Origin of the sequence: Caballeronia sp. INML2 (assembly GCF_023631365.1) — a bacterium.
GTDB lineage: Bacteria > Pseudomonadota > Gammaproteobacteria > Burkholderiales > Burkholderiaceae > Caballeronia > Caballeronia turbans.
This window is the reverse complement of sequence record NZ_JALQDH010000126.1, coordinates 1-49,629: the sequence shown is the minus strand read 5'-3', so window position 1 is coordinate 49,629 and position 49,629 is coordinate 1. Positions and strand designations below refer to the sequence as shown.

At 64.6% G+C, this 49,629-nt stretch carries 45 protein-coding genes and 4 pseudogenes; 33 read left to right on the top strand and 16 right to left on the bottom strand.

The window, feature by feature from the left end:
• Nucleotides 1–196 (top strand): aldehyde dehydrogenase family protein (locus NCT32_RS35455; RefSeq protein ID WP_143756294.1); only part of this gene is annotated, 196 nt, incomplete at its 5' end.
• Here the strand turns inward: NCT32_RS35455 and NCT32_RS35450 are convergent.
• From NCT32_RS35450 to NCT32_RS35440, 3 genes and pseudogenes are all read right to left on the bottom strand, one after another.
• Nucleotides 184–1,908 (bottom strand): GMC family oxidoreductase, encoded by a 1,725-nt coding sequence (locus tag NCT32_RS35450; protein ID WP_250491406.1) that lies wholly within the window; start codon nucleotides 1,906–1,908, stop codon nucleotides 184–186. The two genes, NCT32_RS35455 and NCT32_RS35450, sit on opposite strands and share 13 nt — an antisense overlap.
• A gap of 20 nt (nucleotides 1,909–1,928) precedes the next feature.
• The gene (locus NCT32_RS35445) at nucleotides 1,929–2,990 is read right to left on the bottom strand and encodes an ABC transporter substrate-binding protein (protein ID WP_061116959.1); all 1,062 of its coding nucleotides are present in this window, start codon (nucleotides 2,988–2,990) and stop codon (nucleotides 1,929–1,931) included.
• A gap of 449 nt (nucleotides 2,991–3,439) precedes the next feature.
• A pseudogene (locus NCT32_RS35440) lies at nucleotides 3,440–4,379 on the bottom strand (LysR family transcriptional regulator).
• Nucleotides 4,380–4,479: 100 nt separating this feature from the next.
• Between NCT32_RS35440 and NCT32_RS35435 the strand changes: the two are divergent.
• Nucleotides 4,480–5,901, top strand: a complete 1,422-nt coding sequence (locus tag NCT32_RS35435; RefSeq protein WP_061116960.1) for an aldehyde dehydrogenase family protein — start codon at nucleotides 4,480–4,482, stop codon at nucleotides 5,899–5,901.
• An 81-nt stretch (nucleotides 5,902–5,982) separates the two neighbouring features.
• Here the strand turns inward: NCT32_RS35435 and NCT32_RS35430 are convergent.
• Together NCT32_RS35430 and NCT32_RS35425 are read right to left on the bottom strand one after the other, a co-directional pair.
• Nucleotides 5,983–6,117, bottom strand: a pseudogene (locus tag NCT32_RS35430) (CoA transferase); the annotation flags it as partial.
• A pseudogene (locus tag NCT32_RS35425) lies at nucleotides 6,102–6,344 on the bottom strand (ketopantoate reductase family protein); the annotation flags it as partial. The pseudogenes NCT32_RS35425 and NCT32_RS35430, both read right to left, overlap by 16 nt.
• Before the next feature lie 416 nt (nucleotides 6,345–6,760).
• Between NCT32_RS35425 and NCT32_RS35420 the strand changes: the two are divergent.
• From NCT32_RS35420 to NCT32_RS35410, 3 genes are read left to right on the top strand one after another with little or no spacing between them, the layout of a single operon-like run.
• Complete coding sequence (locus NCT32_RS35420) at nucleotides 6,761–7,669, top strand: ABC transporter permease (RefSeq protein ID WP_061117253.1); 909 nt, start codon at nucleotides 6,761–6,763, stop codon at nucleotides 7,667–7,669.
• 1 nt (nucleotide 7,670) lies between these two features.
• Nucleotides 7,671–8,429, top strand: a complete 759-nt coding sequence (locus tag NCT32_RS35415) for an ABC transporter ATP-binding protein (protein WP_061116962.1) — start codon at nucleotides 7,671–7,673, stop codon at nucleotides 8,427–8,429.
• 28 nt (nucleotides 8,430–8,457) lie between these two features.
• The gene (locus NCT32_RS35410; RefSeq protein WP_061116963.1) at nucleotides 8,458–9,459 is read left to right on the top strand and encodes an ABC transporter substrate-binding protein; all 1,002 of its coding nucleotides are present in this window, start codon (nucleotides 8,458–8,460) and stop codon (nucleotides 9,457–9,459) included.
• 60 nt (nucleotides 9,460–9,519) lie between these two features.
• Here NCT32_RS35410 and NCT32_RS35405 read toward each other — a convergent pair whose 3' ends face one another.
• From NCT32_RS35405 to NCT32_RS35385, 5 genes are read right to left on the bottom strand one after another with little or no spacing between them, the layout of a single operon-like run.
• Entirely contained in the window at nucleotides 9,520–10,755 is a 1,236-nt protein-coding gene (locus NCT32_RS35405) for an SfnB family sulfur acquisition oxidoreductase (RefSeq protein WP_061117254.1), read from the bottom strand.
• A gap of 22 nt (nucleotides 10,756–10,777) precedes the next feature.
• Nucleotides 10,778–12,115 carry an LLM class flavin-dependent oxidoreductase gene (locus NCT32_RS35400; protein WP_061116964.1) on the bottom strand — a complete coding sequence of 446 codons (1,338 nt, stop codon included), beginning with the start codon at nucleotides 12,113–12,115 and terminating at the stop codon, nucleotides 10,778–10,780.
• Entirely contained in the window at nucleotides 12,112–13,305 is a 1,194-nt protein-coding gene (locus NCT32_RS35395) for an LLM class flavin-dependent oxidoreductase (RefSeq protein WP_250491405.1), read from the bottom strand. Before NCT32_RS35395 ends, NCT32_RS35400 begins: the two co-directional genes overlap by 4 nt.
• The gene (locus NCT32_RS35390; protein WP_061116966.1) at nucleotides 13,302–14,966 is read right to left on the bottom strand and encodes a rhodanese-like domain-containing protein; all 1,665 of its coding nucleotides are present in this window, start codon (nucleotides 14,964–14,966) and stop codon (nucleotides 13,302–13,304) included. Before NCT32_RS35390 ends, NCT32_RS35395 begins: the two co-directional genes overlap by 4 nt.
• A gap of 40 nt (nucleotides 14,967–15,006) precedes the next feature.
• A complete protein-coding gene (locus NCT32_RS35385; RefSeq protein ID WP_250478511.1) occupies nucleotides 15,007–15,750 on the bottom strand; it encodes an SDR family NAD(P)-dependent oxidoreductase in 744 nt (247 codons plus the stop codon).
• 231 nt (nucleotides 15,751–15,981) lie between these two features.
• Between NCT32_RS35385 and NCT32_RS35380 the strand changes: the two genes are divergently transcribed.
• Nucleotides 15,982–17,349, top strand: coding sequence for an LLM class flavin-dependent oxidoreductase (locus NCT32_RS35380; RefSeq protein ID WP_061116968.1), 1,368 nt, complete (start codon nucleotides 15,982–15,984; stop codon nucleotides 17,347–17,349).
• A 54-nt stretch (nucleotides 17,350–17,403) separates the two neighbouring features.
• Here NCT32_RS35380 and NCT32_RS35375 read toward each other — a convergent pair whose 3' ends face one another.
• Nucleotides 17,404–19,011 (bottom strand): rhodanese-like domain-containing protein, encoded by a 1,608-nt coding sequence (locus NCT32_RS35375; RefSeq protein ID WP_250491404.1) that lies wholly within the window; start codon nucleotides 19,009–19,011, stop codon nucleotides 17,404–17,406.
• Nucleotides 19,012–19,035: 24 nt separating this feature from the next.
• Nucleotides 19,036–19,296 (bottom strand): annotated as a pseudogene (locus NCT32_RS35370) (amino acid ABC transporter permease); the annotation flags it as partial.
• Between the two features lie 10 nt (nucleotides 19,297–19,306).
• Here NCT32_RS35370 and NCT32_RS35365 point away from each other — a divergent pair.
• The gene (locus NCT32_RS35365) at nucleotides 19,307–19,828 is read left to right on the top strand and encodes a hypothetical protein (RefSeq protein ID WP_143756295.1); all 522 of its coding nucleotides are present in this window, start codon (nucleotides 19,307–19,309) and stop codon (nucleotides 19,826–19,828) included.
• An 82-nt stretch (nucleotides 19,829–19,910) separates the two neighbouring features.
• On the opposite strand, the gene NCT32_RS35360 is transcribed toward NCT32_RS35365, so the two are convergent.
• The gene (locus NCT32_RS35360) at nucleotides 19,911–20,213 is read right to left on the bottom strand and encodes a hypothetical protein (RefSeq protein ID WP_086960825.1); all 303 of its coding nucleotides are present in this window, start codon (nucleotides 20,211–20,213) and stop codon (nucleotides 19,911–19,913) included.
• Nucleotides 20,214–20,743: 530 nt separating this feature from the next.
• Between NCT32_RS35360 and NCT32_RS35355 the strand changes: the two genes are divergently transcribed.
• The 24 genes from NCT32_RS35355 to NCT32_RS35240 all read left to right on the top strand — a co-directional run bounded on the left by NCT32_RS35355 (nucleotide 20,744) and on the right by NCT32_RS35240 (nucleotide 45,538).
• The gene (locus NCT32_RS35355) at nucleotides 20,744–21,778 is read left to right on the top strand and encodes a substrate-binding domain-containing protein (RefSeq protein WP_061117255.1); all 1,035 of its coding nucleotides are present in this window, start codon (nucleotides 20,744–20,746) and stop codon (nucleotides 21,776–21,778) included.
• 33 nt (nucleotides 21,779–21,811) lie between these two features.
• A complete protein-coding gene (locus NCT32_RS35350; protein WP_061116972.1) occupies nucleotides 21,812–23,293 on the top strand; it encodes a sugar ABC transporter ATP-binding protein in 1,482 nt (493 codons plus the stop codon).
• The gene (locus NCT32_RS35345) at nucleotides 23,290–24,240 is read left to right on the top strand and encodes an ABC transporter permease (protein ID WP_061116973.1); all 951 of its coding nucleotides are present in this window, start codon (nucleotides 23,290–23,292) and stop codon (nucleotides 24,238–24,240) included. Before NCT32_RS35350 ends, NCT32_RS35345 begins: the two co-directional genes overlap by 4 nt.
• Entirely contained in the window at nucleotides 24,237–25,223 is a 987-nt protein-coding gene (locus NCT32_RS35340) for an ABC transporter permease (RefSeq protein ID WP_061116974.1), read from the top strand. Before NCT32_RS35345 ends, NCT32_RS35340 begins: the two co-directional genes overlap by 4 nt.
• 49 nt (nucleotides 25,224–25,272) lie before the next feature.
• The gene (locus tag NCT32_RS35335) at nucleotides 25,273–26,181 is read left to right on the top strand and encodes an SMP-30/gluconolactonase/LRE family protein (protein WP_061117256.1); all 909 of its coding nucleotides are present in this window, start codon (nucleotides 25,273–25,275) and stop codon (nucleotides 26,179–26,181) included.
• Nucleotides 26,182–26,205: 24 nt separating this feature from the next.
• Complete coding sequence (locus tag NCT32_RS35330; RefSeq protein ID WP_061116975.1) at nucleotides 26,206–27,225, top strand: ABC transporter substrate-binding protein; 1,020 nt, start codon at nucleotides 26,206–26,208, stop codon at nucleotides 27,223–27,225.
• A gap of 269 nt (nucleotides 27,226–27,494) precedes the next feature.
• Nucleotides 27,495–29,327: an allophanate hydrolase gene (gene atzF / locus NCT32_RS35325; RefSeq protein ID WP_086960827.1), complete on the top strand. Its 1,833-nt coding sequence runs from the start codon at nucleotides 27,495–27,497 to the stop codon at nucleotides 29,325–29,327.
• Nucleotides 29,324–30,421, top strand: a complete 1,098-nt coding sequence (locus NCT32_RS35320; RefSeq protein WP_061116976.1) for a BMP family ABC transporter substrate-binding protein — start codon at nucleotides 29,324–29,326, stop codon at nucleotides 30,419–30,421. The genes atzF and NCT32_RS35320 overlap by 4 nt, the downstream gene beginning before the upstream one ends.
• 22 nt (nucleotides 30,422–30,443) lie before the next feature.
• On the top strand, nucleotides 30,444–31,559 hold the full coding sequence (locus tag NCT32_RS35315; protein ID WP_061116977.1) for an ABC transporter permease: 1,116 nt from the start codon (nucleotides 30,444–30,446) through the stop codon (nucleotides 31,557–31,559).
• Nucleotides 31,552–32,475: an ABC transporter permease gene (locus NCT32_RS35310; RefSeq protein WP_250491403.1), complete on the top strand. Its 924-nt coding sequence runs from the start codon at nucleotides 31,552–31,554 to the stop codon at nucleotides 32,473–32,475. Before NCT32_RS35315 ends, NCT32_RS35310 begins: the two co-directional genes overlap by 8 nt.
• A gap of 25 nt (nucleotides 32,476–32,500) precedes the next feature.
• Nucleotides 32,501–33,193: a cysteine hydrolase family protein gene (locus NCT32_RS35305; protein ID WP_061116979.1), complete on the top strand. Its 693-nt coding sequence runs from the start codon at nucleotides 32,501–32,503 to the stop codon at nucleotides 33,191–33,193.
• Nucleotides 33,194–33,195: 2 nt separating this feature from the next.
• Complete coding sequence (locus NCT32_RS35300) at nucleotides 33,196–34,791, top strand: ABC transporter ATP-binding protein (RefSeq protein ID WP_061116980.1); 1,596 nt, start codon at nucleotides 33,196–33,198, stop codon at nucleotides 34,789–34,791.
• Between the two features lie 14 nt (nucleotides 34,792–34,805).
• Nucleotides 34,806–35,804 carry a formamidase gene (locus tag NCT32_RS35295; RefSeq protein WP_061116981.1) on the top strand — a complete coding sequence of 333 codons (999 nt, stop codon included), beginning with the start codon at nucleotides 34,806–34,808 and terminating at the stop codon, nucleotides 35,802–35,804.
• A gap of 4 nt (nucleotides 35,805–35,808) precedes the next feature.
• Complete coding sequence (locus NCT32_RS35290; protein WP_061116982.1) at nucleotides 35,809–36,468, top strand: cysteine hydrolase family protein; 660 nt, start codon at nucleotides 35,809–35,811, stop codon at nucleotides 36,466–36,468.
• Nucleotides 36,468–36,866, top strand: a complete 399-nt coding sequence (gene hpxZ, locus NCT32_RS35285; RefSeq protein WP_061116983.1) for an oxalurate catabolism protein HpxZ — start codon at nucleotides 36,468–36,470, stop codon at nucleotides 36,864–36,866. Before NCT32_RS35290 ends, hpxZ begins: the two co-directional genes overlap by 1 nt.
• 58 nt (nucleotides 36,867–36,924) lie before the next feature.
• Nucleotides 36,925–37,620: a GntR family transcriptional regulator gene (locus tag NCT32_RS35280; protein WP_086960829.1), complete on the top strand. Its 696-nt coding sequence runs from the start codon at nucleotides 36,925–36,927 to the stop codon at nucleotides 37,618–37,620.
• 568 nt (nucleotides 37,621–38,188) lie between these two features.
• Nucleotides 38,189–39,064, top strand: a complete 876-nt coding sequence (locus tag NCT32_RS35275) for a LysR family transcriptional regulator (RefSeq protein WP_061116985.1) — start codon at nucleotides 38,189–38,191, stop codon at nucleotides 39,062–39,064.
• Nucleotides 39,065–39,184: 120 nt separating this feature from the next.
• Complete coding sequence (locus NCT32_RS35270; RefSeq protein WP_061116986.1) at nucleotides 39,185–40,201, top strand: succinylglutamate desuccinylase/aspartoacylase family protein; 1,017 nt, start codon at nucleotides 39,185–39,187, stop codon at nucleotides 40,199–40,201.
• Nucleotides 40,202–40,229: 28 nt separating this feature from the next.
• Complete coding sequence (locus tag NCT32_RS35265) at nucleotides 40,230–41,591, top strand: MFS transporter (protein ID WP_061116987.1); 1,362 nt, start codon at nucleotides 40,230–40,232, stop codon at nucleotides 41,589–41,591.
• A 19-nt stretch (nucleotides 41,592–41,610) separates the two neighbouring features.
• The gene (locus NCT32_RS35260; RefSeq protein WP_061116988.1) at nucleotides 41,611–42,486 is read left to right on the top strand and encodes an MBL fold metallo-hydrolase; all 876 of its coding nucleotides are present in this window, start codon (nucleotides 41,611–41,613) and stop codon (nucleotides 42,484–42,486) included.
• Nucleotides 42,487–42,810: 324 nt separating this feature from the next.
• Entirely contained in the window at nucleotides 42,811–43,263 is a 453-nt protein-coding gene (locus NCT32_RS35255; RefSeq protein ID WP_061116989.1) for a DUF2000 domain-containing protein, read from the top strand.
• Complete coding sequence (locus tag NCT32_RS35250; RefSeq protein WP_061116990.1) at nucleotides 43,260–43,994, top strand: enoyl-CoA hydratase-related protein; 735 nt, start codon at nucleotides 43,260–43,262, stop codon at nucleotides 43,992–43,994. Before NCT32_RS35255 ends, NCT32_RS35250 begins: the two co-directional genes overlap by 4 nt.
• Nucleotides 43,987–44,715 (top strand): NAD(P)H-dependent oxidoreductase, encoded by a 729-nt coding sequence (locus tag NCT32_RS35245; protein WP_061116991.1) that lies wholly within the window; start codon nucleotides 43,987–43,989, stop codon nucleotides 44,713–44,715. Before NCT32_RS35250 ends, NCT32_RS35245 begins: the two co-directional genes overlap by 8 nt.
• Nucleotides 44,666–45,538 (top strand): AraC family transcriptional regulator, encoded by an 873-nt coding sequence (locus NCT32_RS35240; protein ID WP_250478512.1) that lies wholly within the window; start codon nucleotides 44,666–44,668, stop codon nucleotides 45,536–45,538. The genes NCT32_RS35245 and NCT32_RS35240 overlap by 50 nt, the downstream gene beginning before the upstream one ends.
• A 108-nt stretch (nucleotides 45,539–45,646) precedes the next feature.
• Here NCT32_RS35240 and NCT32_RS35235 read toward each other — a convergent pair whose 3' ends face one another.
• Nucleotides 45,647–46,633, bottom strand: coding sequence for an alkene reductase (locus tag NCT32_RS35235; protein ID WP_311394692.1), 987 nt, complete (start codon nucleotides 46,631–46,633; stop codon nucleotides 45,647–45,649).
• A 24-nt stretch (nucleotides 46,634–46,657) separates the two neighbouring features.
• Complete coding sequence (locus NCT32_RS35230) at nucleotides 46,658–47,425, bottom strand: SDR family oxidoreductase (protein WP_250491402.1); 768 nt, start codon at nucleotides 47,423–47,425, stop codon at nucleotides 46,658–46,660.
• 104 nt (nucleotides 47,426–47,529) lie between these two features.
• On the opposite strand from NCT32_RS35230, the gene NCT32_RS35225 reads away from it, so the two are divergent.
• Nucleotides 47,530–48,474, top strand: a complete 945-nt coding sequence (locus tag NCT32_RS35225) for a LysR family transcriptional regulator (RefSeq protein ID WP_061116994.1) — start codon at nucleotides 47,530–47,532, stop codon at nucleotides 48,472–48,474.
• Nucleotides 48,475–48,643: 169 nt separating this feature from the next.
• Here NCT32_RS35225 and NCT32_RS35220 read toward each other — a convergent pair whose 3' ends face one another.
• Nucleotides 48,644–48,868 (bottom strand): DUF6900 domain-containing protein, encoded by a 225-nt coding sequence (locus NCT32_RS35220; RefSeq protein WP_061117258.1) that lies wholly within the window; start codon nucleotides 48,866–48,868, stop codon nucleotides 48,644–48,646.
• A 321-nt stretch (nucleotides 48,869–49,189) separates the two neighbouring features.
• Here NCT32_RS35220 and NCT32_RS35215 point away from each other — a divergent pair.
• On the top strand, nucleotides 49,190–49,629 hold a 440-nt coding region (locus tag NCT32_RS35215), incomplete at its 3' end, for a PTS glucose transporter subunit IIA (protein WP_250491401.1).

Here is a 49,629-nt window from a genome sequence, read left to right as displayed (position 1 = left end):
GCAGTCGAAGGATCAGGAACGTGCGCGGCGCGTGGCCATGAAAATGCGCGCGGGCAGCGTCTACGTGAATTATCCGGTCTGGGATGCGGGCTCGCCGTTCGGTGGCTACAAGCAGTCGGGCAATGGGCGCGAATATGGCGAGTGGGGACTGGAGGCGTTTCTCGAAGTAAAGGGGATCGTCGGTTACGGGGCGTAGTCGGGCATGTGCGTTGCCGGCTCGCGTCCGTCACGCGCCGTGCCACGCAACACATCCGCCACGCGTTCCGCGATCATGATCGTCGGCACGTTTGTGTTCGCGCACGGAAGCGACGGCATCAGCGATGCATCGCACACGTACAGGCCTTCTATGCCATGAACCGCGCCGCGCGCATCAGTTACGGCCAACGGATCGTTCGATGCCCCCATGCGGCACGTTCCCGACGGATGCCAGGTGCCGCCCACCGAACGCTTCACGAACGCCGTCATCGCGTGATCGTCTTCGAGCAGTTCGTCGATGGTCACGCCCTGCGTCACGACATGCTTGATCAACCGGCCGCGCAACGGTCCCGCGAGATCGAGCAACGCGCTCAACGCGCCGCGCTGCACCGCGTTCCATGTTCCCGGAACAGCCACCGCGGCCACGCGTGGCGAATAACTCGACGGAAAGATCGCATCGCGATACGCATTCATCGATGGCGATGACAAAACGGAAGCGCCGAAGCGCAACGCAAGCTTGAGCCGTTCGAGATCGCGCGAATCGGAGAGCATGGCGAAATCGACATCGGGTTCATCGAATGCACTCGCTGACGCAAGCGTCACGCGCCCGCGCGAATACGACTTGTTGACCCAGAAGAAGATCGTTCCCAGTCGATATCCAACCGAGTGCCAGCCAGAGCGCGACAGGATCGCGCCATGCATGTCGCCTGGAACGGTATTCGGCAAGCCGGAAGAGAAGCGCACGATCGCCTGCTCGTGATGTTCGTCCAGAAACGGCGTGCGCGCTGCGCGCGGGAGATATGCGGACACGGCAATCGACGGATGCTCCATCAGATTGCGCCCGACGCCCGGACGATCAGCGAGTACATGGATGCCGAGCGAGGCGAGTTCATCGGCGGGACCGATCCCGCTTCGCATCAGCAATGCAGGACTATGAATCGCACCCGCCGATACGATCACGCGATGCGCCTTCAGTTCTTCACGTGTGCCGTGCGCGTTCACGATGCGCGCGCCGATTGCACGCTTGCCGTCGAACAGAATGCGCTCGACGACTTCGCCGGTGCGTATCGTCAGGTTGCTGCGTGCGCGCACGGCATCGTCTAGATAGCAGACTGAAGTCGGAATGCGTTCGCCCTGCGCACTGACCGCGATCGAACCGATGAAGGTGCCGTCTTGCCAGGGCCCGTTCTGATCATCGTGCAATGCATGACCGCTTTCGGCAAGCGAGCCAAGGACCGCGCGCACGAATGGCGATATGCGCGGCCATGCCGTTCGCTGGATACGCACGGGGCCATCGCTGCCGTGCAATGCGCCGCTGAAGTCGCAATCCGTTTCGAGCGCGCGAAAGTAGGGCAGGCATGTTTGCCAGTTCCAGCCCGATGCGCCGAGCGCTTCCCATTCGTCGTAGTCGGCGGGAGCGCCGCGATTGGCCATCAGTGCGTTGATGGCCGAGCCGCCGCCCAGAAGACGTGCCTGTTCGTAGCGTCGCATGGCGGCGCTGCGGCTCATGCGCGCTTTCAACGTTTGCCAGATGTTGCGCGCGTCGAGATACGCGCGGCCCGGATAACGGCTGCGAATGGCATCGGGCATCGTGTGCGCGGAGATATCGCGGCCCGCTTCGACGAGGCATACGCTCGCTCGCGCATCTTCGGAAAGGCGCGCGGCCAGCACGCAACCAGCGGAGCCGCCCCCCAGAATAAGATAGTCGAACACGTGAGGCACTCAAAGCCGCACTACTGCATGAACTTGAGCCAACGCGCCTTCGCCTGAATGCCCGGCTCCGACGCCCACCAATCCTCCGACAGCAGCGCCTGCTTCGCCGCATTCGCTGGCGCGCTCGGCAATTCGGCGGCGCGTTTGTCGGTGATCTTGCCGGTTTTGAATGCTGCCGGATTCCCCGGGCCGTAGTCGATATACAGCGGCAGATTCGCCTGCAATTCCGGCGATAGGGCCGCGTTCAGGAAGCGCACGGCATCGTTCAGATTCGGCGCGTTCTTCAGGATGCAAAGCTGCGTGTTCTGCAGAATGCCGTCGTTGAACGTAAAGGCGACGTCCGGATCATCCTTCATCACGGCGCTTGCGCGGCCATTCCAGATCATCGTCATATCGACTTCGCCGTCGTGCAGCAATTGCGCGGACTGTCCGCCCGAGGTCCACCATACGGTGATGTTCGGCTTGATCTCTTCGAGCTTCTTGAACGCGCGGTCCACGTCGAGCGGATAGAGCTTGTCGCGCGGCACGCCATCGGCGAGCAGCGCGGCTTCGAGCACGGTCATCGGATCGTTGCGCAGCGCGCGCGTGCCGGGAAAGTTCTTCACGTCCCAGAAGTCCTTCCAGCTTTGCGGCACCTTCTTGAGCGTCTTCTTGTTATAGCCGATGACGGTCGAATAGAACTCGTACGCGACCGAATAAGGCGTGCGGTATTTCTCCGGGACCGTTGCCGCGTTGGGAATCTTCGAAAAGTCGAGCTTTTCCACCAGACCTTCTCGTCCGCCGCGCAGGCAGTTGGAAGGCGGCGTATCGACGACGTCCCAGATCGGCTTGCCCGTCGCGCCTTGCGCCTTGATCTGTGGCCACGCGTCCGGAATGCTGTCCTGATTGATCGTGATGCCGAGCTGTTTCGCGGCGGGGTCGAGAATCGCCTTGGTCTGCGCTTCCTGATACGCGCCGCCTTGCGACACGAACGTGATCTTGCCCGCCGCGGATGCGGGCGCCGCACTTGCGATGGAGAGCAGCAACGTCATGGCGAGCGGGCGAACGGGGAAGTGCGTGCAACGGAACCTTGCAATGTTCATCACGGCGTTTTCCTCGACAAGGTTGAAGCGGATGTCTTGCGGATCGCGCGATCCCGCTTGCTTCGACCGAAAGCGAGGACGGCGCGTGGATGACTAAAAATATATTGAGTCAAATACGCGGCGGCAACGCCGGAATTGTTGGAGCGACCATGACCTGATGTTATGTCAGTGCAATGGTCGCATCCCGTCGCGCCTTAAGAAGACGTTTGGCGCAACTGTCGCCTTGCTCTGTCGAGATTGCTTTGCGCTTCCGTGTAACACGCAATAGACAAACTGATGCCCGTGCAACGTTGAATCGAATTGCTCGCGCTAGTCTCGCCGAGGCTAGGATTCCCGGGCGACCGGCAGATAGAGAATCACGCCGGGATCGAGAGATTGCCCCAGCGGGCGCCGAACGAAGTGATGGGTTTCTGCTAGCGCTCCCCGATCAGCAGCGCGGTGCATCGCCATCAGCGTCGCGCGGGACGCTGGCGCGCGCTCGGCGCGCGCTTGCGATTCGCTTCGGCATATTCGCGGATCATGTCCGTCAGCGCTCGCAGCCCGGCTGGCACGTGGCGCCGTCCGGGAAAGTAGAGGCAGAGCCCGTCGAGGGGCGGCGTCCAATCTTCCAGCACGCGCACGAGCGTTCCGGCCGCGAGTTCCGTGCTCACGTTCCATTCGGTCAGGTACGCGAGCCCGAGCCCCGCGCGCGCTGCAGCGAGCATCAGGCCGGGTTCGTCGAGTGTGAGCGTGCCGTCGCCGTGGATGCGCAAGGTTTCGCCGTGACGCTCGAACTCCCATTGGTAGATGGAGCCGCTCGGCATTCGGCCGCGGATGCAGCGGTGCGCCGCCAGATCCGCGGGCGTGCGCGGCGGCGGGTGTCGGCCGAAATAGTCCGGGCTGCCGACTACGGCGAAGCGCTGCCGTTCGCCAAACGGCACCGCGATCATGTCTTGCGGCACGGATTCGCTCAGACGGATGCCCGCGTCGAATCCTTCGACCACGATATCGATGAGCCGGCCTTCGGTGACGATATCGAGCTTCATGTCGGGGTAGCGTTGAAGGAATGCGATGAACAAGCGGCATCACCTGACGCGCCGCGCCCGCTGATGTATTGATGCGCAAGGTGCCCGACGGCTGGTCGCGGAAGCTGCCCGCCTGATCGAGCGCATCGCGGATGGCCGAGAGCGCGGGCGCGACGTTCTGCACGAACTGCGCGCCCGCCTCCGAGAGCGACACGCTGCGCGTCGTCCGGTTGAAGAGCCGCACGCCGATGCGGGCCTCGAGCGCGGCGACCGCGTGACTCAGCGCGGACGTCGAGATGCTCATCTCCCTTGCCGCCGCCCGGAAGCTGCGATGCCGCGCGACCGCCAGCACCGCTTCGAGCTCTCCCATTCCAGAGGTCTTCATTGTGCTAAATCGTTCAATAGGTCATGCCGGATTGTACGGCTAGTCGAATTAATCGAAACGCCTTATCTTCGTTTCAAGTTAATGACTAACGAAACGAATCATGCAGATCATCGACCGAATCTATATAGACGGCGCTTTCGTCACGCCGCACGGCGAGGAGCTTTTCGACCTCGTCAATCCCGCCACTGAGCGTGTGATCGGCCGCGTGCGGCTCGCCGACGCGCAAGACGCGCGCCGCGCCGTCGCGGCGGCGAAGCGGGCATTTTCAGCGTTCTCCCGCACGGACAGGCGCGAGCGCATCGACATGCTCAAGCGCCTGCACGCCGCCGTCGTAGCGAAAGAAGATGCGCTTTTCGAGGCGATCGTCGAGGAGTATGGCGCGCCGGTATCGCGCGGGCGCTGGATGGCGCGGCACGCGAGCAACGTGCTGATCGAGGCGGCTAGCGTGCTCGAAGACTACGCGTTCGTCCGTGAGGCGGGAACCGCCAGGGTGGTGATGCAGCCGCTCGGCGTGGCCGGGCTGATCACGCCTTGGAACAGCGACGCGGGCTTCATTTGCGGCAAACTCGCGGCGGCGCTCGCGGCCGGCTGCACGGCGGTCGTCAAGCCGAGCGAGATGAGCGCGATCCAGACGCGCGTGGTCACCGAGGCGCTGCACGACGCGGGGCTCCCCGCGGGGGTGTTCAACATCGTGACCGGGCGTGGCGAGACTGTCGGCGCGGAGATCAGCGCGCATCCGGATATCGCCAAGCTGTCGTTCACCGGCTCGACGCGCGTCGGCAAGACCATTCTGCGCACCGCCGCTGACACGCTCAAGCGCGTGACGCTGGAACTGGGCGGCAAGTCGCCGACGATCGTGCTCGACGACGCGGACTTCGATGCAGCCGTGCCGCTCGCGCTCGATGCAGGTTTCATGAACAGCGGGCAGGCATGCATCGCGGGCACCCGCATCCTGGTGCCGCGGGCGCGGCTCGCGGAGTTCGAGCATAAGATCGTGCGCGCGGTCGCGCAGATCCAGTCGGGCGATCCGCGGGATCCGCGCACGGGCATCGGACCGATGGTCAGCGGCAAGCAATGGGAGCGCGTGCAGCACTATATTCGCATGGGCATCGAAGAGGGCGCGCGGCTGATTGCGGGCGGCGAGGGACGTCCGGACAACGTGGGCGCGGGCTGGTTCGTGCGTCCCACGCTCTTCAGCGACGTGCGCAACGACATGACCATTGCGCGCGAGGAGATCTTCGGGCCGGTGCTGTCGATTATCGCGTATGGCGACACGGAAGAAGCGATCGCCATCGCCAACGACACGCCCTACGGCCTGCAAGCCTACGTGTGCTCATCCGACACGGTGCGCGCGAACGCCGTTGCCGCGCGCATCGAAGCGGGGCGCGTGCTAATCAACACGCTCGCTCACGAGCCCGCCGCCCCGTTCGGCGGCTTCAAGCAATCGGGCATCGGTCGCGAATACGGTGCGTTTGGGATTGAGGCATTTCTCGAGCCGAAGGCGCTGCTTGGCGCCCGCTAGCGCTCAGCCCGACGCCGCGCGCGCCGTTTCCTCGCCGAGCAGAAGCGGCAGTTCCAGCAAGGTGCGATGCGCGCCGCCCTTGCTATGACCGCGCCCGTATACGTTCCGGGGCTCTTTGCTGCCGGGACGCTCGACCTTGATGGCTTCGGCGCCGGGTGCCGCGAGGCAGCGCCCCACGTACGGGCCCGCGAGAAAGTGGCTGTATGGAACGACTTGACGAGCACGACGACCAGATCGACCGTACCGGCCTCGGCGGCGCGTCTCGTTGCGCGGACCATGACATGCCGCGAACCGTTGGCGTCGTCGACCCGCAAACCTTCGCGGCGGATGGCTTCGACATGCGCGACCGATCGGTTGAGCAGCCACGTCTCGTGACCGGCTTCGGTAAGCGCAGCGCCGATGGCGCAGCCCAGTGCGCCGGCACCCAGCATCGCAATCTTCAATGGTCTCTCCTTGAATGGCGTCCACGATACGAGTTGCTGTTCATATCGGCAATGCAATGGCTACAATGACATCATTGCATTGGGCGATAACACCATGTCTTTCGCCTGAACTGCCATTGTGCAGGTTTGATGCTGGAAGGCCGCAAGGGGGCGTGAGTGTGAGCTCGCTGATGCCGGGAGTTGTAGTCCTGCGGCGCCACGCCGCCAACGTCAGCAATCCGCTTGGCTGCTGACGTAGAACGCGGCTCGTTCCAACGTCCGCACTTCTGACTAACGGATCGCATAAGTCTCTCAACTGCAATAGTTATTCGGAAAAGCGCGCATAGCATCCGGGAAACGCTTCGTTTGATCGGGGTGGGGACGAACGTACCATCATTCGTTCAACCTTTTCCCGATCATCCCCGCCCCGCATGCCCATGAACGTGCCCCGCTATCCTTCTGCTGCGCTACGGCTCGATGCCGGCGCGCCTTCCGAATGGGACGAAAAGCGTACCAACGATGCCCGCGCGCTCGTCGACCTGCCGACCCGCGAAGCGGCGCAGCCAGGAGCGCTCGCGTTAAGCGCACTGCGTTCGCGCGGTCTGCGTATCGGCGTGCCGCTCGCGTTGATCGTCCTGTGGCAGCTTGCCTCGTCGCTGCAACTCGTCGCGCCCGAGACCTTGCCGCCGCCGACGGTCATCGTCGCGGCACTGAAAGAACTGATCGCGGACGGCGAACTGCAAAGCGCGATTGGCGTGTCGCTCGTGCGCGCGGCGACGGGCCTTGCCATCGGCGGCGGTATCGGTCTTTTGGCCGGCCTGTTCGCGGGCCTGTGGCGCGTCGGCGAAGAGATCGTCGATGCGCCGCTGCAGATGCTGCGCACCATTCCGTTCATTGCCCTGATTCCGCTCTTCATCACTTGGTTCGGCATCGGCGAAGGCGCCAAGGTCGCGGTGATTCTTGCGGCCACGATCTTCCCGATGTATCTCAACACCTACGCGGGCGTGCGCGGCGTCGATCCGAAATTGCTCGAAGCGGCGCGAGTGTTTGGCCTGTCCAGCCGGCAAGTGGCGCTGCGCATCATTCTGCCGACGGCGCTGCCGTCGATCCTCGTCGGCGTGCGCTATTCGAGCGCCGTCGCCTTGCTCGCGCTCGTCGTCGCCGAGCAGATCAACGCGCAGAACGGCATCGGCTACATCCTCGTGAACGCGAACCAGAATCAGCGCGCAGACATCATCATCGCGGGCATTCTGGTGTATGCGGCGCTCGGCATTATCACCGACCTCTTGATGCGCGCGCTCGAACATCTCGCTCTGCCGTGGAGGCCGCGTTTTGAACTCGCGTGACATGGAACGTTTCGACGCGTTGCATCAGCGCGAATCCGCGCTCGAACTCGACGGCGTGAGCCGCGTGTTTTCCGGGCGCGCGGTGCTGAAGGACGTCTCGCTCGCCATCAAGCGTGGCCAGTTCGTCTCGATGCTCGGTGCCTCGGGCGCGGGCAAGACGACGTTGTTGCGCATCCTCGCCGGACTCGACCGCGCCGACAGCGGCCGCGTGCGCGTCGCGGGGGCGCGCTCGGTGGTGTTCCAGGAGCCGCGTCTCGTGCCCGCGAAGCGCGTATGGGAAAACGTCGTCATCGGCCACGACCGCCTGGGTGCGGCGAAGCCGTCCGCGCTCGCCGCGCTCGACGAAGTTGGCTTATCGCGCCACGCGCAAGGCTGGCCGAAGACGCTTTCCGGCGGCGAGGCTCAGCGCGTCGCGCTCGCGCGTGCGCTCGTGCGCGAGCCGAAGCTGCTGCTGCTCGACGAACCGTTTGCGGCACTCGATGCGCTGACGCGCATCCGCATGTACGAACTCGTCGCGCGTCTGTGGCTCGCGCATACGCCTGCGGTGGTGCTTGTTACGCACGACATTGACGAAGCCATTCTGCTTTCCGATCGCATCGTCGTGCTGTCGCAGGGCGAGATCAGCGCGGACGTGACGGTCGATGTTCCGCGTCCCCGTTCGCGCGGCGACGAGCAGGCCATCGCGTTGCGCGCGCGGCTGCTCGCGGAACTCGGCGTCGGCGACGATGCATTGCAGGCCGCGTCCGGAAACGCGGCATAAAGACTTCATCCACTCGGATCCCACCTTCATGCGCCTCAAGAAACGCTTCATCGCTTTATTTGTCACGAGCTTCGTCGCGGGGTCGTCGACATCGTTCGCGCAAGGCGAACCGCTGACGCTCACAATCGGCACGCAGGATGCCGCATGGCCGCTGATCGTCGAAGCGTCGCACGTGCTCGACGGTGCGCCGTACAAGGTCAAATGGGCCGTGCTGACCGGTCCGGCGGCGCAACTCTCCGCACTGTATTCGAAGGTGCTCGACGTCGGCCTGATGGGCGATACGTCGCTGATCATCGAACAGGGCAACGCGCGCACGCCATGGACCGCGGAGACCGCGCCGTTGCAGATCGTCGCGGGCTGGCGCAATCCGGACAACAGCTATCCGCCTATCGTCACGGTCGTGCGCAAGAGCGCCGACGTCAAGAACCTCGCCGATCTCAAGGGCAAGACGTGGGGCTATAACTTCGGTGGCTTCAACTATCTGCAATACGTGCTCTCGTATGTGAAGGCCGGACTCAAGCCCAAGGACTTCGAAGCCGTCAAGTTTGGCGACGGCAACGTATCCGCGTCCGCGTTCAATGCGGGGCAGGTCGCGGTCTATTCGGGCGGCTACGGCCCGGTCAAGGAAGCAGTGGACAAAGGCGATGCACGCGTCATCATCAAGAGCGACGAACTCGAAATTCCGGCGTTGTCCGTGTTCGCCGCACGCACCGACGTCCTGCGCGATCCGAAGAAGAGCGAGGCGCTCGGCGACTTCCTCGGCCGCCTGAAGAACTCGTGGACGTGGTGGGCGCAGAACGTGCCGGCAGTCGAGAAGATCTATCTCGAGAAGATGAAGCAAAGCCCGGCGCGCGCAAAGTTCTCCGCTGAAAACGGCCGTTCTCTGTTCTATCCGCTCGACAAGGAACTGGTGGCGCGCGAGCAGAAGATCGCGGACACGCTCTACAAATCCGGCGACATCAAGAATCAGATCAAGGTGGACGTGGAGTTCAACCCGGTGTTCGACAAGCAGGCCGTCGCATCGCACTGAAGCCTCGCAGAAACGGCGTGCCTCCGGTATCGAGGCACGCCGCTCGTCCTTTCGGCACCATCAGGCGTTGTCGAGCTTCGTGTATGGGTTCGCGTAAGTGAACGGATCGCAAATGAGATCGTTCAACGCATACTGCCCGACCGCGTGATATTTCCACCGCACGCTGTCGTGCAAAGTGTGCGTGCGCGCATTGCGCCAATGCCGGTCGAGATTGTGCTTCGAGAGCGTCGATTGCGTGCCCGCGAGCTCGAACAGCTTGTTCGATGCATCGAGCGCGAAACGCGTCGTGACGATCTTCGCTTCCGCCGTCGCGACGATGGCGAAGGCGACGGCCTCGCGCGGCGCATCTTTGTCGCGCGCCCGGTCGATCGACTCGGCGGCGCGCGCGGTCAGCGCCTCGGCCGCATGCAGATCGACCGTCAGTGCGCCGATGTCGCGAAGCGTGTACGGATCGCCGGTCGCATGCGATGCCCCGCTGCCGCGTGCCGGATGCGCGAGCGCGTGCAGTAAGCGCTTCGTCTCATCGAGCGAGGCGCGGCCGATACCGAGATCGATCGCCGCATGGAGCACCTGCGACACGGCATTGGCCGCATCGATATTCGCATGCCGTCCGCGCGCGACGATCTGCAGCGCATCGAGTTCGACCTCGTCGAGCCGCACCTGACCGCTCGCGGTCGTGCGCTGGCCGAAGCCCGACCAGTCGTCGATGACTTCGACGCCGCGCGCATGCCGCGCGACGAAGGCGGTCACGGGGAGGCCGTCGTCATCGCGCGCGGCGACAGGAATCCAGTGCGCGAAGAGCGCGCCGGTCGAATAGACCTTGCGCCCCGTCAGCACGAATCGGCCGCTGTTTGCGCAGCGGCGCACGCGTGTTTCGTGTTCCGAGGGCAAACGGTCGCCCGGTTCGGCGGTCGCATTGCCGAAGCGCTCCCCGGCGAGCGCGCGTGAAAAGAAGAAGTCCTGCTGACTCGGGGTGCCGTCGTGACGCAGCCGTTCGAGCGTCGCGAAGTGATTCTGCGGAATTTGCCCGAGCGACGAATCCGCCGCTGAGATCGTATCGAACACCTGCGTGATGGTGCGCACGGAGACATCGATGCCGCCGAATGCGCGCGGCACGCCGATGCCCCATAAACCGCTCGCGCTGAAGACTTCGACTTCGTTTAGCGGCAACCGGCGATCGCGATCGCGCGCGGCGGCGCCGACGGCAAATTCGGCGGCGAGACGCCGCGCGGTTTCGATGGCTTCGTCGTCCGAGCGGAGAAGCGCCGCGCGCGTGCGTTGCGTGTCCTGTGTCATGCGGTTCGTGTCCTTTCGATGTTCATGCGGCATGCGCCGACGACGCATACTGGCTGGCCGGCCGCGGCAGGCCGAGATGATCGCGCAGCGTCGTGCCTTCGTAGTCGCGGCGAAAGATGCCCTTGCGCTGCAGGATCGGCACGACGTGATCGACGAATGCGGCGAGGCCCGAAGGAAACACGTCTGCGTTGAGGTTGAAGCCGTCCGCGCCGCGTGCTTCGAACCATTGCTCGATATCGTCGGCGATCTGCTCGGGCGTGCCGACGATCATCCGGTGGGCGCCGGGGTTACGGTCGAGCAGATCGCGCACTGTGAGGTTCTCGCTCTTCGCGAGCGCGACAGTCGAGTCGATGAAACCGCGTGGCAGGTCCGAACGCGCGACCTTGCCGATGAGGTCGTAGGGCAAGGGCGCATCGATCGACAGATCGTCGGGCGCGAGGCCAAGCGCGCCCGCAAGCCGCGCGATTTCGCGATCGGTATCGAGCAGCGCATCGAGTTCGGCCTTGCGTTCGCGCGCCTCGCGCTCCGTTCCGCCGACGACCGGATACAGCCCCGGCAGCAGCAGGAAATGATCGGGATCGCGGCCATGCGCGCGCACGCGGTCTTTCATCTCCGCATAGAAGGCTTGCGCGGTCGGCAGCGTGGTCTGCGCGGTAAAGACGGCATCGGCAAAGCGTGCGGCAAGCGCACGGCCGCCTTCCGACGAGCCGGCCTGCACGAGCACCGGCCGTCCCTGCGGACTGCGCGGCACGGACAGCGGCCCGCGCACCGAAAAGTACTTGCCGCGATGCTCGATCGCATGCACACGCGAGGGATCCGTATAGCGGCCCGACGAGCGGTCGGCCACGAAGGCACCGTCTTCCCAGCTATCCCACAGCTTCGTCACGACCTCGACGAACTCCTGCGCGCGCGCATACCGTTCTTCGGTCGAGAGCGGAATCTCGTGGCTGAAGTTCGCGGCGGCGTGCGTGTCGTAAGTCGTCACCGCATTGAACGCGATGCGCCCGCCGCTCAGATGATCGACCGATGCGAAGCGGCGCGCGAGATTGAACGGATCGTTGAACGTGGTCGATGCCGTCGCGATCAGGCCGACGTGCTGCGTCGCGCTCGCGAGCGCGGTCAGCAGCACGGTCGGTTCCAGCGCCTGCGACGGGCCTTCGGCGTGATTGCGCAGCGACAGCGTATCGGAGAGAAACACCGCATCGAGCTTGCCGCGCTCGGCCGTCGCCGCGATCTCCTTGAAGAAGTTCAGGTCGATGATCGAACGCGGATTGCCGAGCGTGCGCCAGCCCGCCGGATGCCGCCCGACGCCGGTGATGTTCGTGTTCAGATGAAGTTGCCGCGGCCTCGTGGTGGTCATGTCGTCGTGTGAAGAGAGTTGGATCCAGCGAAGTCGCGACGCAGGCCCGCTTCTACGAGCAAGGGCAGCACAGCTTCACCGAAATAGGCGAGATCGGGTTCGAAGTCGAAAAAGGTCAATTGCACGCCGTCGCATCCGGCGCGTTTGAGCGCGACGAGCTTGTCGACGATCTGCTCGGGCGAACCGATCAGATGCAGATTGCCGCCGAGGATGCGCTGCTCGCGTTTGTGCTTCGCCCACGCTCGCGCGTCGCTCCGCCTGCCTTGCCCGACGAAGCCGTCGAGCGCGCCTTCATCGGCGTGCGCGACGATGGCGTCGCGGTACGCATGCGCCTCGCGCTCGGTCGGACGGCACACGATCGTCGGGTTGATCAGCGTGCGTACGCTCCGTTTCACGCGCGCGGCGCCGTCGCGAATCTTCGCGGTATGCGCGGGCAAGGCGCCGATGGCGTCGTCGAAATCCGCGCCCGCCGGACTCGTGATGAAAATGAGGTCCGAATGACGCACCGCATAGTCGATGCCGGCATCCGAGCCGGTCGCGTTGACCAGCACCGGACGGCGATAACGCGGGCGCGGGCTCACGAAGGCATCGTCGAGCTGCCAGCGCGGGGTGCGGATCGTCAGGTTCGCGTCGCTGCGCCAGAGCGTGTCGAGCACGCCGACGAATTCCGCCGCGCGTGCATAGCGCTCGTCATGCTCGATCATCGGCTGGCCGAACATCGCCCATTCGGTGGAGACGTGGCCGGTCACGAGATTGATGCCCCAGCGCCCGTTGGAGATGTGATCGAGCGTCGCGCCGAACTTCGCGAGATGCAGCGGATGCCAGGGGCCGTATAGCGCATGCACCGTCGAGATCAGCAGAATGCGCTCGGTGATCGCGGCGAGCGCGCTCGTCGCGATGAACGCATCGACCGACTGCTCGCGATACTTCATCTGGCCGCCGTGGCCGTTCTTGGCGAGCCATTGCGCGAGTCCGAAGACGAGATCGAAGCCGAGCGCTTCGGCCTGCTTCGTCAGGCGCGCGTTGTAGTCGAAGCGCCAGTCGGTGCCGCGCGGCAGCGTCGAGATGGACCAGCCGCCGTTCTGGATCGGCAGAAAAAGGCCCAGAATCAGCGGCTGCTGGAACGCCGCGTGCAGCGGACTGCCTTCGATGTCCGCCGGGCCCGATGAGCCGTCGAACGCAGGGCTCATGCCGCACGCCCCGCGATTTCGGCGAGCCGTTCGCGGCTGCGGCGCGCGGTGGACGTTTCGAAGTCGAGCACGTCGATGGACGCGATCGCGTCGCGATTTACCTGTTCGACGAGTTGCAGTTCCCAGGCGAGGTACGCGTTCATTTGCGCGGCGACCTGATCCGGCTCTGCGTGATACGGGCTGTACCACGCGTCGTCGTCGCCGGTCAGGTTGCCGGCGTCGCCCGCCTCGTGCGGCAGCCCGAGCGCAAGCCAGCGGCGCGTGCCGCCGATCAGCGCGGACACGCCGCCGCGCGTCTGCGCGATTTCTGCCGCGACGAGTCCCGCGAGCACGCCGTCTTCGGACGTGAGCACGATCAGCGTGTCGCGCGGCAGATCGTTCAGATGCGCGAGAACCGCGCTCGCCGCGACGAAGCGCGCTCCCTTCACATGGGCGCGGCGGAATGCGAGGCTGCTGTCGATATCGATGGTCTGCACCGTGCCCGCTTCGATCTCGCGCAACAACGCATCGGCTTCTATCCAGCGCGTGCGCGCGCCGTGCGGACGCACGCGCACGGCCTGCGCACCGGCTTCGACGTGCTCCGCGACGAGCGACGCGCTCGCGGCATCGTCGAGCACGCGGACATCGAGATAGCCCAGTTGCTTGAGCCACGACGCAGTCATGCGCGCGCGCACGCCGTCGTCGTCGCGCAGCACGACGCGCGCATGCAGCGTGCCGACGTATTCGTCGGTCGCCTGCACGAGCTGTCCGCCGGGCGCGTTCTGCCAGCCTGCCGGATGACCCGCTTCATATTCGAGCGGATCGCGCACGTCGAAGCGATACAGCGTGCGTTCGCCGCTTTCGCGTTCGAGCGCGGCGAGCGTCTCGCGGTCGATGACCGGCACATACGCGCGGCGCGCAGCGGCGGCGGCGAGTTCGCGCGCGGTCGCGAGCGCCTGGCCTTCGGGGCGCGGCGCCGTGCGGATCTTGCCGTGTTCGAGCTCGAGGCCTTCGAGCAGCCACGACATCGAGCCGCCCGTGAGCGCGGCGACCGGGTTCGGCACGCCCGCATTGATCAGCGACTGTGCACCGAGAATGCTGCGTGTGCGGCCCGCGCAGTTCACGACGATCAGCGTATCCGGCGAAGGCACCGTGGCCAGCGCGCGATAGACGAGTTCCGCGCCCGCGCAATCGATGCCGCCGGGAATGCTCATCGTGTTGAATTCGCCGAACGGACGCGAGTCGAGTACGACGAGATCGTCGCCGGCATCCTGACGGGCTTTCAACGTCAAGGCGTCGATATTGGGCGTATGCAGCTTGTGCTCGATGACTTCGCCGAATGCCTTGCCCGGCACATTGGTGCCCGAAAAAATTTCGAAGCCCGCCTGCGCCCAGCCTTCGACGCCGCCTTCGAGTATCGCGACGTCGGTATAACCCCAGCGTTCGAGCAAAGCGGCTGCGCGCGGCGTGTACTCGCCGCTGGTATCGACGAGAACGATGGGTGTGCCAAGGCGCGGCACGAGGCGATCGATCAGCAGGCCGATGCGGCCCACCGGCGCAACAGACGAATAGAACAGACGCTTGCGCGCGCAGACGCCTTCCTCGCGCACGTCGAGCACGGCGAGTTCGGAGCGTTGAGCGATGAGCGTGCGCAACTGCGAGGCGGATACGGAACGGGACATGAGAGAAAAGTCCTTGAAAGTAGGGAGCGGTATCGAAAAATCAGGCGTAGGGCGGGCCGCCGCCATCGACATAGAGACGCGTGCCGGTGACGAAGCGGGCATCGTCCGAGAGCAGATACGTGACCGCCGCCGCGACGTCGCCGGGCGTGCCGGGGCCTTGCAGCGCGGTGAGACGCGTGGGTTCGGCATCGGCCTGACCGGTCGCCATCGACGCGAAGCGCGGGGTCTCGATCGGGCCGGGCGCGACCGCGTTGACGCGCACGCCATGCGGCCCGTACTTGCGCCCGAGGCCCTGCACGAGCAGATCGAGCGCGGCGTTGACGCTCGAACCGGGGAAATGGTTCGGCGGCGGTGCAATGCCGCCGCGGCCGGAAATCGCGACGATCGCGCCCTTGCCCTGCGCGATGAAGCGCGGCAGCGCCGCACGGATCGGCCGCACAGAGCCGAGCAGCTTCGCATCGATGACGCGTTGCCAGTCGTCGTCGTCCAGGTCGAGAAAGTCGCCGAACGCGCCGACGTTCGTGCTGAGCACGAGGCCATCGAGACGGCCGAATCGTTGGTCGATGTGCGCAAAGGCCTCGCGTACGCGCCTGTCGTCGGCGACGTCCACGGAAAGCGGGACGACGCGGGGCAAGTCCGTGAAGAGCGGGGCATCGACGTTGCGCGAGGACGCGACGACATGCGCGCCCCCGAAAGCGAGTCTTCGCACGACGGCCGCGCCGAGCGCGCCGAATGCGCCTGTGACCCAGAAAACCCGGTCATTGAACTGGTCGTGACTGGACATGGACTGAACATGGAATGAAAGCTCTCCATGTTGGTCGCTCGTCTCGCCAGGACGAACGGATCATTTCGCGAAAGCTCTGCATGACGGGTCCACTGAGGTATCCACGACAGGCGTAATGGGTTTTGCAGCGACCGCTCAAATTGCTTAGCTGATTAACTTGGTTGGCGCGATGCGGCCTCTCTCCTAGTGTGTATCGCTGCGAAATGCCGGCCGGGACAAAGAGCGCGCACCATGAACAGACATCTCCATTTCAACGCGTTTCACATGAATGCACCCGCGCATTCGTGGGCCGGCTTCTGGCGGCATCCGCGCGACCGTTCTCTCGAACACAACACGCTCGACTACTGGGTCGAGCTTGCACGGACTGCCGAGCGTGGCCTGTTCGACGGCGTGTTTCTGGCCGATGTCTTCGGCATCTACGACGTCTATGGCGGTGGCGTCGACGCGACCCTGTTCGCCGCTGCGCAATCGCCCTCGCACGATCCGATGCTGACGGTGCCCGCGATGGCGCATGCGACCAAGCACTTGGGCTTCGGCGTGACCGTCAATCTGACGTACGAGCATCCGTATCAGTTCGCGCGGCGCTTTTCCACGCTCGATCATCTGACCGGCGGGCGCGCGGGCTGGAACGTCGTCACCGGATATCTGGAGAGCGCGGCCCGCGGCATGGGACTTGAGAAAGCGCGCGAGCACGATGAGCGCTACGCGGCGGGCGAGGACTTCCTCGAAGCCGTCTACAAGTTATGGGAAGGAAGCTGGACGGACGGCGCGGTCGTGCGTGACAAGCGCACGGGCAAGCCGTACACGGACCCGTCGAAGATCCGCCGCGTGTCGCACGAAGGGCCGTACTTTCGCGTCGATGGCTTCAACCTCGCGGAGCCCTCGCCGCAGCGCACGCCGGTGTTGTATCAGGCCGGGGCATCGGGACGCGGCAAGGCGTTCGCGGGCAAGCACGCGGAATGCGTGTTCCTCGAAGGCCAGACGCCTGCCATCGTCGCGGCGGCGGCGCGCGACATCCGCAAGCATGCCGTCGATGCCGGCCGCGCTCCCCACGACGTGCTCCTTTATCTCGGCGCGACGGTCGTGGTGGCCCGTACATCCAGGGAAGCGCGCGAGCTACACGCCGAATACGCGGAATATGTCGATACGCCCGGTCAACTGGCACTCGTGTCGGGATGGACCGGCATCGACTTCGCGGCGATGGATCTCGACGAGCCGATCCGCTTTGTCAAGAGCAACGCGCTGCAATCGACCGTCGAAAACCTGACGAAGCGTGCCGGGCGGCCGATCACGCCGCGCGACATGACGCGCTTCGATCAGATCGGCGGCCGCGGCCCGTTCATTGTTGGCGATCCGCGAGAAGTGGCGGATCAGCTCGTCGCGTGGGCCGATGAAACGGGCGTCGATGGCTTCAATCTGCGGCGCACGGTCATGCCGGAGAGCCTGCATGCGTTCGTCGATCTGGTCGTGCCGGAGTTGCAGAGCCGCGGCCGTTACCGCGCGGCCTATGCGGACGGCACCTTGCGGGAGAAGCTGTTCGCGGGCGGCGGGCCCCATCTGCGGGACACTCATCCCGGTGCGCGTTATCGGGCGGCCTGAGGAGCGCCGCCCGCGATGCGGTGCGCAACTGCCTGGGAAAGTCGCGCGCTTTTCTCAGATCACGAAAAAGCCGTGCGTGCCGTCGCGGTCCAGTTGCGCGACGAGGCCATACTCCCAATCGAGATACGCCTGCATGGCTTCGCGCGCATTGCCGACGCCCTCATAGGGACGGCGATAACGATCGATGGGCGGCGATGCGAGCTGCGACGCTCCGCCCTCGGTCGGCAGTGCCGCGCGTGTCCACGCCGCATTGCCGCCATCGAGCACGGACACAGACTTGCCGGTCAGTGCGGCGACATCCGCGGCGGCGAACGCCGCCAACGCGCCCGAGCCGCAGGTCAGCACGTAGCGCCGCGCGTCGGGCAGATTGCGCAAATCGTCGTAGCCGGGCGCGAGGTGCGAACGCAAGATCCAGTGCGCCGCGGGAATATGCGCTTTCACGAACTTCGCGCTTGGCGCGACGTCGAGCAGCACCACGCCGTGCGACGGATCGTCGAGAAGCGCGGCAAGGGCCTGCGGCGAAATCGTCGGTAAAGGCGCGGGCTGCGGCCGCTCGGGACGATACGGGCCGGTTTCCGTCAGGTCGCCGCGATTCGCGCCATCGACGACATAAGTTTCGATGTTCATCTGCGCGAGCCATGACGCGGTCATGTTCGCGCGCACGCCGTCGTCGTCGAAGAGCACGACGCGCGCGCCGTGCACCGGCGCATACATCTCCGTTTCCTGCACGAGCTGGCCGCCGGGCGCGTCCCGAAAGCCGGGCGCATGGCCGGCTTCGTAATCATCCGGCGTGCGCACGTCGAAGCGATACGTCGTGCGCGATGCTTCGCTCGCCCAGCGCGCCGCTTCGTCTAGCGAGGTGCGGCGCACGCCGGCGCGCGTGGCGAGCGCGTGCGCCGACCGGCGCGATGCATCGAGCGTATGCGGATCGCGTCCTGCATCGATATCGAAGCGCCGTTCGCTGCCGTGTTCGAGGGTCTTTCCCGCGAGCGTCCAGCCGATCGTGCCGTTGCGCAGGGCTGCGACGGGGTTCGGCAGCTTGGCGTTGACGAGCGATTGCGCGCCGATGATGCTGCGCGTCCTGCCCGCGCAGTTCACGACGATGCGCGTCGCCGGATCCGGCGCGAGCGCACGTGCGCGCAGCACCAGTTCCGCGCCGGGCACGCTGACGCTGCCGGGAATGTTCATCGTGCGGTATTCGCCGAAGCGGCGCGCGTCGAGCACGACCACGTCCGCGCCGCTCTTTTGCAAGGCGTCGAGCGCTTCGGCCGAAAGCGATGGCGTGTGGCGCCGCGCTTCCACGAACTCGCCGAACGCCTTGCTCGGCACGTTGACGTCGCGGAACACTTCGCCGCCTGCGCGAATCCAGCCGTCGAGGCCGCCCGCGAGCAGCGCGACCTGCCTGAAGCCGAGTGCGGCGAACCGCTCGAAGGCGCGTGCCGCGAGTCCTTCGCCGTCGTCGAACAGCACGATCGGCACGTCGCGGCGCGGCAGGCACGTGCAGGCATCGAGTTCGATGCGGGCAAGCGGAAAATTCGCTGCGAACAGCGGATGACACTGCGCGTGCGGATCTTCCTCGCGCACGTCGAGCAGGGCGAGCTCCCCTTTGGAAAGGAGCGTTTCGCGCACGTCTTCATACGTGCGCAGCGGATAAGAGGTCATTCCGGCAGATTCGATGTGACGGGTTTACTGGACGTTCACGCGGCGTTCGAGCCAGCGCGTGAAGCGCGAAACCGGATAGCAATACGCGAAGAACACGACGAGCGTGGCGACATACGTGAGCACCGTGAAGCTGGAACGCGCGACCGTGCTGCTCGCGATCTGCGCGGTATCGATCAGATCGTGGATGCCGAGGAGCGAAGACAGCGCCGTGCCCATCGTGATGATCGCATACACGTTCGTCCACGGCGGCAACATGCGGCGCGCGCATTGCGGCAGCACGATATGCGTGACGCTCGTGCGCAATCGACGCGCCGCGGACTTCGATGCGCCGCCACGCGCGCAGGCATGGATCGCGCCGCCGGTGGCCGCGCAACGATTGCGGGAGGGCGCGGCGGGCTTCGTCGCGGGATCGAGCGCGGCGTACCGGAAGGGTCATCCGGCGGGCGCGGAGTGGGTCAACCGCGCGCGTCTCGATGCGGTCATCGACACGTTGCGCGAGAAACAGGCCGCCGTCGTGTTCGGCGACGACGACACGCTCGCTTCGCTCGTCGCGATCGATCTGCGCGAACGCGTGCCGGACGCGCAGATCGAATGCGTGCGCGGCGGCGTCGCGGCGTGGCGCGCGGCCGACTTGCCGGTGGATGCCACGCCGCAGCATCCCGCCGACGAAGCGCGGATCGACTATCTGTTCTGGGCGCACGATCGTCACGAGGGCAACGTCGCGGCGATCACGAAGTATCTGCAATGGGAGGAGCAGTTGCCCGCGCAAATCGGCGATGCTGCGCGCGCCGGTTATCGTCTGCACAGGCCGCGTTGATGCGGGCGCGTCGGGTGGCGCGCGCTAGCACGCCGTGGCCGATCGAGAGCCTTTTCCGCGCACGGAGGATCAGTAACGATCGTCAGCGTCGCGCGGGATCGTCGTCAGAAGCGTTCTCGTGAAAGATCTCCATGTCGACGGTTCTGCCGTCATCGCCGAACGCGCGCGGCGCCCGGCGCAGCGCGCGCGTCTTCCACCAGAGATAGCCGACGACGATCGTGCCGACCCCGAAGAGGATGGCGAGCAGGATCAGCGACAGCATCGCGGCCGCGACGAGCACGATCACGCTCAGAACGACGGCCAGCGACCGGCCGAGCCAGCCCGGGCCGCCGGCCTGGGTTTCATTCTTGTAAGCCACACGCCGTGGCGATTCGCCGTTCTCCATTACTTGTTTCTCCGCTGCGGTTTGACGACTATCGGAATGCGGCGATCAGCGATCCTCCGCCTGAATCCGAGCCGCTGACGTTGTGCGTGCAAACGTCCTCAATGATAAATCGCTTCGGAATACGCCGATGTTTGCCTCCGCCAGCGCATTCACGGATGCTCGCGCGATGAGGGTAATCCCGCACTCGCAAGCGTCGTCCGCACGGCAACCAATTACCGTCGAACGAGTCGGATCGTGTGAAACGTGACGCGCCGCGTGACGCCGCGCGCCTGGCGCTCGTCGATTAAGGCCCGACGTTTTCTCCAACGCTGTTACCGGTAACGTCTGCGATTGCACGAGCCACCCAACAGTCGCTATACTGGCTCCGCGATCGAGTGGCCTGACCACTACGATTGGCCTGACCGCAGGACGAATCAAGCAGACAGACTGGAAGCGTCGCATCGGCACTCCGTCGATGCGCCCGGAAGGGGCGTGCTGTAGATAAAGTCGCTCAGCGCCTCTCGACAAGAAAAATGAAAGGAGACGACTCGATGTTCCGTAAAGGAGTGCAGGTGAGAGCCGCGCTGGCGCTCGCCGCTTGCGCGCTCGCAGGCGGCGCGCACGCGCAGGTCGCGACCGGCGACACCGCGCAGAAGAAGATCGCGTTATCGAACAGCTTCGCGGGTAACGCGTGGCGGCAGTCGATGCTCAAGAGCTGGAGCGCCGTCGCCCAGCAGGCGGTGGCCGACAAGAAGATCGCGGCCGCGCCCGCGTTCACGACCGCCGAAAATCAGGTGACGGAACAGGCGCAGCAGGTTCAGAACCTGATCTTGCAAGGCTATAACGCGATCGTCATCGACGCGGTATCGCCGACCGCGCTCAACGGTACGATCAAGAAAGCCTGCGCCGCGGGCGTGGTCGTCGTGTCGTTCGATGGCGTCGTCGACGAGCCGTGCGCGTATCGCGTCAATTTCGACTTCAAGGGCTGGGCGGAGCAGGGCGTCGACTATCTGGCGACGAAGCTCGACGGCAAGGGCAACATACTGGAAGTGCGCGGCGTGGCAGGCATTTCCGTCGACAACCTCATGCACGAGGGCGTGCTGGAAGGGCTCAAGAAGCATCCGGGGCTCAAGCTCGTCGGCTCCGTGAACGGCGACTGGACGCAATCGGTCGCGCAGAAGGCGGTGGCCGGCATTCTTCCGACACTGCCGCAAGTCGATGGCGTCGCCACCGAAGGCGAGATGTCGTTTGGCATCGCGCAGGCGTTCAAGGCCGCGAATCGTCCCGCGCCGCCGATGATCATCGGCAGCACCTATCCCGAACTGCAATGGTGGAGCGAGCAGGCGAAGACCGGTTATGAGTCGCGCTCGCTGTCGAATCCGCCGGGCGCGGTGTCGTTTGCGTTCTGGGTCGCGCAGCAGGTGCTCGCGGGCAAGAAAATCCCGAAGGAAGTGACGATCAACGTGCCGCTGCTCGCCATCTCGCAACAGGCGTTGCCGGCGAAGCTCGCCGCGACGCCACCGGGCGGCATCGCCGATGTGACGTACACGCTGCCGCAGACCGTGGCCTTGCTCGACAAGAAGTAAGCATGTGACGTCGCCACGCATGGAGGCATGTGAATGAGCGCAACACCCGGCACAGAGGAACAGCGCGCGCTGATTCGCTTCGAAGGCGTCGGCAAGACCTTCGGGCGGGTGCGCGCGCTCGCGGACATCGACTTCGCATTCATGCGCGGCGAATGCGTGGGTATCGCGGGACACAACGGCGCGGGCAAATCCACGCTCATGGCCGTGCTCGCGGGCGTGTATGCGCCGACGCAGGGCCGCATCGAAGTGGACGGCCAGAACGCACCGCACTACGACGCCAACGCCGCGCGCGAAGCCGGCGTGCGCTGCGTATTTCAGGAGCTTTCACTGTGCGCAAACCTGACGGTCGCGGAGAACATGACGATCGTGCATCCGCGCTTGCGCGGACGCGGCTGGCGGCGCAGGGCCACGGCGCTCATGCGCGAGAAGCTCGAAGAAATTTTTCCGGGTAACGGGCTCAAGGGCAACGAACTCGTCTCCGATCTGACGCTCACGCAACAGCAGATGGTCGAGATCGCGCGCGGGTTCACGGTGACGGACGCGCCCGTACGTCTCGTGATCCTCGACGAGCCGACGTCCTCCCTCGATGCCCATACCGCCGATCAACTGCTCGCCTTCGTGCGGCGCGCGGCGCAGCGCGGCATCACATGCCTGCTCATCACGCACATGCTCGGCGAAATCGAGCGCGTCGCGGATCGCGTCATGGTGATGCGCGACGGCGGCATCGTCGGCGTGCTGCCGGGCAGCGAGGCGAACCGGGCGTCGATCATTCAGGCGATGGGCCAGCATCTCGAAGCGGAGAAGACGCCGGCCGCCGCGCGCATGCGCAACGAACAGCGCGACGAAAAGCCTTTTCGCTGGCACGTCGGCGCGAGGAAACATACGTCGATCGAGGCGTCGCGCGGGGAGATCGTCGGATTCGCGGGACTCGCCGGGCAAGGTCAGACTGAAGCGCTGCTTGCCATCTACGAGGCAGCGACGGGCCACGGCGCGGGGCGCATGAAAGCCGCGTTCGTGGCGGGCGATCGCGGGCGCGACGGCGTGTTCCCGGTGTGGTCCATCGCGCAGAATCTCGATTTGCGGTGGCTCGTCGGCGGCGCGAAACGCAAGCACGGTCTCGTCGATCTCGCGGCGGCGCGCGCGCTCGTGGAAGCGTGGCGCGCGAAGATCGGCATACGCGGCGCGCCGATGAGCGCGGGCATCCTGTCGCTTTCGGGCGGCAACCAGCAGAAGGTGCTGTTCGCGCGCGCGCTTTCGTCGGACGCGCAGCTCATCCTCATGGACGATCCGACGCGCGGCGTCGATGTCGGCACCAAACGCGACATCTACCGGCTCGTTCACGACGAAGCCGCGAAAGGCCGCACCTTCATCTGGTACACGACGGAAAACGAAGAGCTGTCGCATTGCGACCGCACGTATGTTTTTCGCTCGTCGGCGGTGACGCGCGTGCTGCATGCCGACGAATGCACGGAAGAAGCGCTGCTCGCCGCAAGTTTCGAGGAGCAGGCCGCATGACATCCGCGCGCATCACGTTCCGGGACACGCAAGCGCGTCTGCGCGCGCTGCTTCCCGCCATCTCGCTCGTCGCGGTGCTGGTGCCGATTCTCGTCATGCAACCCACGGTGATGAGCTATTTCGGATCGAGCCTGCTGCTCAATCTCGCGGTGCCGATCGTGCTGGCCACACTCGCGCAGCTCGCGATCATCACCGTCAACGATCTCGACTTGTCCATCGGTCCGTTCGTGAGTCTCGTCGCGTGCATCGGCGCGACGCTGCTCGTCAAGCAGCCGTGGCTCGGCGCGCTCGCGCTCGCCGCCTGTGTGCTCGCGTATGCCGCCGTCGGCGCGCTGATCGAACTGCGCCAGATTCCGTCGATCGTCGTGACGCTCGGGCTGTCCTTCGTGTGGAGCGGGCTTGCGATCGTGCTGCTGCCTTCGCCGGGCGGCACGAGCCCCGGCTGGCTCGGCACGGCGATGAGCTATCAGACGCCGGTCATCGCCGCGCCGATCGTGTGGTCGGTGCTGATCGCCATCGTCGGACACATTCTGCTGATGCGCACGTCGGCTGGCGTGCGCATCCGCGGCGCGGGCGGCAATCCGCGCGCGATGCGGCGCTTCGGCTGGTCGCTCGTGCGCAGCAAGGCGACGCTCTATGGCATCGCGGGCGTGTTCGGCGTGCTGTCCGGCCTTTCGCTGCTCGGGCTCACGACGTCCGCCGACGCGAATCTCGCCCTGCGCTACACGCTGCTTTCGATTGCGGCGGTCATACTCGGCGGCGGCGAATTCGTCGGCGGGCGCGTATCGGTCATCGGCGCGGTGCTCGGTGCGATCACGCTCACGCTCGCGGCGTCGTTCCTCGCCTTTCTCAACATTTCGGCGGATTGGCAAGTCGGTATGCAGGGCGCGATCCTGATCGTCGTGCTGTCGTTGCGCGTGCTGCTGCAACGCGGGGAGCGGCAATGAAATCGCAGACATCGGGCGAAGCGCTCGCCAACAACGACACCGCGTGGGCGCGGCTCAAGGGCATTCAGGCGCCGTGGGCGTGGTCCTTCGTCGGCACCGTGCTCGTGTGGTTCGGCATCGTCGGCATCTTCGGCTTCGGCATCGCGAGCAATGTCGCGCAGACGGCCCTCACCTACGGCGTGTTCATGGTGCTGGTCGGTCTCGGGCAAATGCTCGTCATCACCTCGGGTGTCGGCAACATCGACCTATCGGTGCCATCGACGATCGCGCTCGCGGGCGTCGTCGGCATGCACGCGATGGGCGGGCTCAACGGCCAGATCGCGCTCGGCGTGGCGGCGGCGCTCGGCGTGGGCGTGGCGGTCGGGCTCGCGAACTACACGCTGATCCGGCTGCTGCGCATTCCGCCCATCATCGCGACGCTATCGTCGAGCTTCATCATTCAGTCGATCGCCATCACGCAGGGGCGTCAGCTTCCGCCGCCGCCGCCCGCGCTCGGCGCGTTCGCCACGAGCCGGCTCTTGTATGTGCCGTATATCGCGCTCGTCGCGCTCGCCTTGTCGGTCGCGCTTGCCGTGCTGCTTCATCGCGCCGTGTATGGGCGCAGGCTTTCGGCCATCGGACAGAATCCGCGCGCGGCGTGGCTTGCGGGCGTGAATGTGCATCGCACGCGGTGCCTCGCCTACGTGCTTTCGTCGATGATCGCGGCGCTCACGGCGCTTCTGCTCGCGGCGACATCGGGCGGCGCGTCGCTCGATATGGGCGTCGAGTACATGCTGATCTCGATTGCCGTGGTCGTGATCGGCGGCACGCTGGTCACGGGCGGCAAGGCGACGATCGTCGGCGTGTGGGGCGCCTCGATGTTCCTGTTTCTCACGAACGCCGCGCTCAACGCGGTCGGCGCCGATGCGGGCGTGCGCTCGATCGTCTACGGCGTGCTCATCATCGCGGTGACGGTCGCGGCTGGCGGAAAGCCGGCGCGCTGACATGGCAATCCACAAGGACGACACGAGGACGACACAAGGACGAGGCGACATGAAACCCAGCGATTTCGAAGTGCATGATCCGCGTTTCAGGCTGCTGCTTCAGCCGAACGCGTTCCTTTCCCGCCTGACGGACGAATGCCTCTGGGCCGAAGGGCCGGTCTATTTTCCGGCGACGGACCTGCTCGTCTGGAGCGACATACCGAATAACCGCATGTTGCGCTGGGCGCCGGGGATGGGCGTCGGCGTATTTCGCGCGCCATCGAACTACAGCAACGGCAACACGCGCGACCGCGAAGGGCGGCTCGTGAGCTGCGAGCACGGCGCGCGGCGCGTGACGCGCACCGAGCACGACGGCAGTGTGACGGTGCTTGCCTCGCACTTCGAAGGCAAGCGGCTGAACTCGCCGAACGATGTCGTCGTCGATTCGAAGGGCGACATCTGGTTCACGGACCCCGATTACGGCATTCTGAGCGACTACGAAGGCTATCGCGCCGAGAGCGAGATCGGCCGATGCAACGTGTATCGCGTATCGCCCGACGGCGCGCGCGTGCAACTCGTCTGCGACGACTTCGTGAAGCCCAACGGCCTGGCCTTTTCGCCGGACGAATCGCGGCTCTATATCGCGGATTCCGCCGCTTCCCATGACGACCACGCGCCGCGCCACATCCGCGTGTTCGATGTATCGGGCGAAGGCGTATTGCGTAACGGCCGAGTGTTCATCGAGATGCAAAGCGGCGTGCCGGACGGCATGCGGATCGACGAGCACGGCAATGTCTGGACGAGCGCGGAAGACGGCGTGCACTGCTACGCGCCCGACGGCGCGCTGCTCGGCAAGATTCTGATACCCGAGGTCGTCGCGAATCTGACGTTCGGCGGAATCAATCGCAATCGCCTGTTCATCGCGGCGACGTCATCGATCTATTCGCTTCATGTCGGCGTGCGCGGCGCGGGGCGATGAAAACATCAATAACCGGAGACGAGCATGAAGACAAGAATACTTGCCGTGGCGCTGTGCATGGCTACCGCGTCGGCGGGCGCGTCGGCGCAGGTCGCAACGGGCGACACGGCGTCGATGAAGATCGCGCTGTCGAACAACTACGCGGGCAATAGCTGGCGCCAGCAGATGCTCAAGAGCTGGGCCAACGTTGCCGATCCGGCCGTCAAGCAGAAGGTCGTCGCGGCGGCGCCCAGCTTCACGACGGCGGAGAGCCAGGCGACCGAGCAGGTCCAGCAGATTCAAAACCTCATCCTGCAAGGCTTCAAGGCCATCGCCGTCGATGCCGTTTCGCCCACGGCGCTCAACGGCGTCATCAAGCAGGCGTGCGGCGCGGGCGTGACGGTCGTATCGTTCGATGGCATCGCGACCGAGCCGTGCGCGTATCGCATTGCGGTGGATTTTCAGGGCATGGGCCGGATGCAGGTCGATTACCTGGCGAAGCGGCTGAACGGTAAAGGCAATCTGCTGGAAATTCGCGGACTCGCCGGCGTCTCCGTGGACGATGAGATTCATCAGGGCATCGTCGATGAGCTCAAGAAATATCCGGGGATGAAGATCGTCGGTTCGGTGCATGGAGACTGGACGCAGACGGTCGCGCAAAAGCAGGTCGCGGGCATCCTGCCGACCTTGCCGAAGATCGACGGCGTGGTCACGCAAGGCGGCGACGGCTTCGGCGCTGCGCAGGCGCTCAAGGCCGCGGGCCGGCCGACGCCGATCATCATTCTCGGCAACCGGCAGGAAGAGCTCGCCTGGTGGGCCGATCAGAAGAAGAGCGGTTACGAGACGATGTCGGTGACGATCCCGCCGGGCGCGTCCTCGTTCGCATTCTGGGTGACGCAGCAGATTCTTGCCGGCAAGAAGGTGCCGCACGACATTCGTATGCCAGTCTTGGAAGTGAAGCCGGAAGAGCTCGACGCGGTGCTCGCCAGGACGCCTGCGGGTGCGTTGGCGAACAAGGAATACACGCGCGAGGAAGTCGTCGCGGTGGTGGATGGGAAGAAGTAGGAAAAGTCGGGAGGGTGGGGGCGGTTGCTCGAGCCGCCCCGACATCGCGCCGTCGTCCTGACGATCGCGGATGTCTTCTGACGCGACGGCCGAGTGCACCGTCAGCGGGATTCATCGCACCACGAGTGGGTTGCCGCTGAACCCGAATGGATCACGGCAGAGCGGCACGGGTCGGCGACACTAACGCCAAGTGCTTGTTTCAAAACCCGAAGTTATCACTGGCACGGACAGTGCATTAATGCGTTCAACTTGTATTCAAGATTGAACTCATGAAAGCGACTGCTGTCACCGACGACAACGCGCCGCTCACCATCCGCGCACTTCTCGATGCCTACGCGCGCGGCGACACCGATCCGCAGCGAATCGTCGCCGCGACGCTGGCGCGCATCGACGCCAGCGCGCGGCCGGAAGCATGGACGCTCGTCGTTCCCACGTCGGATCTGCAAGCGACAGCGGCGTCGCTTGCACGCGAACTCGCTGAAGCCGGGCCCGCGATCTTCAAGAGCAAGCCTCTCTTCGGCGTGCCGTTCGCGGTAAAGGACAACATCGATATCGCGGGCTTGCCGACGACCGCCGCATGCCCCGCCTTCGCCTACACGCCCGCCGAAACGGCGTTCGCGGTGCAGCGTCTCATCGATGCGGGCGCGATACTTATCGGCAAGACGAATCTCGATCAGTTCGCGACCGGGCTCGTCGGCACCCGTTCGCCGCACGGCGCCGTGCGACAGGTTAGCCATCCGGAATATGTGTCGGGCGGATCGAGTTCCGGTTCGGCGGTGTCGGTGGCGCAGGGCATCGTCGCGTTTTCCCTCGGCACCGATACCGCCGGTTCGGGCCGCGTGCCGGCGGGCTTCAACGGCATCGTCGGATTGAAACCGTCGTTGGGACTGGTCAGCAAGCGCGGCGTCGTGCCCGCATGCAGGAGCCTCGATACGCTGTCGATCTTCGCGCACGACGTCGCCGATGCCTGGCTCGTCCTACAACAGATGGCCGCTTTCGATCCGCTCGACGGTTATTCGCGCCGTGTCGCATCGCTCGGTTTGCTGCCGGATGCGCCGCGTCTCGCGATTCCGGACACGCTCGAATTTTTCGGCGATACGCAGGCGGCCGACGCGTTCGCGGCGACGCTCGATCGCCTGAACCTCGCGCCCGCGACGTTTCCCTTCGCGCCCATGCAACGCACGGCGGCGTTGCTCTACGACGGCCCCTGGGTCGCGGAACGCCGCGCGGCGCTGGGCGGGTTCTTCGTCACAAATCACGACGACATCGATCCGACCGTAGCGAAGGTGATCGGCAAAGCGGATGCCTTTTCCGCCGCCGATGCCTACGACGCGCAATACGAGCTCATGCTGCTCAAGCGCGAGGCGGAAGCGCTGTTCGACGACATCGACATCCTGATCGTGCCCACGACGCCGACGCATCCGACCATCGCGGAGGTGCAGGCGAAACCGGTCGAAGTGAACAGCCGTCTCGGCATCTACACGAATTTCGTCAATCTGCTCGATCTGTGCGCGCTTGCCGTGCCGGGTCTGCCGCGCGCCGATGGTCTGCCCGCGGGCATCACGCTGATCGGCCCGTCGGGCGCGGATCAGCGGCTCGCGGTGCTCGGTGCAAAGTTTCAGGCGCTTATCGATGCAGACATCGATCCGCTGCCGCTTCAGGAGCCGAGCGTCACGCTGGCCGTCGTCGGCGCACATCTGCGCAACATGCCGCTCGAATGGCAGATGAAGCAGGCGGGCGCGCGGTTCATCGAGGAAACGGTGACGTCGCCGCATTACCGGCTCTACGCATTGGCCGATACCCAGCCGCCGAAGCCCGGACTTGTGCGTACCCGAAACGATGGCACCTCGATCGCCATCGAGTTATGGGACATGCCCGTGCGGACCTTCGGCGCATTCGTCGCGGCGATTCCCGCGCCGCTCGGCATCGGCACGGTCACGACCGCCGATGGCCGCATCGTCAAAGGGTTCATCTGCGAACCCGCCGCCGTCGCGCCTGAAAGCGGCGCACGCGACATCACGTCGTTCGGCGGCTGGCGCGCGTACCGGCACAGCCTCGTCTCATCATCCAGCGATCAACTCAAACAGGAAGCTACGTCATGACCAATCGCCGCCAGTTCATCAAAGGCGCGGGCGCACTCGCGCTCGGCAGCGCGCTGCCGTTCGACCTCGCCTTCGGCGCAAGCAATCTCACCGTCGGCGTGATCTATGTCGGCGCGAAGGGCGATTACGGCTATAACCAGGCGCAGGCGCAGGCCGCGGCGATCATCAAGAAGATGCCGGGCGTGAAGGTGGTCGAGGAAGAGAACGTGCCCGAGACCGTCGCCGTGCAAAAGACGATGGAAGCGATGATCGAACAGGACGGCGCGACGCTCATCTTCGCGACCTCGTTCGGTTACTTCGATCCGCACGTGCTCAAGATGGCCGCGAAGTACCCGAAGGTCCGCTTCGCGCATTGCGGCGGTTTGTGGAAGCAGGGCAATCCGCCGAATATCGCGAGCTACTTCGGCTATATCGATGAATGTCAGTATCTCAACGGCGTCGTCGCGGGACACGCGAGCAAGAGCAAGAAGCTCGGCTTCGTCGCCGCCAAGCCGATTCCGCAAGTGCTGCGCAATATCAACGCATTCACGCTCGGCGCGCAATCGGTGGATCCTTCGATCACCACGCACGTCATCTTCACCGGCGACTGGTCGATGCCGGTCAAGGAAGCCGAAGCGGCCAACAGTCTCGTCGATCAGGGATGCGACGTGCTGACCTGTCACGTCGATGGCCCGAAGGTCGTCATCGAAACGGCGGAGAAACGCGGCGCGATGAGTTGCGGTTATCACGCGAGTCAGGCTGCGCTTGCGCCGAAGGGTTATCTGACGGGCGCGGAGTGGGACTGGGCGACGCCCTTCAAGGAACTCGTCACGGACGCGCAAACCGCGAAGCCGCAGCCGAACATCCTGCGCGGCGGCCTGAGAGAAGGCTTCGTGAAGATGTCGCCCTACGGCGCGAAGGTCACCGCCGACGCGAAGTCGAATGCGGACGCTATCAAATCGAAAATGGCGGCGGGCGACTACGTGATCTTCAAAGGCCCGATGAAGGACAACAAGGGCGGCAGCGCCATTGCATCGGGCACGGCTTACGCGCAGACGGATATCAAGCTCGAAAGCATGAACTATCTCGTCGCGGGCGTCGTCGGGCAGATCTGATTCAAACCTTCGCGGAGCGGTCATGCGTTCTTATCCTCTGTTACCGCGCGTGGCGCTGGGCGCGTTGCCCGCTTTGCCGACGTTGTGCGCGCTCATCGGCACGCTGCTGCTGTTTTCGCTGTTCCTGCTCGTGCAGGGCCAGCCGGCCGGCGATGCGCTCGTGCTGATCGGGCAGGGCGCATTCGGCTCGTCGTTCGCGTGGCAGAGCACGTTGCTGCGCGCCGCGCCGCTGATGCTCACCGCGTTGTGCGTCGCGTTGCCCGCGCAGGTCGGCTTGATCGTGATCGGCGGCGAAGGCGCGCTGGCGCTCGGCGGACTGGCATCGGCGGTCGTGGCGACGGTCGTGCCCGCCGCGATGCCGTGGTTCATCGCCGCTCCGTTGATGGCGCTCGCCGGCATGATCGCGGGCGGCGTGTGGATCGGCGCGGTCGGCGCGATGCGCCAACTGCGCGGCGTGAACGAGACCATCAGCAGCCTGTTGATGTCGTATATCGCGATTGCGCTGTTCAAGCATCTCGTCGAAGGTCCGTTGCGCGATCCCGCCAGTCTCAACAAGCCTTCGACGCCGCCCGTTCCCGATGCGTTCGCCGTCGGTTCGTTGCCCGGCCTCGATGTGCATTGGGGCTTGTTCTGGGGCGCGCTCGCATGCGTCGCGGCGTGGGTGTTCGTGCGCCACAGCACCAAAGGCTTCGCGATGCGCATCGCGGGCGGCAACAACCATGCGGCGAAACTCGTCGGCCTGCCGGTGAACAAACTCGCGATCGCAGCCTGCGCGATGGGCGGCGCGGCGGCCGGTCTCGCGGGCATGTTCGAAGTCGCGGCGGTGCAGGGCAGCGCGAACGCATCGCTGCTCGCCGGTTACGGGTATGCGGGGATTCTCGTCGCGTTCGCGGCGCGTCAGAACCCGTTGTCGATCATTCTGTGCGCGGTGCTCGTCGGCGGTATCGAAGCAAGCGGTTCGCTCTTGCAGCGCCGCCTGGGTTTGCCCGATGCCACCACGCTCGTCCTGCAAGGCCTGCTATTCGCCAATCTGCTCGCGTGGGAAGCGATGGGCGGCCGCCTCGAGGCATGGCGCATCAGGCTGCAGGCGATGTCGGTCGCGCATTCGCCGGTTCGACTGGAGGGCACTCATGTTTGATGCACATTCACCCGTCGCCGTGCTGCTGTCGCTGTTCGCGGGCGCCGTTCGCGTGAGCACGCCGTATCTGTTCGTGAGCATCGGCGAATGTCTGACGGAGAAGGGCGGGCGCGTCAATCTCGGCCTCGAAGGCATTCTCGTATCCGGTGCGATGACCGGTTACGCCGCCGCGTATCTTTCCGGCTCGCCGTGGCTCGGCGTGCTCGCGGCCGGCTGCGCCGGCTTGCTGCTCGGCTGTCTGCACGGCCTCGTGTGCTCATTGCCGCGCGTGTCGGACATCGCGTTCGGCATTGCGCTGATGCTCGTCGGCACCGGCCTCGCGTTCTATCTCGGCAAGCCGTTCATCGAACCGCAAGCGCCGATGTTGTCATCGCTCGACTTCGGCTCATGGGCATCGTCGCCGCAGTTGCATAACGCGCTGCATGTCAATCCGCTCTTCATCATCGGCGTGGCGCTGGCATTCGCGCTGCAATGGGGCTTGCGTCATACGCGCTGGGGCATGGCTTTGCGTCTCGTCGGCGAGAACGCGGAAAGCGCCCGCGCGATGGGTTATCCGATCACGCGGGTGCGCATTCTCGCGACGACGGTCGGCGGATTCTTCGCGGGCGTGGGCGGCGCGTATCTGTCGCTGGTGTATCCGGGAAGCTGGAACGAAGGCCTGTCGAGCGGACAAGGTCTGATGGCCGTCGCGCTCGTCATCTTCGCGCGCTGGCAGCCGTTGCGGTGCCTGTGGGCCGCGCTGATCTTCGGCGCGGCGGGGGCGCTCGGCCCTGCGTTGCAGGCCATCGGCGTGACGAGCGGTTACTACCTCTTCAACGCCGCGCCCTACGTGCTCACGCTCGTCATCATGATGATCAATTGCCGTCCCGACCGCACGCTCGCGGGCGCGCCCGGCGAGCTCAGTCTCACGCGCTGAACGCCACTCTCACGGAGCCAAACACATGAGCCGCTTCATCGAAGCACGTCCCTATCCGTGGCCTTACGACGGCAATCTGCGGCCGGACAACACCGCGCTCGTCATTATCGACATGCAGACGGATTTCTGCGGCATCGGCGGTTATGTCGACAAGATGGGCTATGACCTGTCGATGACGCGCGCGCCGATCGAACCGATCAGGAACGTGCTCACGCTGATGCGCGAACAAGGCTTCACGATCATTCATACACGCGAAGGGCATCGGCCCGATCTGTCGGACTTGCCCGCCAACAAGCGATGGAGAAGCCGCCGTGCGGGAACGAACGGCGTCGGCATCGGCGACGACGGGCCTTGCGGCAAGATACTCGTGCGCGGTGAACCGGGCTGGGAGATCATCGACGAACTGAAGCCCATCGAAGGCGAGATCGTCATCGACAAGCCCGGCAAAGGCTCGTTCTGCGCGACGGACCTCGAAATGGTATTGCGTACGCGCGGCATCGTGAATCTGGTGTTGACGGGCATCACGACCGATGTCTGCGTCCACACGACGATGCGCGAAGCGAACGATCGCGGCTTCGAATGCACCATCCTCGCGGACTGCTGCGGCGCGACCGATCAGGGCAATCACGACGCTGCGCTCAACATGGTGCTGATGCAGGGCGGCGTGTTCGGCACGGTATCGGATTCGAAGGCCTTGCTCGCAACCTTGGGACGCTGACCATGAACGCCCCGACCAAAGCGATGAGCGTGGAAGTGCTCGGCGCGACCAAGCGCTTCGGCGCGTTCACCGCGCTCGACGACGTGACGCTCAAGGTGCGCGCGGGCACCGTGCATGCGCTGCTCGGCGAAAACGGCGCGGGCAAGAGCACGCTCGTCAAAGGGCTTGTCGGCTATGGCGTGCTCGATGACGGCGAGATCGTCGCGGATACGCGGCAGGTGAAGATCGCCTCGCCGCGCGATGCGCAAGCGCTCGGCATCGGCATGGTGTATCAGCATTTCACGCTGGCGGCGGGCTTGTCGGTCGAAGAGAACTTGCTGCTCGCACGCGGACGATTGCCATGGAAGATCGACTGGCCGAAGGAAGGCGCCGCGCTCGATGCCTTCATGCGTTCCATGCCCTTTCGCCTGCCGCTCGATGCGCCCGTTTCCGCTCTCGCCGCAGGAGAAAAGCAGAAGCTCGAAATCCTGAAACAGCTCTATTTGCAGCAGCGTTTCCTGATTCTCGATGAACCCACATCGGTACTCACGCCGCAGGAAGCCGACGAAGTGCTCGGCCTGATGCGCGAGCTCGCCACGCGCGGCGAACTCACGGTGCTGATGATCACGCACAAGTTCCGCGAAGTGATGGCTTACGCAGACGATGTCACCGTGTTGCGCAAAGGCAAGCTCGTCGGCACGAGCGCGGTCGCGCAGACGAGCCGCGACAGGCTGGCCGCGTGGATGATGGGCGGTGAAGCATCGAAGAAGGACGATCCCGAGCTCGCTGAGACGCGGCCCGAACGCAAGCCGCTCGATGCGAATGCGCCGGTACGTCTCGCGCTTTCGAGCCTCAACGTCATCGACGATCGTGGACATCGGGCGGTGCGTGACGTTTCGCTGAGCGTGAAGTCGGGCGAGATACTTGGCATCGCGGGCGTATCGGGCAATGGACAGAAGGAACTGATCGAGGCGCTCGTCGGCCAGCGCCGCGTGCATGGCGGAGAGATGCGTATGCATGGCGCGCCGTACCGCGCGACGCGTGAGGAGATGACGCGGCTGCGCGTGTTTGCGTTGCCCGAAGAACCGCTGCGCAACGCGTGCGTCGCGAACATGAGCATCGAGGATAACTTCGCCTTGCGCGACTTCGACCGCGCGCCGATGAAGCGCCACGGCTGGCGTCTCGATCGCCGCGCGATGCGCGAGCGCGCCGAACGTCTCATCGCCGAATTCAACGTCAAGCCGCCGGTGCCGGCACGCGCCATCGGCACGCTGTCGGGCGGCAATGTGCAGCGCGCCGTGCTTGCGCGCGAGCTGGGGCAAGCGGTGAATGTGCTGATCGTCGCGAACCCCGTTTTCGGGCTCGATTTCGCATCGGTCGCGGATATTCATGCGCGCATTCTCGCTGCGCGCGATGCGGGCGCTGCCGTGCTGCTCGTCAGCGAAGACCTCGATGAACTGCTGGAACTGGCGGATCGCATCGCGGTGATGGCGGAAGGGCGGCTGGTGCACGAGACGGCTGCGAGCGGCGCGGATCGCGTCGCGTTGGGAAGACACATGGCGGGTCATGTCGAAAGCGCCGCGGCCGATACATCTGAGCCGCTCGCCGTTCACGCATAAGGGAGCAAGGAAGAATGAGTTCAAGCGGTCTCGGTGGATTGAACAAGTCGCCGCAAGGCATCGTCGTGGGTCTCGTGCAGTTGCAGAATCCCGATGTCGCCACGCCGGAACAACTGGCCGCGCAGACGGGGCGCATCGTCGAACTGATCGGCAAGGCACGCCGCAATAACCCGTCGATGGATCTCGTCGTATTCCCCGAATACATGCTGCACGGGCTCTCGATGGATACGAACGATGCCATCATGTGTTCGCTCGACGGGCCCGAAGTGGCGGCGTTCAAGGCGGCGTGCATCGAGCATCGCATCTGGGGATGTTTCTCCATCATGGAGCGCAATCCGGGCGGCAATCCCTATAACAGCGGGATCATCATCGACGATCGGGGCGAGGTGCAGCTCTACTATCGCAAGCTGCATCCCTGGGTGCCGGTCGAGCCGTGGGAGCCGGGCAATCTCGGCGTGCCGGTGTGTATCGGGCCGAAGGGGGCGAAGCTGTCGCTCATCATCTGTCATGACGGCATGTTTCCGGAGATGGCGCGCGAGGCCGCTTACAAGGGCGCGGAAATCATCTTGCGTACAGCGGGCTACACCGCGCCTATTCGCCATGCATGGACGATCACGAATCAATCGAACGCATTCCAGAACCTCGCGCAGACCGCGAGCGTGTGTCTGTGCGGCAGCGACGGCACGTTCGACTCGATGGGCGAAGGCATGTTCTGCGATTTCGACGGCACCGTGATGGTCGAAGGCAGTCATCGCCCGGATGAAATCATCACGTGTGAGATGCGCCCGGATCTCGTGCGCGAAGCACGCATTCACTGGGGCGTGGAGAACAACATCTATCAGTTCGGGCATCGTGGTTATGTGGCCGTGAAGGGCGGTGCGCAGGATTGTCCGTACACGTTCATGCAGGACATGGTGCGTGGCGAATATCGTTTGCCCTGGGATCACGAAGTCGTCGTAAAGGACGGGACGTCATGCGGTTTTCCGAGACCCGAACGCCGATACGAGGGCTGATGCGATGCTTACTCTGACGCGCGCTCAACCATCGCCTTTCACATTCGATGCGGCGCATACGGCGCTGATCGTGATCGACATGCAGCGCGATTTCGTCGAGCCGGGCGGCTTCGGCGAAGCGCTCGGCAACGATGTGTCGCTGCTTGCGTCGATCGTGCCGACTGTCGCGCATCTGCTCGACCATGCGCGCGATCGCGGCTGGCTCGTCGTGCATACGCGCGAATCTCATGCGCCCGATCTCTCCGATTGTCCCGATGCAAAGCGGCTGCGCGGCGCACCGCGGGCGCGCATCGGCGATATGGGACCGATGGGTCGCATCCTCGTGCGCGGAGAACCGGGCAACGCCATCGTCGACGCGGTCGCGCCCATCGCAGGCGAGATCGTCATCGACAAGCCCGGCAAAGGCGCGTTCTATGCGACGCGTCTCGACGAGGAACTCGCGCGACGCGGCATCACGCATCTCGTGTTCGCGGGCGTCACGACCGAAGTCTGCGTGCAGACGAGCATTCGCGAAGCGAACGATCGCGGCTACGAATGCGTGCTGATCGAAGACGCGACGGCAAGCTACATTCCGGCGTTCAAGACCGCGACCATCGAGATGATTCGCTCGCAGGGCGGCATCGTCGGATGGACGGCTACGCTCGCTGACCTGGTGGAGAATTGATGGAAGTGAATCGTCCCGAAACGGTGGCCGAAGTCGAGCGCGCGTTTATCGCCTATGAAAAGGCGCTCGTGGATAACGATGTCGAAACCATGAACGTGCTGTTCTGGCACGCGCCTGAAACGGTACGATATGGCATCGCGGAAGTGCAGCATGGCGGCGATGAAATCCGCCGCTGGCGTGAGACGTGCGCGCCGGTGCCGCGTTCGCGGCGTTTGCATCGAACGGTGGTGACGACGTTCGGCGCGGACTACGCCTGCGTGAGCACCGAGTTCAAAAGCGACGCGACGCCTTTGCTTGGACGTCAGATGCAGACATGGGCGCGCATCGGCGATGCATCGAATGCGTTCGCGGGATGGACCATCGTCGCGGCGCATGTGAGCCTGATCGAAACGCCCTGAAAGAGGCATTAGCCGGAGACAGCGAATCAACTCGCCCAAACTTACGGACAGCAGCGGCGTGCGCGCCATTCAGAGCGCCAATCCGCTTGCCGAGCAGGTTTATCAGCGGTTAAAGCGAGACATCTTCAGCTTTCGCCTGTTTCCGGGCGATCGCTTCTCGGAGACCGACATCGCGCAATACTACGGGGTGTCCCGTACGCCGATGCGCGACGCGCTGTTTCGCTTGCTGCGTGAAGGCTATCTCGAAGTCGGGTTCAGGCGTGGCTGGAAGGTATCCGAGATCAACTTCGCGCAGCTCGATCAATTGTATGACTTGCGCATCGTGCTGGAGACCGCGTCACTCGACAAACTGGCGAGCACCGCGCCGCCGCATCCGGAGATCGATGCCCTGAAATCGGTCTGGTGCGTGTCGCCCGATGCGCAGCAGAGCGATCCGGTCTTGATGTTCGGCATGGACGAGGACTTTCATCGCGGACTCGTGCGCGCGAGCGGCAATGGCGAGATGCTGCGCGTGCATAACGAAGTAACGGAGCGCATCCGGATTGTGCGGCGGCTGGATTTCCTGAAGCCGCATCGCACGAGCGCGACCTACGATGAGCACGCGAAGATGCTGCGCTTCATCGATCGCGGCAAGTACGGCGAAGCGGCCATGCTGCTGCGCGCGCATATCACTCAAAGCAAGCTGGAGGTGCGCAAGATTACCGTGTCGATGTTGACGGAGGCGCGCGATCGGAAGTTGCCGTTCGTTGGGTGAGGGGCGGCATCGTCTGCCTTTGAAGATCCGTTCGATGCCTGAGTAGCCGCGAGCGAGGTCGCGGTCCGCTGGAAGTTCAGCACAGTGTGGCGGTTCGAAGTCCCTGCCATTGCCGACGCTGACGTCCTCGCTATTATCGCGATCTTCGGCAACCGGCCAGTTCCAGCCACCCAGACAAGTTTTCTGACCGTGCCGGTCTGGGCGGAGATGAGACGGCCGCCGTAACGTTACGAATGCCCGCCCTCCGGCGTCGTGAGGTCGAAACCACGCATCGTTTGGATGCCATGCTGTGTGCGGCACATCATCAGCTTAAGCGGCCGGTGCCCATTCCGGTGGCGCGAGTGCCGGTCCAACCAACGACGAAGGCTTAAGCACGCGACGAACTGGACCCTGTACGCTCGGGAACCTCCAAGAGATGTCGTCCGGCTTTGCACCTATCGTTGAGCGGGGAATGACCATTGGCGCACCACTTGTCCTTCGATGGAAGCCTTTGCTCCGGCACCGAAGCATGTCAAGATCATTGCAGTGAGTGCTGGCAACTGGACACTCCGATCGCGCAGGAAAGGACATGGAGCTTCGGCATCTTCGCTATTTCATCGCTGTCGCCGAGTTGCGCAGCGTGCGGGCCGCATCAGAGCACCTGCACGTGACGCAACCGGCGATATCCCGGCAGGTTCAGGATCTCGAAGACGCCATCGGCGCAACGCTGTTCGAGCGAACGCCGCGCGGCCTGAAGCTGACGCCGGCGGGCGAGGCGTATCTTTCGGAAGCGCGCGGCATTCTCGGGCGCGTCGATGCCGCGAACCGGCTCGCGCGCCGCATCGCATCCGGCGTGCAAGGGCATCTGCGTATCGGGTTCGTCGAAAACGCTGCGTGGAGCGGCATCGTTTCGCGCGCGCTGAGCGCCTTCGAACAGGCCGCGCCGGATGTCGCACTCGAACTCACGCCGATGAACACGCCCGAACAGCTCGATGCATTGGCTGCGGGGCGGCTCGACGGCGGTTTTGCCTATCGCTTCGGCGCGCTGCCCGAAGGCATCGCGAGCGTGCATGTGCTCGACCAGAACGTCGTGCTGGCGGTGCCGGAATCGTGGCAGCAAGGCAGCGCGGGCGCCGTCGATGCGCGAGAACTCGCCGGCAAGCCGTTCATCGCGTTTCCGCGCCGCGTCTATCCCGCGTATTACGACCGCCTGCTTGCAGCGTGCGCCGAACGGGGGCTCACGCTCGATATCCGCCAGGAAGCATCGACGGAAACGGCGATTCTCTCGCTGGTATCGGCGGGAATGGGCGCGGCCATCGTCAATGCCGCGAATCGCGACCGGCCGCCCGCCCGGGTGCGCTTTGTCGAATTGCGCGATCTCTCCGTGCCTTTGCCGCTCGAATTCTGTTTCGTCGCGCAGGAGGCCAATCCCGCGCTGAAGCGTTTCGTCGAACTGCTGGCCTAGCGGCTCGACGGCCCGGCGGGTGATGCCTCGCAGGCATCGCCCGCCGCAGAAAACGGCATTGGCCGCACGCTTTTTCGTCGCCGATAGTAAAGACACCCCAAGCTCTTTACCGATCGCGCCATGTCCACATCCGCTTCTCTCATCGCTACCGATATCGACTTCGAACGCACGGGCTTTCAGACGGGCACGTTGCGTCTGCCGTATTCGCACGACCGCTCGGCATACGGACACGTCCCCATTCCGCTCGCCGTGCTCAATGCCGGCGCGGGCGCGGGCCCGACCCTCCTGCTGACGGGCGGCAATCACGGTGACGAGTACGAAGGCCCCGTCGCGCTGATGAAGCTGATGCAGCGCATGCAGTCCATGACGATACGTGGCCGCCTGATCGTGATTCCCGCGCTGAACTTCCCCGCATTCATCAACGGCACGCGCACGTCGCCGATCGATCGCGGCAACCTGAACCGCGTGTTCCCCGGCGCGCGCAACGGCCAGCCGACGGAGATGATCGCGCACTACGTGGAAACCGAACTGCTGCCGCGCGCCGACGTCGCGATAGACCTGCATGCGGGCGGCGCATCGTTCGATCATGCGCCGACACTGCTTGCATCGCCGCCCGCCGAACGCGAACGGCGCGCGCTGTACATGGACCTCGTGCGCGAATTCGGCGCGCCGAACACGATGATCATGGACCTGCTCGGCGAGGACCGCACGATGGCAGCGGCTGCCGAACGTCACGGCAAGCTCTTTCTGTGCGGCGAATTCGGCGGACACGCCGGCTGCGATGCCGCGAATCTCGGGATTGTCGAGAGCGGCTTGCAGCGCGTGTTGCAGCGGCTCGGCGTGATCCCGGACGCCGATACCGCGGCACCCCGCAAGACGCGCTTCCTGCGAGTCGAAGGCGCGCGTCATTACGTGTACTCGCCGCTTGCCGGTGTCTTCGAACCGGCGTTCAAGCTTGGCGATCAGGTGCGCGGAGGTCAACTGGCCGGACGCCTGTTCGATCCGCATCGCCCGTGGCAAGCACCGCTCGATATCGCGTTCCGTGGCGACGGCATCGTGATGTGCATGCGGACTTTCGCGCGCGTCGAACCAGGCGACTGCATCGCGCTGCTCGCTTCCGAAACCCACGCCGATTGAGCCGGTCCATCAACCCCGGAGACCGCATATGAGCGATCACCCCGTTTCGAGCCGGCCCGTCGCCGACGCCGCACGCATCACGCCCTACGACAGCGTGCGCCATCCCGTGTATATCGTGCTGCTGTTCTTCGTCTGCTTTGCGTTTTCTTATCTGGACCGCCAGGTCGTCAGCATTCTCGTGCAGCCGATCAAGCAGTCGCTTGCGCTCTCCGATACGCAAATCGGCTTGCTGCAAGGGTTTTCGTTCACGATGTGCTACGCAACGGCGGGTGTGTTCGTCGCGCGCCTCGTCGATCGGGGAAATCGCGTCAAGCTGATCGCCGCGTGCATCGCCATCTGGGCGATATCGACGGCGGCGTGCGGCTTCGCGACCAATTTCACGGAACTGCTCCTTGCGCGTGCGGGCACGGCTGTCGCCGAGGCCGCGCTGAGTCCCGCCGCGCTGTCGATTTTCAGTGACATCTTTCCGCCGCGCCGCGTGGCGCGCGCGAGCAGTGTCTTCATGCTCGGGCCGTATGTCGGCGGCGGCGCTGCGCTGTTTGGCGGCGGCATGTTGCTCTCGGCGGCGGCGACGGGCGATGGCAACGCATGGCTCCTCGCGCGAGGCTTTGAGCCGTGGCAAGCGGTGTTCGTTGCGGTCGGCTTGCCCGGTCTGCTTTTGGCGGCGCTCGTGGCGTTCACGGTCCGCGAACCGGCGAGACGCGAGGCGGACATGCAGCGCGCGCGCAGGCACGACGAGATGCCTTCGCTGCGCGACGTGCTCGCCGAACTGTTCGTGCGCAATCGCTTCTGCCTGCCTTACTTCGCGGCCTACGTTGCGTTGATCACGCTGTTCTATTCGCACGCCGCGTGGTTTCCGACCTTGCTGATGCGGCATTTTCAGCTCGCACCGAAAGTCGTCGGACAGATGGCCGCGCCCGCGTACATGATCGGCGGCATGCTGGGGGTTGCATGCGCGGGCCTGCTTTCGACGCGCGTCACCGACGACACCGCGTTGCGCAAGGTGCTCGGCTTCTCCGCGTGCGCCGTTGCGTTGCTGATGCCCGCCGCCGTCGCCATGCCGCTCGTCGCCAGCAGCGAGCTTGCCATCGTGCTCTATGGCATCAGCGCATTGACTGCCAGTATCGCGATGGGACTCGCGCCCGTGCCGCTGCAGATTGCCGTGCCGAACCGCATGCGGGGCCGTTCGCTGGCTCTGCTCGTGTTCATGACGAATGCGATTAGCGGCGGCGTGGGTCCGCTGTCGGTCGGCTATCTGAACGAGCGGCTCGGAGCGACCGGCGCCAGCCTCGGCATGTCGCTTGCGATCGTCGGCGGCGCCTCGGCATTCATCAGCGTGATTCTGTACGCATTGGCGACTCGCCGGGTGAGCGCTGCGAACTCACATTGAAACCAGGAGAACGGACGCCATGACATCCGCATCTCAAGTGCATCATGTCGGCGCGGCGACCATCACGCGCGTCGATGAAACGTGCTTCGCGCTCGCACCGGACCGGCTGTTTCCCGCGTGGACGGCCGAGGACGGGCGAGCGCTCGGCGAGCGCTTCGCCACCGACACGCTCGACCTCGCCAATGCGCGCGTGCAGTTGAAGACCCATCTCTGGTTGGTCGAAATCGACGGCATGACGCTCGTCGTCGATACGGGAATCGGCAACGGCAAGTCGCGGCCATTCAGCGCGCTATTCGACAAGCTCGATAACCCCGTGATGAAACGGCTCGAATCAGCGGGCTTCGCGCGGGAGAAGATCGATTACGTGCTGCTCACGCATTTGCATGTCGATCACGTCGGCTGGAATACGCATTGGCAAGATGGCCGCTGGGCGCTCGTGTTCCCGAACGCGACGTACGTCTTCGGCGAGCGCGAACGCGATTCCTTTTTCATGCCGGAAGGCGAATCGCGTCGTATGGTGTTCGAGGACAGCGTGCTGCCGGTGATCGAATCGGGTCAGGCGCGCGTCGTACCGGACGAGGGCGAAGAGATTCTCGACGGCATCCGCTTCATGCCGACCTTCGGCCACAGCATCGGGCACATGGCGATCGAAATCTGCTCGCGCGGCGAAACGGCGCTCTTTTCCGGCGACGTGATGCACAGCGCCGTGCAGGTGCATCGACCGGAATGGAATTCGATGTTCTGTCTCGACCAGCAGCAGGCGCGTGCATCGCGAGCGCGTCTGCTCGCGCATGCAGCGGATACGGGCGCGACGATATTCGCCGCGCATTTCGCCGAGACGTCGGCGGGAACCGTCACGCGAACCGCGGAAGGCTTCGAATGGCGCTATGCGTGAATGAGGCAAAGAATGTGACCGATGTCCGAAATGGTCCGGTCTGTCGACATCGATGTTTGCAAACGCCAAGGGCTGTTAGGGTCGACTGCGGCCAAGCGAGGCGGACCAGGGCATTGCCCGATGCCCGAATAGGCCAGGACGCTTGCCAGGCCGAGGAAGGACAAGGTGGCAAGCCTGGCTCAAGCGACTGTCGAGGCCGTTTGTTTCGATGTTGCGCTTCGGTGCAGTCCGATTGCCTTACATCGACCCGCTGCAAAATCGTCCAATACTTTTGGAAATGGAACTCATAGCATTGTCTCCATCACTATTTTTTGGAGAGAGGCAGTGTTTTCGCAAACCGAGACTCGCACGTCCAACGAACCGGAAGCCACGCAAAAGCCGGAGCGTTGTGTCATCGTCGTGGACGAATTGCTGCCGCCGGGGAAAGCGTCCAACGCAGCCGCAGTCGTGGCGTTTACGCTGGGCCAGCGTCACAGCCGTCTCGTCGGGGCGCCATTGCGCGGGCGCGATGGCGCGGTACATCCGGGACTCATTCCTATCGGCATTCCGGTGCTCAGGGCCACATCGCTTCAATTGAGCGAATTGCGTCAACGGTCGCTGGCGCATTGCGACGTCGTGGGCTTTCCCGTGCAAGGACAGGCAACCACGGACTACAACGCGTTTCTCGATGCCGTCCTGGCTCATCCCGAAGAATCGCTTCAATATCTGGCGATCGGTCTGGTCGGCTCGAAGAACCGGATCGGCAAACTCGTCGGTGGTTTCTCGCTGTTCGCATGATGAAAGCGAATATAACGACACAACTCGATGGACGGATCGGGTCCATCGGAATCGACCGCCCTGAGAAGCGCAACGCGCTCGATGCCGCGATGTTCGCCGCACTGGCCGATGCTCTGCAGCAGACGCAGTCCGACATGCGCGTGCATTGCGTCCTGCTGCACGGAACCGCCGATAGCTTCTGCGCGGGCCACGACACTGCCGCGTTCAAAACGCTCTGGCCACAGCCCGCCGACGGCGTGGTCAGACGCTGCATCCGCGCGTTTTCGGAGCAAACGAAACCGCTGCTGGCGGCGGTCAATGGCCCGGCCGTGGGATTCGGCGCCACGATGCTACTTCACGCCGACTGGGTAGTCGCCGGCGAGAGCGCGATGTTCCGCTTTTCGTTTGCCGATCTCGGCATCGTTCCCGAAGCGGGCGCAACGGCATTGCTGGCCCGCCGCGTGGGCGATCTGACGGCGCGCGACTGGCTGTTGAGCGGCCGCGCGATTGCCGCGGACGAAGCCCTTCTGCATGGATTCGTCTCGCGCCTCGTACCCGACGCGAATGTGCGCGACGCGGCTAACGAATACGCCATGTGCCTCGCCGCCAAACCGCCGGGCGCGCTGCAGGCCACGCGACGCTTGTTGTTGGAGGGCGCCACTTCGTCGACGCGAGAGGCAATCGAAAACGAGCTCGCTCATCTGAACACCTTCATCCCGGCGCTCACCTCGACATCGACCGCTCATGGCTAAAGTTCACGTCGTCCATGCCCACCCGGAACCGCGCTCCTTCTGCACGGCAATGGCCCACGAGGCCCGACGCCTGATGGAGTTGCGTGGCGACGACGTGAGTTTTTCGGACCTGTACGCACTAGACTTCGACCCGGTGGCTCGTGCCAGCGAGTTCGCCGAACGTGCAAACGTCGACTACCTTGTCTATTCATTGGAGCAGCGCCACGCGCTTGTGCACGACACGCTTGCGTCCGGCGTCCGGCGCGAGGTCGACGCGCTTCTCGCGAGCGATACGCTCATGCTGGTGTTTCCCCTCTACTGGTTTTCGGTGCCTGCGCTGATCAAGGGATGGATCGACCGCTGTTTCCTGTCGGGCGCGCTGTACGGCGGAAAGCGCATTTATGGCCGTGGTGGCATGGTCGGCAAGCGCGCGGTGGTCGGCGTGACGCTGGGCGGCCGGGAGCACATGTTCGGTGAGCAGGGTATCCACGGCGAACTTGCGGGCGGCATGTTGCGCCATCTGCTGCAAGGTACGTTGGGATATGTGGGCTTCGAGGTGCTCGAGCCGTTCTTTGCGTGGCACGTTCCGTACTGCACCGACGAGCAGCGGTCGGCCACGATGGCCCGCTGGCGCGACTTTATCGATCGACTCGACGAGCAACCGCGTATCCCGATGCCGCGGCTCGAGGACTATGATGACGTGTTCCGGCCACTTCGCGATTCGTCCGATCATGAAAGCTAAAGCGCCGACGCATTCGGTCAAGCTCTGGCGCGCGCCAGACGTCATGGACGCCGTCATGCTCAAGGGCCGGTTCGTCGGCCACCGGTATCCTCCGCACGCGCACGACACGCACTGCCTCGCGGTGATCACCGGCGGGGCTTTGGCGGTCGAGGTGCGGGACCAGCGTCGCATATGCCGCCCCGGCGACGTGATCGTCATCGATGCCGATGTCGTGCATTCCGGCGCCGCGGCAGGAGACGGCCAGTGGAAAATGCGCGTCGAACATGTGCAACCCGCGGCGCTGGCCGCCTACTGTGACCGGCTCGGCATTCCTCGGCGCGACCGGTTCGACGTCGCGAGCCCGTTCATCATCGACGCTCAACTGTCACGCAATCTCTACGGCATAAACTGGTGTTCCGAGGTGGACGACGACCCCTTCAAGCGCAGTGAAGCGCTGGCTTGCGCGGTCATTGGGTTATGTGGTCTGCACGCGGGCCGCTCGGCGCGCTTGCCCGCCGTGCGCAGCGAGCCGGCTCTCGTGCGCACGGTAAAGCGCCGGCTGCGCCAGGACTTGGATGCGAGGTTGACCTTGTCGACGCTCGCGTCGGAGTTCGACGTCACGCCCTTTGTCCTGCTGCGCGCCTTTGTCCGCGAGACGGGACTGAGTCCGCATGCCTTTCAGCAGCAGACGCGCGTACGCAATGCGATGCCGATGCTTCGTCAAGGCATATCCCTTTCGGAGGTTGGCGCGCGAACAGGCTTCGCGGACCAGTCGCACTTTACGCGCGTGTTCAAGCAACAAACTGGCGTGACACCGAAGGTCTATCAGGCTGCATTCCTTTGAACGGCTCGGTGAACGTCGGTTCAGGCGAAAGCGGGGTAGTCGAGATAGCCCTCCGGCCCTTGCGTGAACCACAACACGCCCTTATCGGCCGCCAGCGGAGCGCCTGCGCTAAAGCGCTGCGGCAAATCGGGATTTGCGATGAACGGCCGGCCAAAGGCGATGCGTCCGCCTCGTCGCTGGAGATAGCCGCCGCCGCACGATCGAGACCGTAGTCCGAATTGAGGATGGACACGTCTGCGAATGCCTTCCTGATGGCAGGCGCGAAGGGCGGCCGGTCGGAAGTGCCAAAATCCCGTTCATCGGCGGCTCGCGAAGTTCAAGATGCGCGACGCCGAGCGCCGATAGTGTCCGAGCCGCAGCGACAAAAACGGGCTCCGGATCACTGTCGCGCACGCCCTGGTCCGTGCCGTTGGGCGTGAGCCGTACTCCGGTGCGGCCAGCGCCGGCTATCCCGATCACGGCCTGCGTGACTTCCCTGAGCAGCCGGACGCGATTTTCGATGCTGCCGCCGTAGGCGTCGTCCCGCAAGTTGGTGCCGTCGCGCAAGAACTCATCGATCAGATAGCCGTTGGCGGCGTGCACCTGCACGCCATCGAATCCCGCGCGCAAGGCATTTCGCGTAGCGCGGCGAAAATCGTCGAGCAGTGCGGGCACTTCGTCTGCGCGCATGGGTCTGCCCGCGACATGGGGCTGCTTGCCGCTATAGGTATGCGCGTGTCCCGGCGCGGTCGTGCCCGAAGCCGATAACGGCTGCGCGCCGCCATTGAAGCTGGGATGCACGGTGCGGCCCATGTGCCAAAGCTGCGCGATGATGCGCCCGCCGGCCGAGTGCACGGCGTCGGTTACGCGCAGCCAGCCTGCAACCTGTTCGTCGGACCAGAGGCCCGTTGCGAAGGGCCATCCCAACCCCTGCTGCGCGATACCGATCGCTTCGCTGATTATGAGTCCGGCGCTCGCGCGCTGGGCGTAATACTGCGCCATGATCGTCGTCGGCAAGTGATACCGCGTACCCCGCGCGCGAGTCATAGGTGCCATGAAGATGCGATTGGGCGCTTCGATGTCGCCCAGCCGGATCGGGTCGAAAAGCGTGGTCATGGCTTTCTCCGTTGGCTTTTGCGGTTACACGAGGCGCGCGCCGCCATCGACGTTGAGCGTCGCTCCGTTCATGAAGCCATTGGTCATCAGGAACACCACGCCCGCGCCGGCTTCGCTGGCGGTGCCGAGACGATGCAGCGGCAAGGTTTTCTCCATATTCGACACGACCGTATCGCGCGCGTCACCGAGCGCCTTGCGCAGAATCGGCGTGTCGATCGGACCGGGCGACAGCGTGTTGACGCGCACCGGCGCCAGTTCGAGGGCCAGGCCGCGCGCGAGCGCTTCCATAGCCGCCGACGCCGCCGCGAGCACTGCGGTGCCGTAGGCGTTCGGACGGTCGGCGAGACTGCCCGAGATGAACGTGATCGAGCCATCGGCGCTCAAGCGGTCTCCCAGGGCGCGAATGACGTGCACGGCCGCCCAGATGCGTTCCTCGAACGCGATCCGCAAATGCGCTACGTGGGCCTCGCGCACCGTCCCTGCGACGAAGGTGCCGGTCAGCAGAACCAGATGATCGACCTTCGGAATGTCGCTTACCGCCTGCTGCAGAGCGTCGGCGTCGGTCACGTCGGCCGCGCGCCATCCGGCGAAGCCATGCTGCGCGGCGACGCGTTGCGCCGTATCCGCCGATCGCCCGACCACGACGACCGCCGCGCCCGCCCGTTTCGCCTGAAGAGCCGCATCGAGCCCGATGCCCGACGTGCCGCCGAAAATGAGTGCCGTCTTGCCTGCGAGTGCGTGGTGAGCGACTGCTGCCGCCTGTGCGTCCTGCGTTTTCGTATTCGCGTTCATGTCCTTCTCCTTTTTGACTTCGCCGGTTTGGCGTCGATGGGAGAAGGTTAATTCGCGAAACCTGGATTGATAATTGGGCAGCAATTCGCTTTAATGATGCCATCATGGAACAAATCGCTATCGAAAGATTGACTGGGCTGATCGCATTCGCGCGCGCCGCATCCCTTGGCAGCTATACGGCCGCCGCGCGTTCGCTATCCGTTTCGCCATCGGCGATCAGCAAAAGCATCCAGCGGCTGGAGCAGCACTTCGGACTCAAGCTGTTCAGTCGGACCACGCGCTCGCTGACGCTGACGCCGGAGGGGCGGGATCTTCTGGAGCGCACGCAACGGTTATTGCGCGAGGCGGAAGGTATCGAGCAAGGCGTCGCCGCTGCGCGCGCGGAGCCGGCCGGAACGCTCAAGGTGACCGCGCCGTTGCCCGTCGGCGTGAACATCCTCGCGCCCGCACTGCCGGCGTTTCGCCGGCGGCATCCGAAAGTGACCGTCGATGTGCGCCTGAGCGATCGCTACGTCGATCTGATCGAGGAGGGCGTGGATGTCGCCATTCGAGTCGGCAATCCCGGCGACGCGCGGTTGATCGCGCGCCGTCTCGCACCGCATCGGATTTGCGCGTTCGCATCGCCTGAATATCTGCGGGAGCGAGGCGTGCCGCAGCATCCGAACGATCTCTTGCAGCACGATTGCGTGAACTTCAGATATCAGTCGACGGGGCAGGAGGCCGCGTGGCTTTTCGACGTGGGAGGCAAACTCGTTGAGTTCTCGCCTGCGTCGGCCTTGATTATCGACGTCAGCGACGCGATTGCCGCGACGCTGGCCGCAGGCGCCGGAATCGGAATTTCGACGACGTATATCGCAGCGCCATACGTCCAAAGGCGCGAACTCGTACCTGTGCTGCACGAGTTCGCCTATGACCGATTCCATCTGCATGCCGTGTGGCCCGAGAGCCGGCGCAGCAATCCGGCGGTGAGAGCGTTTGTCGGCTTTCTGCAGGATATCTTTCCATCTCCCGCACCCTGGGACGTCCTGGTGCAGGCTCATGCTTCCTAGCGCGGCATGATTTACATAATGCAAATTAGCGTATTTTTGGTTTGTTGCGGCTTTATCCTAATGTCGTGTTCTGGCTATTTACAGATGTCGTGTTTTGACCTCGGCATGCTTGCCGATTCTCCGCTGCGGCCGGCTTCGACGGCAGCGAACGAACCGATCACGACGACCTTCAAACGCAGTGCCCATTCACCCGTTCGGCGCGCGTCACCGTATGTCCGACCAGGAGACCCAAATCATAGGCGCGTTCGAGCGCCCGCCCGATGTCCTCGACGCGGCACATGCGTATGTCGGCGTTGGGTTTGCCCATCGGATCGAATGATTCAATGCCGAGCTCGTCGCGGGCGATCGTTAATAGCGGCTCCCAATAAGCTTCAGCTTCGTTGCGGTAGATCATGATGCGCGCTCCTTTCGCTTGCATTTACTAATTAACAAGGTTAATGGGATCGCGGAGCGAAGCCTGCGACGGATCGACGCAATTGGAGCGTCGTCTCTAGAAACCATCGAACTGCTGCGAAACAATAGCGCGCTTTTTTCCGCCAGTGCTCCCCAACGGGAATCCGGCGTTTCAGAACCCGAATCAATGCGGACGACTCTGCACAAACGGCGTGCTTTTGCGAACGCGCATTCATTCGGTCAGCGAATCATGAAGCCGTTGCCTATGATTCATTTCAGGCCGGTTTCAGCTCATATCGTCAAGGTACAAGGAGTCGTTCATATGAAAGCTCCTCAGCGGATGGCACGAATCGAGTTGATGGCGCCGTTATCCGGCGTGATGGTGCAACTCGACACCGTGCCCGATCCGGTTTTTGCACAAAAAATGGTCGGCGACGGTGTGTCCATCGATCCGACATCCGACGAATTGCTCGCACCGTTTGCCGGTACGGTCACGCAGTTGCATCGTGCGGCGCACGCCGTCACCGTGACGGGCGAAAGCGGGCTTCAGGTGCTGATACACATCGGCCTCGACACGGTGATGCTGCGCGGCGAAGGCTTTACGCCGCTCGTCAAGGAAGGCGACGCCGTCACGACCGGCCAACCGCTGATCCGTTTCGATCCGGTCGTCGTCGGCGCACGAGCCGTGAGCCTGCTCACGCAGATGGTCATCGCCAATGGCGAGCTCGTCACGCGCTACGTGCCCGCGACGGGCCTCGTCAC

What these genes read in the sequence shown, in the direction of transcription:
- NCT32_RS35410 (WP_061116963.1), top strand. Translation starts at nt 8,458, where the DNA reads ATGCGCCTCAAGAAACGCTTCATCGCTTTATTTGTCACGAGCTTCGTC.
- NCT32_RS35235 (WP_311394692.1), bottom strand. Translation starts at nt 46,633, where the DNA reads ATGACCACGCTTTTCGACCCGATCCGGCTGGGCGACATCGAAGCGCCC.
- NCT32_RS35355 (WP_061117255.1), top strand. Translation starts at nt 20,744, where the DNA reads ATGTTCCGTAAAGGAGTGCAGGTGAGAGCCGCGCTGGCGCTCGCCGCT.
- NCT32_RS35260 (WP_061116988.1), top strand. Translation starts at nt 41,611, where the DNA reads ATGACATCCGCATCTCAAGTGCATCATGTCGGCGCGGCGACCATCACG.
- NCT32_RS35250 (WP_061116990.1), top strand. Translation starts at nt 43,260, where the DNA reads ATGATGAAAGCGAATATAACGACACAACTCGATGGACGGATCGGGTCC.
- NCT32_RS35385 (WP_250478511.1), bottom strand. Translation starts at nt 15,750, where the DNA reads ATGTCCAGTCACGACCAGTTCAATGACCGGGTTTTCTGGGTCACAGGC.
- NCT32_RS35330 (WP_061116975.1), top strand. Translation starts at nt 26,206, where the DNA reads ATGAAGACAAGAATACTTGCCGTGGCGCTGTGCATGGCTACCGCGTCG.
- NCT32_RS35340 (WP_061116974.1), top strand. Translation starts at nt 24,237, where the DNA reads ATGAAATCGCAGACATCGGGCGAAGCGCTCGCCAACAACGACACCGCG.
- NCT32_RS35380 (WP_061116968.1), top strand. Translation starts at nt 15,982, where the DNA reads ATGAACAGACATCTCCATTTCAACGCGTTTCACATGAATGCACCCGCG.
- NCT32_RS35400 (WP_061116964.1), bottom strand. Translation starts at nt 12,115, where the DNA reads ATGACCACCACGAGGCCGCGGCAACTTCATCTGAACACGAACATCACC.
- NCT32_RS35290 (WP_061116982.1), top strand. Translation starts at nt 35,809, where the DNA reads ATGCTTACTCTGACGCGCGCTCAACCATCGCCTTTCACATTCGATGCG.
- NCT32_RS35245 (WP_061116991.1), top strand. Translation starts at nt 43,987, where the DNA reads ATGGCTAAAGTTCACGTCGTCCATGCCCACCCGGAACCGCGCTCCTTC.
- NCT32_RS35305 (WP_061116979.1), top strand. Translation starts at nt 32,501, where the DNA reads ATGAGCCGCTTCATCGAAGCACGTCCCTATCCGTGGCCTTACGACGGC.
- hpxZ (WP_061116983.1), top strand. Translation starts at nt 36,468, where the DNA reads ATGGAAGTGAATCGTCCCGAAACGGTGGCCGAAGTCGAGCGCGCGTTT.
- NCT32_RS35395 (WP_250491405.1), bottom strand. Translation starts at nt 13,305, where the DNA reads ATGAGCCCTGCGTTCGACGGCTCATCGGGCCCGGCGGACATCGAAGGC.
- NCT32_RS35335 (WP_061117256.1), top strand. Translation starts at nt 25,273, where the DNA reads ATGAAACCCAGCGATTTCGAAGTGCATGATCCGCGTTTCAGGCTGCTG.
- NCT32_RS35420 (WP_061117253.1), top strand. Translation starts at nt 6,761, where the DNA reads ATGAACGTGCCCCGCTATCCTTCTGCTGCGCTACGGCTCGATGCCGGC.
- NCT32_RS35265 (WP_061116987.1), top strand. Translation starts at nt 40,230, where the DNA reads ATGAGCGATCACCCCGTTTCGAGCCGGCCCGTCGCCGACGCCGCACGC.
- NCT32_RS35345 (WP_061116973.1), top strand. Translation starts at nt 23,290, where the DNA reads ATGACATCCGCGCGCATCACGTTCCGGGACACGCAAGCGCGTCTGCGC.
- NCT32_RS35350 (WP_061116972.1), top strand. Translation starts at nt 21,812, where the DNA reads ATGAGCGCAACACCCGGCACAGAGGAACAGCGCGCGCTGATTCGCTTC.
- atzF (WP_086960827.1), top strand. Translation starts at nt 27,495, where the DNA reads ATGAAAGCGACTGCTGTCACCGACGACAACGCGCCGCTCACCATCCGC.
- NCT32_RS35405 (WP_061117254.1), bottom strand. Translation starts at nt 10,755, where the DNA reads ATGACACAGGACACGCAACGCACGCGCGCGGCGCTTCTCCGCTCGGAC.
- NCT32_RS35270 (WP_061116986.1), top strand. Translation starts at nt 39,185, where the DNA reads ATGTCCACATCCGCTTCTCTCATCGCTACCGATATCGACTTCGAACGC.
- NCT32_RS35415 (WP_061116962.1), top strand. Translation starts at nt 7,671, where the DNA reads ATGGAACGTTTCGACGCGTTGCATCAGCGCGAATCCGCGCTCGAACTC.
- NCT32_RS35390 (WP_061116966.1), bottom strand. Translation starts at nt 14,966, where the DNA reads ATGTCCCGTTCCGTATCCGCCTCGCAGTTGCGCACGCTCATCGCTCAA.
- NCT32_RS35315 (WP_061116977.1), top strand. Translation starts at nt 30,444, where the DNA reads ATGCGTTCTTATCCTCTGTTACCGCGCGTGGCGCTGGGCGCGTTGCCC.
- NCT32_RS35240 (WP_250478512.1), top strand. Translation starts at nt 44,666, where the DNA reads ATGATGACGTGTTCCGGCCACTTCGCGATTCGTCCGATCATGAAAGCT.
- NCT32_RS35375 (WP_250491404.1), bottom strand. Translation starts at nt 19,011, where the DNA reads ATGACCTCTTATCCGCTGCGCACGTATGAAGACGTGCGCGAAACGCTC.
- NCT32_RS35435 (WP_061116960.1), top strand. Translation starts at nt 4,480, where the DNA reads ATGCAGATCATCGACCGAATCTATATAGACGGCGCTTTCGTCACGCCG.
- NCT32_RS35295 (WP_061116981.1), top strand. Translation starts at nt 34,806, where the DNA reads ATGAGTTCAAGCGGTCTCGGTGGATTGAACAAGTCGCCGCAAGGCATC.
- NCT32_RS35220 (WP_061117258.1), bottom strand. Translation starts at nt 48,868, where the DNA reads ATGATCTACCGCAACGAAGCTGAAGCTTATTGGGAGCCGCTATTAACG.
- NCT32_RS35225 (WP_061116994.1), top strand. Translation starts at nt 47,530, where the DNA reads ATGGAACAAATCGCTATCGAAAGATTGACTGGGCTGATCGCATTCGCG.
- NCT32_RS35320 (WP_061116976.1), top strand. Translation starts at nt 29,324, where the DNA reads ATGACCAATCGCCGCCAGTTCATCAAAGGCGCGGGCGCACTCGCGCTC.
- NCT32_RS35275 (WP_061116985.1), top strand. Translation starts at nt 38,189, where the DNA reads ATGGAGCTTCGGCATCTTCGCTATTTCATCGCTGTCGCCGAGTTGCGC.
- NCT32_RS35300 (WP_061116980.1), top strand. Translation starts at nt 33,196, where the DNA reads ATGAACGCCCCGACCAAAGCGATGAGCGTGGAAGTGCTCGGCGCGACC.
- NCT32_RS35360 (WP_086960825.1), bottom strand. Translation starts at nt 20,213, where the DNA reads ATGGAGAACGGCGAATCGCCACGGCGTGTGGCTTACAAGAATGAAACC.
- NCT32_RS35310 (WP_250491403.1), top strand. Translation starts at nt 31,552, where the DNA reads ATGTTTGATGCACATTCACCCGTCGCCGTGCTGCTGTCGCTGTTCGCG.
- NCT32_RS35230 (WP_250491402.1), bottom strand. Translation starts at nt 47,425, where the DNA reads ATGAACGCGAATACGAAAACGCAGGACGCACAGGCGGCAGCAGTCGCT.
- NCT32_RS35445 (WP_061116959.1), bottom strand. Translation starts at nt 2,990, where the DNA reads ATGAACATTGCAAGGTTCCGTTGCACGCACTTCCCCGTTCGCCCGCTC.